Genomic DNA, 52,999 nt, shown 5'->3' with positions numbered 1-52,999 from the left:
CATCAGCAACAGTTAATGCGCCCGTCGCCGTTAAATTGGGCGTGCTGGTATCTTCGGTAACTGCTGCTGTAGCTGTACCTGTGATGGTAGCCGCATCATTCACCCCGATAATTGTAATGGTGGCAGTGGCGCTGGCTGTACCACCGTTACCATTACTGATGGTGTAGTTGAAGGATGTGGTGGCAGTAGCTCCTTGAGCTAAGTAATCGTAGCCATCTGTAAGGGCAGCAGTGCCATTGGTGGGGTCAAAGGTGAAACTGCCGTTGGAATTCACAGTAAGTTTACCATTGCCCAAGTTAATTTGAGTACCAATATTAGCAACACTGCCATTGACTTCAGTCACCGTCAGGGGGTTGCCATTGGGGTCGCTGTCGGGAGTGGTGGGGTTGGCAGCCAAGAGATTGCCGTTGAACGCGGTGTTTTCGTTGGTGCTGACGGCATCATTGACCGCAACAGGTGAGCGATTGGGAACATTCTCAAAGAGGTTGAGCCTACCGAAAGAATCTCCGACCACCGCATCGAGGTCGCCATCACCATTGATATCAACTAAGGTGGGTCTGCTGTACTGCCCCAGATCGATGCCATTAAAGGGGTTGTTACTGCCCGTTTGTTCTGTATAAATTGGGTTGGTAGCACTACCAGTGTTAAGGTAGTAGTTGAGATTGCCGCTTTCTGCTCCTACCACTGCATCGAAGTCGCCATCGCCATCGATATCGGCTAAGGTGGGTCTGCTGAACCTCCCCACATCAATGCTATCAAAGGGGTTATTGCTGCCCGTTTGCTGTGTATAGATTGGGTTGTTGGCGCTGCCCGTGTTGCGGTAGTAGTTGAGTCTACCGGAAGTTTCTCCGAGAACGGCATCTAGGTCGCCATCGGCATCGAGGTCGGCAAAGGCGGCGTTGCTGTCAGACCCCACATTAATAACAGGATTAATGTTATTGAAGGGGTTGTTGCTGCCTGTTTGCTCGGTATAGATTGGATTAATTGCGCTGCCCGTATTGCGGTAGTACTTGAACGAACCTATTCCTGTTCCGACAACGGCATCGAAGTCGCCATCAGCATCGAGATCCGCCAAATTTGGGTTGCAGAAAGACCCCACATCAATACCATCGAAGGGATTGTTGCTGTCCGTTTGCTCTGTGTAGACCGGATTGGTGGCGCTGCCTGTGTTCTTGTAGTATTTGAGCATGCCGTCCAATGCTCCGACAACGGCATCCTTGTCGCCATCGCCATCGATGTCAGCAAAGGTGGGGGCCGCAGAAAACCCCACATCAAAGCTATTGAAGGGGTTAGCTGTGCCAGTGACGGCAACAAAGGCAAAAGGCTCTGGTGGCGTGTTGTTTTGGAAATAATTGAACGTGCCGGTAAATTTCCCAACAATAGCATCCAAATCGCCATCCTTATCAATGTCGGCAAAGGCAGGTTTGCTTTGCGACCCCACATCAATGCCATTGAAGGGGTTGGCTGTGCCTGTTTGCTCTGTGTAGATTGGGTTGGTGGCTGTGCCTGTGTTTTTGTAGTAATTGAGCCTGCCGTTATTGTCCCCAAGGAGCGCATCCAAATCGCCATCGCTATCAATGTCGGCAAAGGTGGGGTCGTCGTAATTCCTCAGAGGAAAGCTATTGAAGGGGTTGGCTGCGCCTGTTTGCTGGGTATAGATTGGGTTGGTGGCTGTGCCTGTGTTTTTGTAGTACCTGAGCGTGCCGAATCTATCCCCAACAATGGCATCCAAATCGCCATCGCCATCGATGTCGGCGAGGGTGGGGCTGCTGTCAGCATCCCCCACCTGAGTAAAGCCATTGAAGGGGTTGGCTGTGTCTGTTTGTTGGATGTAGATTGGGTTGGTGGCTGTGCCTGTGTTTTTGTAGTACAAGATCGTGCTGGTAAAAAAATTCCCAAAAATGGCATCCAAATCGCCATCGCCATCGATGTCGGCAAAGCTGGGGCTGATGTTAAAATACCCCGCATTAGCATCAATGCCATTGAAGGGGTTGGCTGTGCCTGTTTGTTGGATGTAGATGGGGTTGGTGGCTGTGCCTGTGTTTTTGTAGTACAACGTGCCGTATCTTTCCCCAACAATGGCATCTAAATCGCCATCGCCATCGATGTCAGCAAAGGTAGGGTTGCTGACTAACCCCACATCAATATTGAAGGGGTTGTTGCTGCCTGTTTGTTCATTAAAGATGGTCATAGTGATTTGTTTTCATTTGCTAAACAACTGCTTGAAATTTCCATTCCTGAAAAACTCTAGTTCCCTGGCTTTGGTCTGATGTGGCGGCGATCTAGCCGCCGGATCGTCGTTCATGGCTTGTCATTTATCCCCCAGTAAGTTGGCGAGATTCTGGTGTGCTACTGCCAAGTCTGGTTTGAGTTGAATCGCTTGTTGATAAGCGGCGATCGCTTCTTGTGTTTTCCCCTGCATCTGCCAAATCGCCCCCAGGTTGCAGTGTGCCTGAGCGACATTGGGATTGAGGTGGATGATGTGTTGGTAAATGGCGATCGCTTCTTCTAACCGCCCTAAACCCTGCAAAGCATTACCCAACTGGTTGTAGGCAGCGATATAAACTGGTTGCAAACGTATGGCTTGTTGGAAACATTTAATGGCTGCTGGCAAATCGCCTTGTTTTGCCAATTGCTTACCTTTCTCAAACTGCGATCGGGCGGCATCAGCAAGCAAATTTGCCTGGGATTGGTTTTGTCGCTGCAACCGGAATTCGCCTGTTGCTTCATCGACAATGACTAGGACTTTGTGCGATCGCCTTTCCCCGTTTTGGGTGTTTTGCGGTGGCTGCCAACCCAATTTGGATAATAAAGGTTCGAGGGCGATGGCAGTTAACGTCGTCGGCTGGTAAACTACCCTAACTTGGGTACAACCTTCCACCACCAAAGCTTTGTCTAGATACTGCATCAGCTTGGTAGCAATCCCCTGCTGCCGATATGCTGGGGCAACAAACAGCGAGATTAATTCGGCCGTTTGTTCTGGGAGTAATTCGGTAACGGCAAAGGCTACCATTTCCCCGGCCACGGATGCGGAAATGCCCACTAATTCACCCCGTTGGGGTTGGGTTTGCCAACGTTGCTGCAAACTCGGAAAGGTGAAGGCATCGTAATCAGCTAGGCTACTGGCGGTGAGGTGATAGACGCGCTGGTATTTTGGGGGTTGGGAGACGCGATTCATCGCGTCTGTACAAGTGTCTTCCCAAAGTTGGCGGGGCAATCCGGCGACGGGAGCGATACTGCCAAGGCTGGGGCGTTTTGCCGTGGGTTTGGTGGTGACAATGCCACCAGAACCGGGAAAGGTTACTAAGCGTTCGATTGACTCTGACTGGAAGCCTAAAGCTTGGGGCTGGCGCACGCCCGGTAGTACTACCACATCAAACAGTTCTTCCACTACCCCATCGAATTGCAGCCAATGTATCGTTTCCCCCGTGTTGATATCGATGACCATTAGCCCACATTGGGAAGTCTTGCCATCAGCCGTCAGCCTCTCTTCTAGAGGCAGTCCGCTAAAGGTAGGCGATCGCAATTTCGACAAGCCGACAATGGCGAAGTTTTGCCAAAATGCCAGCCCCCGCACAAACCCAGGACAGAAGGTAATAGGTACAAATTTGCTATCATCCAGGTATCCAAAGTCCCCCGTCCCCGCATTCAGTAGCCACAGCTTGCCTTGATACCAGCGCGGCGAGTGGGGCATGGATAACCCAGTGGCAATGATGTCGTTGGTTTGCACATCAATTACTACACCACCACCCACTCGGTGGTTACGCCAGCCTGCGGCGGTGTCGGTGGTGCTACAGGCGGTGACGTATCTTGGTTTGCCATCGCGCAACGCTAACCCATTGAGGTGACAACGGTCTTCGGCGGCTAGCTTAGAAATAAACGGCGGTTGCCACAGGGGTACAAAACTGTAGTCGTTGCTGATGGTGGCCAGGCAGCTAAAATCTGTGTTGACAAATATCAGCTTTTCTGCATCATCCAGCACAACATCATGGACATTTAAATCGCCAGTGGTGTATGCCGTGCGAGGGATGTAGAGGCGATCGCTTTGTTGATAGATTTCTCCTGGTTTGAGTAAATTCTCAAATCGCCAAATTTGATAACGCGTGCTAACATATATACTGTTGCTTGATGCATACATGCCCATTGGTTTATCAAACAATCGCTCGTGAGCAGCTACTCGCCCTTGCTCATTGCAACCGATGAAAAACAGGCGATTAGTTTGATAGGTAGTGAAAGCCAAGCTAATAAACTGCTTTTGCAACCAGTGTATGAAGTGCGGCGAACAGTTTATTTCTAGTTTGGGCGGACTCAAAGATGGCATGGTCTGAGTGCGCGGCAGAAAACTTTCCATACAACACTTTATTAATTGCTGATTATTTTTTTGTGACAAAGCAAAATTGTTTCCATTACCCCTAAAAAGTAAAGGTATGGAAACAGCACCCATTATTTAGTAATTTTTATTGACGACAACTCGTCAATATTAGACTACGGCTAAATCTTGTGTACTAAAGCTAATTTCATCAAAAGTTAATGGAAACTGAGAAATTTTTGTTTCAAAAATCTTAATATCTTCACATCAATCTGCCAGCACTGGCAATCCTTAACGAAGGCAGGAGGCAGGAGGCCGTTTTTGTAAGGGGGATTTATACCCCTTACAAAAACTTTTTGCCTTAAAAGGCGAGGTTTTAGACCCGATTGTTTCGATAAATATGCACAATTAAGTAGGTGGTTGTGAATATTTATCATTGGGATAAAACAGAACGCAACTATGCTAAAGGCAGAAGGAAATAGGGTTTTAATCTATTTTATTTTTGTTTACATAGTTTGGTTTTTTGAAGCCGATCGCACTTTGATAAACTGGAAGTGCGTTAGCGTAGGTTACCGTTCGCGTAGCGTCTCGTAGAGAAGGTATCGGTTAATTTTTACTTACACTTTTGTAGGGTGCGTTTTAAGAAAACGCAGTTTTCTTTCGCCCTTCCCGCAACTTCGCCTTCGTTGGAGACTCACGTTAACACAAGTCTGTTTGCCATCAAGTCAAGGCGGAAGCTCTTACAAGGAAGGCGGAAGCTCTTACAGGGAAAGCGGAAGCTCTTGCAGGCTGCGCGATATACTCAAACGTCAAGGCAGAAGCTCTTGCAAGGAAGGCGGAAGCTCTTGCAGGCTGCGCGATATACTTAAACGTCAAGGCAAAAGCTCTTGCAAGGAAGGCGGAAGCTCTTACAAGGACGGTGTAATACCAATTCGCAATGGGCTTCTCTGCCAGACGCTGCGTGTAGCTTGCTTCTCCGTAGGAGTACGCCCCGGTACGCTAACGCAATTAAGAAATTCAGTTCTATTTAGGTTTGGTGGTTTGAATCTGTTGCCGAATTTTAGAGAATTGGTATTACTTATTTACACTTTGAAAAACCAGCGTTGGCGATACATCACAACACCAACAACCCACCACAAAAACACGGTGGCTATGCCAAAAAACAGGGAACCATTAAGCGCCCCTGCCCAAGATGCGAAAAAATTCTGGTAAATCCAATTGTAGGTACTAGGGGCGTTTTCTCCTGTACCGATAGTGGTTCTGACTAAGATTTTAATCAATAAAACAGAGGCGACGAAAAGAGCGATCGCATTTAAACCCATAATTTCAAAAGCCTTACCCCAACGACGTATCAACCGTACTTCGATGAGTTCATAACAAGCTGCTAGCAACAATAATGCCCAACCTGTTGTAAAAACTACATAAGAACTTGTCCACAATTTTTTATTAATGGGGAATGTCCACCCCCACGCCGAACCAATAATTAAACAACCCACTCCAAATAATCCTAACCCGATACTTGTGCGCGACTGCACAGGCTGGCTGCGTATCCATTGCCCACTAAAATAACCAGCGAGGACATTAACTATTGCAGGAATAGTACTAAAGAGTCCTTCTGGATCTCCCATAGAGTTGAAACCATCTCCTTTATATAAATGTACCTTGGGAATAATCAGGCGATCGACATAAGCACCAAAATTACCTTCCCGCGTCAAAACTCCCGCCCCATAATCGGGTACTGGTACATACATCATCGTTAGCCAGTAGCCCACAACTAGCACTGCTGCTAATATCCATTGAGCTTTACGCGGGAGGTTGAGAACTATTAAAGAAGCCAGCAAATAGGTAATGCTGATGCGCTGCAACACTCCCATCAACCGGATGCTACTTAAATCAAAAGTCCAAACACCTTTGTTCCAAAAGCCATTTAGTAGTAATCCCAAAACAAAGAGAATAGCGGCGCGGCGTAATATCCGCCAGTATATAGCTGAGTTTGGTTTATTACCTTCGGTGTACTTCGACAAAGAAAAAGTCATCGCTACACCGATAATGAAGAGAAAAAAAGGAAATACCAAGTCAGCTGGCGTACAGCCGTGCCAATCTGCATGGGCGAAGGGAGGATATACATCATCTGCAACTCCCATCATATTGACGAGAATCATTGCAGCGATGGTAATACCGCGAAAAACATCCAGTGAAGTCAGGCGCATAAGCGGAATTTTTTCCTTAATGAGTATCTAAGTTAACCCGCTTGATGCAGCTAATCAAGCAAAATTTATAGACTTGGATACAAGGTAAAATTTTGTTAACTAACTACCACTACTTGCTATGTCAGTCAAAGTTGGAGATACCGCTCCTAATTTCAGTCTTCCTGCTCAAAACGGCTCAACAGTTAGCCTGCAAGATTTTCGCGGCAAAAAAGCCGTTGTTCTATATTTTTATCCCAAAGACGACACACCCGGATGCACGGCTGAATCCTGCGCCTTTCGCGATCAGTATGAAGTTTTTAAAAGCGCTGGTGCTGAAGTTATCGGCGTCAGTGGTGACTCCACCGAATCTCACCAGCGATTTGCTGCCAAATATAATCTACCTTTTACCCTGTTGACCGACAAAGGCGACCAAGTACGCAAGGTATATGGCGCAACAGCCGCCTTTGGCTTATTCCCTGGTCGCGTTACCTACGTCATCGACCAACAGGGAGTTGTGCAATACGTATTTGATTCAATGTTGAACTTTAAAGGTCACGTTGAGGAAGCCCTAAAAACGCTGCAACAGCTTGTGAAATAGGGGATTGGGGATTGGGCATAGGAATGGGGAAAGGGGTAAGGGGGAAAGGCGAAAGATTAAATTTATTCCTTTTCCCTTTTCCCGGTTGGTGAGCTTGTCGAACCATTAACCTTTTCCCCAGCCTCCCCTGCCCTTCATCTCCCTCATCCCCATGCCCCATGCCCTATTTAATATGCGACTTTTCCGCCATCACAACATTCGCCTGGGCTGACTTGCCATTCTTGCCGTTGGTATGACCGTTACCATTGCGGGGTTGAATTACGCCATAACCGCCGTGGTTACGTTCGTAAATGACATTTATCTCGCCTGTTTCGGCATTACGGAACATATAAAAGTCGTGTCCTACGAGTTGCAGTTGTTCCAAGGCTTCTGCAAGGGTCATAGGAGGCATGGAAAAATATTTGGTGCGGACGACTTCGCTGGGTAGTTCGGGAGTGCGATCGCCAATTAAATCTGTGACTACTGACTCTGCAACAACTTCTTCTGTTGGTTGGGCATGAGTTTTGTGATCTTGACGCCGTTCTTTGTATTTACGCAGTTGACGGGCAATTTTATCTGCAACTAAGTCAATGCTGGCGTAGAGGTTTTCGCTGCTTTCCTCCGCACGGATCACGCTACCATTTGCATAAATAGTTACTTCAGCTGCTTGTCTAGGATTAATTCGGGGGTTCCGGGCTACGCTAAGATGCACATCCACTTCATTTGTAATGCTTTGAAAGTGATTAACTGCTTTTTCAATTTTTTGATGTACATACTCACGAATTGCATCGGTGATTTCAATATTTTTGCCGTGGATGACAAGCTTCATGTAAACTCTCCCGCTGAATATTTGGATGTGTGAATTTGCTTTGTATGAAAAGAAGTTGCGGTAAGCTATATCACTCCCGCCAAAACAAATTGTGAACTTTTCTCATTTACTGCTGCTGTGCTGTCTCTAAACTTGCTGCATCTGAGTTTTTTTAAGTATATCCTTGATTTCTTTCCTCATCTCTGCGCTAATATCCGATTGGATATCCACTTAGAACTCTTTGATGAAGAAATCTTAACACTAGCAGCTGCGACTACTTTCTCCTTTAAAGCAAGGCTTACAGAACTGTTGATAGTTGCTCCTTGTGCATCCGGTTGAGGTTTGCTTGCTGTTGATAAAGAACACAAGTTTTGTGGAAGTAGATTTTGTTTGAAATGCAAACAATGTTATTAGAGTCATCAGCCAGTACATTCATTATCTATTCTCTTGGCCTGATGCTGATTGTAGAGAATTCCTCCCAACACCTATTAAGGTTATATATTCAAGCTAGCACTTTGTATTTTAAGATGCATGTTCCCTTGACTTTCCTTTAAAATCCTTTGCAAAGCTTGACATTTTTTGATTCTGTCCTTGTAAGTTGAAATATATTTAGTTCCTTTCACAGTTGATTTTTTGCATGATCCATAGTAATGAGTTACACAAAAACCGTTGTTTGCTGTATAACCAAGGATTAATGCCTTACTTAGACGCTCATGCATGGCAGCGATCGCTCCTTACTCAACGCATCAATGACCCCAGTCTCTATGACGTGTTAATTCTCCTAGAACATCCACCAGTCTATACTTTGGGACAAGGAGCCAAATCAGATTTTCTGAAATTTGATATTGACAGAAGTCACTATGATGTGCATCGTGTAGAACGAGGCGGCGAAGTTACTTACCATTGTCCTGGTCAACTGGTAGGGTATCCAATTTTAAATCTGCAACGTTATCAAAAAGATCTCCATTGGTATCTACGACAACTTGAAGAAGTCTTAATTCGCGTATTAGCAGTTTATAAATTGCAGGGAGAAAGAATTCCAGCTTTTACTGGGGTTTGGTTACAAGGGCGAAAAGTTGCAGCTATTGGCATTAAAGTCAGCCGTTGGATTACCATGCACGGCTTTGCATTAAATGTTTGTCCAGACATGACAGGCTTTGAGCGCATTGTACCCTGTGGCATCTCTGATAAACCTGTAGGCAGTTTAGCCGAATGGATTCCAAATATTACCTGCGAAGAAGTGCGTTTTTATCTAGCACAGTCCTTTGCAGAAGTGTTTGGAGTAGAAGTAGTAGAATCACAGCCTGAAAGATTTTTTTAGTATGAAGAAAGTAAGCTGCAAATTATGTAATAAATACTATACCAGTCTGATTTAAATTGTGACAAACTCATAAGAGTCATCTATCGTTCATAGTATCAAAGTAAAAGGCAGAAGGCAGCCCTTCTCTACGAGACGCTGCGCGTAGCTTGCTTCTCCGTAGGAGGACGACTTCGCTCAGGAAACAGAGGCAGAAGGGAAAAGCCACTTTTTATAAGGATTTTAAACTTTTGTATTTTACATTTAATTATGTCTACCTACTTATTCAACTACGGTTATCAAAGTTAAAATCTAATTATTTACAAAACATTAAAATAGTATTTTTTAGCACTAAATTACGAATTCGCGCGTGAATTACCCAACTAATCTCCAGGTATATACCCCATCGTTACCATCACTTAGAGACCGTGACTGGACAGCTTTAATAGAACTATTTGACAGAGATGACGGTGATGACATTGAAGCCGACATCCACATTAATTTGTTTTGGCTGATACCTGAACCTTGTTGGGAAGATGACCCCTTTGATTTCTTGCGTGAATATATGTAAAGAGTGGGGAGTAGGGAGTGGGGGATGAGTTTAAAAGAAGTCTTGAATTACGAATTAGGAATTATTTGAAGGCGGCTAAGGAAAGCGCAAGAACTCTTGGAAACTTTTCTTTGCGTTCTTTGTGTCCTTTGCGGTTCGTTTTTTCATAATTTTGCATCATTCCTGCTCTAAAGTTGATTGTAATATTTGGAACGAACCGCAAAGAACGCGAAGAGCGCGAAGGAAGAAATGAAAGAGTATGGCTGGATTTAGTTTTCTGCGTTGGCTGCGTTGGTGTGTGGTTGTTGGTTTTAGTTGTTTGTTATTGGCTAGCTGTGGTGTAAATTCACAGGAGGGAAAAACTCTGCGAGTTGCTACCGAACCGGCATTTCCACCTTTTGAGTTTCAAGGAAAAGGTGGTGAGTTGCAAGGTTTTTCCATTGATTTGATGAAAGACATCGCCACTGCTGCTAACTTTAAAGTAAATTTTCAAAGTCTGCCTTTTGATGGCATTATCCCAGCACTCCAATCCAAAACGGTAGATGCAGCCATTAGTTCCATCACCATTACAGAGGAAAGGGCGAAGACGATTTCTTTTTCCCGTCCTTATTTTAAAGCGGGGTTGGCAATCGCAATTCGCGCAGATAATCAAGATATTACTAGCTTTGATAGTCTCAAAAATAAAAAAATTGCAGTACAAATTGGCACGACTGGTGCAGCAAAAGCTAAGAGTATTCCTGGCGTGCAAATTCGCAGCTTTGATTCAGCACCTCTAGCTTTACAAGAATTACTCAATGGTAATGTAGATGCGGTAATTAATGATGCACCTGTAACTTTATATGCTATAAATACAGGCAATCTCAAGGGAATTAAAGTTATCCAGAAATTGCTGACGGAAGAGTTTTATGGAATTGCTACTGCTAAAAACTCGCCGAATCTAGCATTAATTAATCAAGGCTTGGATAATATTTTGAAAAATGGCACTTATTCGCAAATTTACCAAAAATGGTTGAAAGCCGAACCGCCATCATTACCAGCTACATCACCGTTTGAGACTCAAAATAACGCAGATATTCCGCGAATATTTACGTCAATTAATGTGATTTTACAAGCTGTTCCGACTTTATTACAGGGAGCTTTGGTAACGTTGCAATTGACGATGCTTTCTGTAGTTTTTGGTTTAATTGGTGGTTCTTTAATTGGAATTATTCGCCTTTCTCATATAGCACCTTTACGTTGGCTAGCGAGGGCTTATGTAGATTTTTTCCGGGGAACCCCTTTGCTAGTGCAAATTTTTATGATTTACTTTGGGTTACCTGCAATTTTGCAAGAACTTGGTTCCACATTTACTTTCGATCGCTTAGTCGCTGGAGTCATTGCTTTAAGTTTGAATAGCGCCGCTTATATTGCAGAAGTTGTGCGTGCTGGAATTCAATCGATTGAAATAGGACAAGCAGAAGCAGCACAATCACTAGGTTTGAGTCCCATGCAAACCATGAGTTATGTGATTTTTCCCCAAGCATTCCGACGGATGATTCCACCCTTGGGTAATGAGTTTATCAGTTTGTTGAAAGATACGAGCTTAGTTTCTGTAATTGGATTTGAAGAATTAGTGCGTAAAGGACAGCTAATTGTTGCTGACAACTATCGCGCTTTTGAAATTTACGCAGGTGTAGCGGTGGTTTATTTATGTTTGACGTTACTTTCTTCCCAAGCTTTTAGCCTATTGGAAGCTTGGATGAATCCCGTAAAACGCCAAAATAAATAGGATAATTACAGCGATTTTGAAGTAAATGAACACATTATTTTTATCTCACGCAAAGGCGCAAAGGAAGAAAGCAAGAAACAAGATTATGGTCTAAATACATGAAAACTGCTGTAATAATTTTTTGTAGGCGTGTTTTGCCGTAGTTTCAGCTTTTTTGCAAGTTAATAATTTTTAGTTTAGACCTAATTCATAATGATAGATTCGATTTTGAAAAGATAGCGATCGCCATTTTGTATCGATAAATAATGTTAGCGATGGCGATTGAGGGCTGTGAATTATACCTTATTTACCCTGTAATTTAAGCGATCGTGCAAATTTACTTTACCTTTTGCTACCAATCTAATAGAAAAAGTTATGTATTATCCATCGGATAACTCTACTGTTATCATGGGTTTGTAATCATTAAGAAATGTAAATGGTAGCTATAAATACAAATTGATTTAACTTGATGATTGCGTTTTTACTATTTGAGGGCTGAATATACCGCTGTAGCCATGATGTAATTAAAACCCTGTAAATATGTGTCAACTATTCAATGCAAACCGAGTTTGTGCTGCATTGTAATGGTTCAGTTTGTCACGTCAAAATTTGAAAAATTTTCATTGGAGGAGAAGCAAATGAGAAATTTGAAAACAATCGCAGACAAATCCTCATTTACTACCGAAGTACCAGCATCATTGGTGGTATTTCTTGTCGCCCTCCCTCTTTGTATGGGTATTGCGATCGCTTCGGGACTTCCGCCATCCCGCGGCATAATTACAGGAATAGTAGGCGGAATTATTGTTGGTGCGGTTTCTGGTTCTCCAATGCTAGTCAGCGGCCCCGCTGCTGGGCTGGCGGTGGTTGTTGCAGAAGTCGTTCAACAATATGGCATTGAAATGGTTGGGCCGATTCTCTTGTTAGCCGGTTTAATTCAATTACTCGCAGGTATATTTAAACTCGGCCAGTTGTTTCGCGCCATGTCACCAGCTGTAATTTATGGAATGCTTGCAGGTATTGGGGTATTAATCTTCGCTTCCCAATTTCATGTCATGCTAGACGACAAACCGCGCATACATGGGATTGAGAATTTACTATCTATTCCCAACGCTATTGACAAAGCTTTGTTTCCTATTGATAGTAGCGCTCATCACCTTGCAGCACTCATCGGTGTAACAACTATTATCAGCCTTTTGCTGTGGGAAAAATTTAAACCCAGGAGTTTGAAATTGATACCTGGTGCGCTTGTCGGCGTTGTAATTGGCACTGTCATTGCAACATTCTATCGATTCCCGATTCAGTATGTTGACGTACCTGCAAATCTGGCACAAGCAATTCAATTACCAACAATTGCCAGCTTACCAGGTTTAATTCAAGCACCAGTTTTGATTGATGCGATCGTCATTGCATTCATCGCTAGTACAGAAAGTTTGCTTTCAGCCGTAGCAGTAGATCGACTGCATACCGGGACAAGAACCAATTTTGATCGCGAATTAACAGCCCAAGGAATTGGCAACATTATATGTGGCTTTTTGGGTGCTTTACCTATGACAGGAGTAATAGCCCGCAGTTCTGTCAACGTAGAAGCTGGTGCTAAGACGAGATTATCGACCATGCTTCACGGTTTATGGCTGTTAATTTTAGTAATTGCAGCCCCAACATTGCTTAAAATAATTCCGATTTCTAGTTTGGCAGCAATTCTAGTTGTTACTGGTTACAAACTAATCGAGGTAGAACATATTCGCCAATTAAAGAAGTATGGACGTTTTCCTCTGGTAATATTTTCCGCTACTTTAATAGGCATTGTTGTTACTGACTTAATTACAGGTGTTTTAATAGGGATTCTGTTAACAGGCCTTTTACTAATTCACAAAATGTCGGTGCTGAATGTCCAAATAATTAAGCACGAAAATAATCAGCGAATAGACATTCATTTACAAGGCGCAGCAACATTTGTGAGGCTACCAAAGTTGGCGAACATTTTAGAACTTGTGCCTCCAGGAAGTGAATTGCATGTTTATATGCAAGACTTGGCTTATATAGATCACTCTTGCCTAGACTTACTATCGGTGTGGGCAAAACAACAGGAAAAAATGGGAAGCACCTTAACTATGCAATGGGATCGTTTGATAGATCGTAACCGCAAACCATTTACTCTGTAGAACTGAAGCGAAACGGGCGGTTAGAAACCGTGTCTATACAAACAAAACCCAGCGACCTGGGTTTCAAAACGTTGATTTTCCTTGAGTCCGCGCAGGCGGACTTCGCCTGTGTAGCAGCGAATTCCATTCGCCAAGGCTTAAATTGTGAGCACTGCACAGCTGTGCTGAGTACGAATTTTTTGTATTTCAGGTAATCAGCCAAGGGCTAAGATAGGCTTTATATAGGGAATTTGGATTGAGTTGCGCCTGAATCAACCAAAAATATATGACAATTCTGAATGCTCGTAATTTATCTTTAGAAGAAGTTGAGCGTCTGTTTGGCTTTCAAGAACAGTACAGTGAATCATTTTCTAACTACTTATCGCTGCAACCTCTCACGGAAGTAGAACAACAAGAACTTGTGCAAATTAGAAATGACTTTCGACGCTACCTGAAAGGTGGTAAAGTTTCTGAAGGTCAGGTAAAGTTTCTTGCAGTTGCGCCTTTATTAAGATTAGCTGGCTTTTATCGCTATCCGATTGAGATTGTTTTGGAAGAGAATATTGCTGATATTGAAGTTGAAGATGAAGATATTAAAATTAAAGGAAGATTTGATATTTTAGCTATTAGTAAAGCTAAACATACAAAACCTCAAACATATTTTTGGGTACTGTTAATTGAATCTAAAAATAGTCAGATTGATATATCAACAGGTTTACCTCAGCTACTCACTTACGCTTATAAAAATTTAGATAATCAAAAATCAGTTTGGGGATTAACGACTAATGGTAGAAGTTATCAGTTTGTCTATATCGAACAAGGAAATCCCCCTATTTATTATCTGTTGCCAGAATTAAATTTGATGGAAAGAGAGCGATCAAATCAGTTGTTACAAATTTTAAAAGCAATTTGTCAGCTTTAAAAGCAAGTATTGAGGCAACATACAAGCCAAGGCAAGAATTTATGAGTCAAGCCATACCCAAACTAGTAAGCTTTGAAGATTTTGCAGCGTGGCGACCTGAAGGCGGAAGATATGAATTACATGATGGTGTAATTGTTGAAATGCCCCAACCAACTGGTGACCATGAAGATGTTGTTGGTTTTATAGCTAGAAAACTAACAGTAGAATTTGACCGATTAAATTTACCTTATACAATACCCAAAACTGCGTTGATAAAACCTTCTAATTCCGTGTCTGCCTACTCGCCAGATGTGTTGATATTAAATCGTCTGAATTTAGTGAATGAGCCGCTATGGAAAAAAGAATCAACTGTATGTTATGCGGCATCAATTCCCTTGGTAGTTGAGGTAGTTAGTACCAATTGGGATGATGACTACTACACAAAACAAGGTAAATATGAAGTGATTGGAATTCCTGAATATTGGGTTGTAGATTATCTCGGTTTAGGCGCTAAAAAATTCACTGGCAACCCCAAACAGCCTACTATATCTATTTATCAATTAATCGATGGTGAATACCAAGTTACTCAATTTAGAGGTACTGATTTCATCATCTCGCCTACTTTCCCAGAATTGAATTTAACTGCCGAACAGATTTTTCAAGCTGGAGGTTTTCCAAGTAGTTAAAGATATTGAGAGAGCTTTTTTACAAATTGTCAGACTTTTCAAACACGGAAAGAAAAATTACCATCGCACTAAATCCCAGCCTCTAGCTGTTTATGCTATTGGGGTGAATAATAGTAATTCCTTCAACTTCTAGAAAGTCTTTTGGGTTTAAAGTCAGAATATGGCTGATGCTATGGGCAAGGACTACTGCTTGTATGCGTAAATCGTGGGTGCGTTTACCTGAAATTTTATGAGTTGTAGCGAGGCTAAACCAAAGGCGAAATATATCTGGTGTTTCTTCTAGCCACTCAAACTGATTTATTAGCATTTGCAACGAGAGTTCGGTTTCTTCTGGTGTCCATCCAAATCCATTTACAGCTACAGGACGAGTGGCTACAACCCAAAATTCAATTAAAATTTGAGATGTAATAAAACATCGATGATTATTAGATATTAGATACCTGATTGTGCGATGGACAAGATTGTAATCAGGTGAGGCTATATCCTTAGAGCGTAACAGGATATTAGTATCTAATAAATAATTGGTCATACTTCATCATCGTAGATATTTTCTCGACGCAAAGCTTCATCATCAAGGTTGGCATAGCTTTTTGGTGCTGTATCTATCCACTCTTGCCAAAGTAATAATCTCTCTGATGATGTTTTAGGTTTACTAGTTAGTAACGTTAAATGCTTGTTACTAAGCTTTTCTTGAAAGAGTTTTTGCTCTTCGGGGGAGAGGTTTAGTACCACTTCTACAAGAGAATTAACAAGTTGTACATTCATAGTTATTTATACAATTCACTGGGTCAGTTTGTGCGATGGGCTTTCGCCTTGCCCTGATGCTGCTTTACTATAATACTGACTATTGCTTCTGCCATACAGCAAAAGACATAGCTAATTTCTCGCAGACTTTAAGCGAACGTTTACAAGCTTTGATCGATGAGTGGAATATCACTGCACGCCCTTTTGATTAAAGTCAAAAGTCAACTTTGAAAGTAATCGCAAAATCCAGGACAAATGAGACTACCTTGGGATGAATGGGAAGCAAGTAACCATGAAATAGAAAAAGTAGCAAGCAAATTTATCTTTGCTAATTGCTATGACAGCCAAAAAGCTTGCATTGTACTACAAGCACAACAAGAAGAATTTTTTTCTGCCCAGTACCAGCTAACGGAAACGTAGAAACCGCAATACTTCGTGTGAAATGACTTGTTTGTGAATCTCCATTAATTCCTGTAAGCCTTATATGTTAAAGTTTACAAGTCTCGACGCGAGAGAAGAGAGTAGAAACGAAACGATGCCCCCACCAAAACCTTACACCAGGACGGTAAGCGACCCCCATCTCAACGACTGACTCGGCGGGCAAGTGTCCTGGCGGAGAATTTCTTGTGAAGGTTAGGTCTGAGTAATATAGCCAGTCTTTATTAAAAAACATTCCTTTTCGCCATCCGACGCAATCGCCAAACTTTCCGTAGTTTTTTCCTACGCTTTCCCAAATGCGCTTTTGCACACTAAACCCAAAGTGCCCATCACTGTATTTTACCCACAGTTGGTCAATGGTGCGTAAGTCAGTGCAAGGCAAGTTGTCAATAAATTTAATATCAAGCCAGCCTTCTTCTTCTCTGCCTGATGCTTTGAGCATAACAGTCAGAGTTTCTTGATCCGCTTCTTTCCAATTCCCTGCTTTAAGTAAATCGCGCAACCGCGTATAGTCTACGCCTTTCTCAGAGAGGAGATCGTTACCAGTAGATTGCTGCTCTAGTCGTAGCTTATCGGCTTTTTCTTGTTCTCGTTGTCTTTGTAACTTATGTGCTTCTTCTTGTTCTTGTTGTCTTCGTAGTCTTTCTGCTTCCTGTCTTTGTAGCCTATCTGCTTCTTCTTGTTGTTCTTGTAGCCGCAGCCTTTCTTGTTGCTGTTGTTGTAACTTTCTGGTTTCCTTTTCTTGTTCCCGTAGTCGCAGCCTTTCTGCTTCCTGTTTTTGCTGTTCGTCTCTTTCCTTCTTTAGCTTCTCAGCAGCCGCCCGAATTCCTATAGCTACATCAGTGAAGGCTTTATCTTGATTATGCCAATTCCTTGACACTACAGGTTCAGCATTCTTAGGCAAAGCTTGAAGTTTTCCAAATGGTGCGCCATTCCAATCAACACTTCGCAGAATAACCGGGATAACACAAGCCTCTCTAGCATGATGCCGTTCTATTGCCTTCTTAACTTCGACATCCCAGCAATATTCAGAAGAAAGAAAATCTGGACTAACAAGCAATAGAATGATGTCGGCGGTGTTTAAATTCTCATTAATTTGGTAATCCCACTCCTCTCCAGGTAGTATCTTGCGATCGTGCCAGCTTGAAATCACGCCCTGCCATTCTAATATGCTCAGGTGTTTAGCTAGTTCATCCCGTAGAGCTTCGTCTTTGTGAGAATAAGAAAAGAAAAGCCGTAACGATTCCTCTGGCATTTTTGGTTTAAGAAGTAGGATAGATCGCGCTTTAAGGAAATTATAGTGTTTTTAGCTAATTTGCTTGAGAATTCATATCATGTCCGTTTGCTTACTTATTAAACTCGAAGAACCCCACCCCGCCAAAGCTACGCTTTGTCTCCCCTCCCCGCAAGCGAGGAGGGGATTAAGGGGAGTGGTGTAATGACTGTGGGAATCATAAGTAATTAGCTGGATTATGATATTAGTAGTTACAAATTACGAATTACGAATTACGAATTACGAATTACGAATTACGAATTACGAATTACGAATTAGTACATCGCCATACACTTTCCCAATGCTCCGATCGCTATTAATCTCAATTACTAAATCAACCAATGTTGCATTTTTTACTAATGGTTTGATGAATAATTCTGGGTGGAGCGATCGCCAAAAATAATTGACAAATTGCTCTATCTCTGCATCGCTCATTCCCGATTTACCCGCAGCAATCATCTGGTGTTCTGCCTGTTTTCGCCACTCCAAAGAACACCGATAATCACTGGGATACAACACAATTAAACTGTCTAATCGCTCCCACAGTGATAGATAATCGTGGAGGCGAAGATTCATATCGCGGGCAAATGCTTTATCTTCGTCTGTAACAATTGGCGGCGGTGCAGTATCAAATAAATCTGGATCGATTGGTCGCGCACCCACAAACCAACCTTCAAATAGCAATATATCTATATTTGTAGCGATTTCTGGATTAGTGCGATCGCCAGCACCCCTATACGCAGATTTATCAAACCGGGGAATCATAACTGGACTTTGGAAATCGCGGATTTCATCTAGTACATTTAAACCTAAATCTACATCGTGAGTTCCTGGTGGCCCGCGCCAAATTAAGCGGGGATCTTGCTGTGTTAAAAGCAAGCGATCGCTGTAAGTTTTATATAAATCATCCAAAGACAAACTCACAGTCCGGTATCCCAACTGATGGAGAATCAAGCTTAGAACTTTGCACATTGTGGTTTTCCCAGTGCCTTGTCCTCCTAATATTCCCTGAATCAAAGGGCGTCCCAACTCTTGACGCTGCGATGCGAGTTTGATACCCAAAGGCAACCACAAGTCCCACAAAACTTGTAACATTTCCTTGGGTTCTCTTTGCAGGGTAGTTTGGCAGAACTCGTTAAAAGCTGGCAAAACAGATTTTAGTAAATGCGATCGCTTTTCAATTACCTCATCCACATTCTCCGGCGTAATTCCAAAAGCCTTTGCCCTCAACCCATCCGCCAACGCTGCTTCTCTTGCTTCTTGCTGCCAGCTTTCATTCACTTCTGAAACCATAATTTCCCCCTGCTCCCCTGCCCCTCTGCTCCCCTGCCTGGTTGGTGAGCGAAGTCGAACCACTGCCTCTTCTCACGATCCCAACTTAAAGGCTTCCAGAAACAGGCTGTAGGTGAAGCCAATTTTCAAGAGATTTAATGAGTCTACCAAGAGCGATCGCCTGGTGAAAAAACTCTGACGGTAAAATATTCTGCTAGTAATTTCCGTCAACACTACTAAAAAACCAGCTACCACGATATCTAATTCTGCCCGTTGGCCGGCTGTGGTGGAAGCTGCGTTTCCCAGAAAAAAACCGAACAAAAAACTAATTATCAGCAACGATATTCGCCGCCAAGGATTTAGGAACCATTGCCCCAACTGTCTAGCAATGGCATCGAACAAGTTATTAAGACGTGTGTTTTGCATTAAAGGGACTTTTGGGAAAAAGTCAACATATCTTGAAATCTATCAATATTTAAATCTAGGAAATTGGTTTTAGCATCAGCTTGTTTGTTAATATTATAAATATCTACTGAGCTTCCAGTGTCTATTCAAAATTTTTGTAAATTTTATCATCTTGAGGGAACTACATAGCCTCTTAAAAGGCTACCTTCCCACATCCAAGATCAAATATACTACCTAGATTTATCTCAGGTTTGGCAATAGAGACTTTGTTGAGACCGCTAGCGGTTTCACTAAACTTTTATTGTTTGATACAAATGAATTTCCTGATTAAGTATCTAATTTTCTTTTTTTATGGAAGCTTACGGACAAAAACCAAGCAATCGGTCTCTACACCCCTTGTTAATCAAACACCAAAGGAATTATTTCCTGCAAATGTTTGTGACTTGAAATGATATTTATCATACATTCCTCACTATAATTTGAGGAAAATCTATATTAGGCTACTTTGTGCGATCGCCTTTTGTGATAAAGGCCTACTATTTGGTTAAGCCTAGACAAAATATTTATTTCTAATAACTATTAATCAATATGAAATCTTCAGTGTATCGTAACCTCAGTGTTACAGCTTGTTGCTTGGGACTGCTTGTTGCTTTGGTGGGATGCTTGGGAGTGAGCGTATCCTTTGAGTCTACAAACCCAGATACATCTTCACAACTGCCACCCGATACTTCTGAGTGGGGTACAGCTTCATCTACAGCTATTTCACCTGAAAAGAATATCTTACCTAGTAATCTACCGACTGTAGCAACGAACCCAAGCAAGCAAGTGCAAAATAGCACTAAGGAGAATACTTATCCTGTCTTGGCAAATCGTGATAAATCAGCTACCAAAGTCAAAGATCGGGGAACTTTGCGGATGAGCAATCAAACTAATCAGCCTGTGCGGTTAGCTTTACTGGCGCGAGAGTCTGTAGCAAAAGGCTCTAGTGCTGCACAGACTAAATATGATGTCCCGGCACATTGGGATTTTGCTCCTCAAGAAGGTAATGACAAGGGACTGATTTTATCTCTACCTCAGAATAATTTGAAGCTGGAAAAGGGAGATATTTTAGTTGCCTTTGCACAAGATGGTTCCCGTCGTTATTGGGGCCCCTATGTTGTTGGAGAAACTCAACAACCCAAATGGAATTCCCAAAGTAAAGAATGGCAACTAACACTGAGTCCATAAGTCGTGCTGAGGGCTGAGTGGTGAGTTAGGAGTAGAGACGCGATTAACCCTTGTCTGTACAAGAGTTATTATTTTCCGCTCCGTTCCTCTGCCTCTGTGCTAAGCTGTTAAGCATTTAATTTGCACATTGAGACCGCAGGGCAGGGAGCAGGGAGCAAGGGAGAAGGTTTCCAGCTTTTATTGACAATAAAAATGGTGCAACTTGTAGGCGCAACAGCTTACTTCAAACTTCACCTTAAGCACGTATAATTAATTTTGCTCAATTACTTATTCAGCACTTGTTTTTTTGAAGAAGAACAAAATATAAATAACCAACGACTATTGACTAGTAATTGTTGACTATTGACTAATGAGAATGAAATTGAGTGTTAAGGGCACTGTCAATCAGTGGTTCAACAAAATGGGAAGGAATTCAACCCTCAGTGTAACAGCGTCGATTTTGTGGTTGATGATGATTGGCTGGATAGCTTTTGTGTGGAATTTGGGCAACATTGGCTTGATTGATGAGACAGAGCCGCTGTTTGCAGAAGCTTCCCGCCAGATGTTCATTACAGGTGATTGGATCACCCCATTTTTTAATGGTGACACTCGTTTCGATAAACCTGCTTTAATTTACTGGTGTCAGGCGATCGCCTATGCAATTATTGGAGTGAATGAATGGGCAGTACGCCTTCCTTCTGCGATCGCTGCATTTGGCTTAATTTGTTTAGCTTTTTACACTGTGCAATGGTATTTGGCTAAACAAGACGAATTCGAGCAAGTTTCACGTCCTACTCGCCGCTACTTAATATCCTTTTTGGCAGCAGCCCTGATGGCGCTCAATGGCGAAACAATAATTTGGGCGAGAACCGGCGTGTCTGATATGTTGCTTACTGGCTTCATGGCATCAGCTTTGTTGTGTTTCTTTCTAGGGTACGCCAAGGGAGGGACTGGGGGACACGGAGACACGGACAAAGAAATCACCGCGTCTTCTTCTGCCCGATTCCCATTCCCAAATCAGTGGTACTTAGCTTGTTATGTGCTAATCGCTGGTGGAATTTTAACTAAAGGCCCGGTGGGAATCGTCTTACCTGGGCTAATTGTTTTCGCCTTTTTGCTTTACGTGGGCAAGCTGCCAGAGGTATTTCGAGAAATGCGCTTGTTCGTAGGTATACTGATAATTCTTGGGTTATCAGTACCCTGGTATGTATTAGTGATTTGGCGCAATGGCTGGAATTATATTAATGCCTTTTTCGGTTATCACAACCTAGAACGCTTTACAGAAGTAGTTAATGGTCACTCAGCACCTTGGTATTTTTACTTTATAATAGTGTTGCTAGGCTTTGCGCCATACTCAGTGTATCTACCCATAGCACTATTCAGACTGAAATTTTGGCAGCGATCGCACTGGCTTTCTCAACAACGTTTTCAGCAATTGAGTTTATTTGCCGGGTTCTGGTTTGTTGGCATATTTGGCTTTTTTAGCATTGCTGTTACCAAACTTCCCAGCTACGTATTGCCTTTAATGCCAGCAGCAGCCATTCTAGTAGCCCTGTTGTGGTGTGACCTTTTTGTAAGTACGCAAAAAGAAGGCGCAAAGACAGGGGGACACGAAGACACGGAGAAATTAGTCCCCGCGTCCCCCTTCGGGTTCGCAAGTTCGGACTCGACGGAAACCGCCAAGACTCCGACTTCCTCACCGCGTCCCCGTGTCCCCACGTCCTTCCTCCTCTGGAGTGGTTGGGTGAATGTAGCGTTTTTATCAGTTCTGGCAACGGCAATGTTTAACATCACCCATATATTAGGTAGCGATCCAGCTATAACTAACTTCCACGAACTAATTAAGCAATCTGGTTTACCAGTCATTGGCGGCCTAATTTGGCTCGTTTCTGCTGTTTTGGTTGCGGGATTACTACTGAGTCGTCGCTGGAACTCTATAATCGGTATAAATTTACTCGGATTTGTAGCGTTTTTAATTTTTGTCCTCACGCCTGCTTCATTTTTTATCGATCGCGAACGTCAATTACCCTTAAGAGAGTTGTCTGCAACTATACAAGAAGTTCAACAACCAAATGAAGAATTGGTTATGCTTGGCTTTAAAAAGCCGAGCGTAGTATTTTATAGTCAAACTCACGTAAATTATTTCAGATTTCCCCAAGAGGCTCTAGAACATCTTCAAAACCAGGCAGCCAAAGGCCTAAAACCTCCTTCGCTACTGCTGTTGGCTGAACAGAAAAAACTTCTGCAAATGGATTTACAGCCAGATGATTACAAGAATTTATCCACTAAGGGTGCTTATAATTTGATTCGCATTCCTTTTTTGAAAAAGAAAAAAGAAAAAATAGACATATCATAAAATTGCCATTGGTCATTAGTCGTTTGCAAAGGACAAAGGACTAATGACTGAGGACTAATAACCAAATCAACATTTTTCATTTTGACTGTTGATAGCTAAAGCTTGATTAATTTGGTTTAGCAAATCTTCCATTGAGATAGATCGCGGTAATATCCGATTAGCGATCGCATTGACAATAGTTTCTACTGATTCCAATCCATTCTTCTTTTGCTTCTCAATTTCATTGTCAGCGACCCCAGGCTGAGATGGGCGATTTAATGGTTGGTTGAGTACTAAAATTGGTGGTAAATCCAAAGGAGAATCTCCCAATGTTTTCAATGCTTTGAGTACATCTTTATGGATAGCTGATTCTCCTAAGCAAATTAATAACAAGTCAACGCTTTGATGACGAATTTGTTGTAAAACTTCTGCCCAACACGGACTCATCGCTGCTTTGAAGCCTGCTGTTTGTAGGTACTGAATTAAAGCTTGGAACCACTCAGACCCACGTTCAGGTGTTTCACTAGTGATGGAGGAATTTTTTTCTGTACGATAACCTTTGGCTTGCTTGCGTCTTACCTGTGGTAAATCACGCAACATAGTCAAATCCACTACTAAAATGTTGGGAGGGCAGCAAACACCAGAAGCAATTTGCAGTACTGATACTAAGGCATCTGTTTTCTCGGTGGGAGTGCTGCTCTCTTTGCCAAATGGTGTTAAGTAAGGAAATACAGATAAACCTGGTATTTGTGAGGCTTTTAGGGTGGTTGCGACATCACAAGTAACCAATGGTATGGCCGCTAAACGTGGGTGTTGAATTAGTTGTTGCAAATAGGTTTGGGCTGTGGTACTTTCTACATCGAGCAAAATTACATCAAATTGCCACACCCGCGCCAAGAGTTCTGCCTGATCTAAGTCATCGACTTCAATCACCCGATGTTCTCGCAGTGAGGAGTGGGGATTGGCCGATTCAAACTCAGGAGTCACCAACCTGAGAATTCGCAGTGGAGTCTTAGTTGGGGTACTGGCGTTATTGTCTGATGCTAGCGGCAAAACTCCTTGTGCAGTACATAATTTTTCTAGGAGTGGTGATAAGACTTGATATTCTACCGGCAAGCTTAAAAAGCCATCGGCTCGGTTGGCAAATGCTTGCTCTTTTTCTGCTGCCGTTGCTGTCAGAATTACAGATATATGACGAGTTGCGGCGTCAGATTTAAGTAAGGTCAGCACATCCCAGCCGGAGAGCAAGGGTAGCAAGGGGTTGAGAAATATCGCTATTGGTTGCAAGCGCCGAGCTTTTTCTACTGCTTCTGTTCCCGATCGCGCAATCACTACGCGATATCCTAAACTTTTGAGTTGTTCGGTCAAATCTTCAATATATCGGCCTACTGCTTCGACTACTAAGACCAACCGTTGGGAACTCGCGGCATGATACTGTCCAGAAGTCGCACCATGCTGACGACCTGCTGTGAAAATTTCTGCCGTCTGTTGGTGGGCTTTTTGTGTGTCTTCTGTAGTTTCGAGATCTGGCTCTGAAAAACCTGCTTTTGGCGGACTCGGCGGTAGCAGCAGTGTGAACTGGCTACCTTTACCTTCACGAGATAAAAAGCTCACATCTCCTCCGTGGAGGCGAGCCAAGGCGCGAGTTAATACCAGTCCCAAACCCGTTCCTTCAAACTGGCGGGTGAGGGGATTTTCTAGTTGTTGGAATTTTTGAAATATTAAATGTTGCTGGTGTTCAGGAATACCAATGCCTGTATCCCAAACTGTAAAAGCAACCCATCCTTCCCAACGACTCACCCGCAGCCCAATTTCCCCTGATACTTCAGTGAATTTAAAGGCGTTGGAAAGTAGATGAATGAGCATCTGGCGCAGGCGTAATTCATCTGCGACGATCTGGTCTAGACCTGGTTCAATGGAAAGGCTGAATTGGGGAGCAGATGAACGAGTATTTGGAGTTGCAGGTGTAGCTGTGGCTTTGCTGCTTTGAGTGTGAATGGCTTTGACCTCAGATAAAGCGCGATCGCACACTGCCCGAATTTTGACTGGGGCTAGTGTCAGTTCCATTTGTCCTGTCTCCATCCTGGTCAAATCTAAAATGTCATTGACCACACTCATCAGATGGCGACCGCTTTGATGAATCAGTCCGGCATAACGGGCTTGACGCTCGTTGAGTTCTCCCAACTGCTGATCTACTAGCAATCGCGATAATCCCAAAACGGCAGTCAGGGGAGTTTTCAGTTCATGGCTAATACAAGCTAAAAACTCATCTTTCAAGCGATTTAGTTGAATTAAATCGGCATTTTTGGCTGCTAGTTCTTTGCAAAGCTGCTGCTGCTCAGTGACATCAGTTGCTAAAACTAACCACAAATCAGTGTTGAGTGCCATCTCAGATTCAGCACTCATAACTTTTAACTCTGGGCTATCTAATGGAATTTTGGCAAATTGCCAGATTCGTTCCTGACCATTTTGCACTTCGACAATGCAGGTACAAGTACCTAGTTGAGTATCTAAAAAGCAGCGACTGGATGTAGTTTCTGTGATTGTCTCTTGTTCTCTGAGGTTGTTCACAGTAGACAAACCTGGTTGGGGCATTGACTCGCCTCTAATCAACACCCGTGGGGTTGATTGTTCTTCACCACCATTGGGATGAACTTTGATCCCTTTTTGGTTGACGTATTCGGGTTTCTGGACTCGGATGGGGGCTAGTATTGCCTCCACCTGCTGTCTGACTCCTTCTGGATCTTTTAAAACTCCTAATTGCTGCCACCAAGCTGGATTTTTGGCTACTACCTCGCCACTACCCGTTTCCAACATCAAAGGCCAAGGCAATGTTTCCAGCAACTTCACCAGTGGCTTTTGTGCCAATGGTTGGGGTTGATTTGGTATCTGTGCTGGAGAGTGAGTTTGTACAGCATCATATTTATGGGGATGCTCGCCAAAACTGAGTGAGCCGGCCATTTTGTCCCTAGCCAGCGATCGCAACAGCCGTGAGGTATCCACTAGTCCTAAATATTTACCATCACAATCAATCAACGCCCAATCCAAATTCTGCTGTTTTTGAGCTTGTTGTTGGGACAAACGCCAACTCAATTGTTCTACACGCTCAGAAACTGGTATTGTCTGTATTGGGTCAATGAGAGCTTGCCCCCAGATGGAAAGTGATTGCTGTAAATTTAAATTTTTATCGTCATTATGGCCTAATAATTCTTGGATTAAACGGACAGAGTACAGCAATCCTATGGGCTGTTGCTGTTGATTCACTACTACCAAGCGATCGCACTGCTCTTTCTCAAAAATCTCCAGCACCACTGCCAGAGTACTTGTTTGAGGGCAACTAGGTACGGTTGCTTGAAAGTCATAAAGCGGGTAATCTAGCATTGACATAAGGCTTTGGGGGTCATTCTTCCTGCGGAAACCTCCGGCATTCCCATCCGCCAACTGCCGATGTTCTTTGCGCCTGAAGCCATATCCTCTAAGAAGACTCATATAAGCAATTTTGGTTACGATTTCAACGCCATAAAACAATGGGACTTGCACTCACGGACACTTGGTGGCGTCCGACCTTTCAAAGAGAGGCAACCTTTCTTTTTGCCGCTCCTCATTTCTAGCAAATAGCCTCACCAGTGTCTTACTGGTATTTAAACTCCTCATCGATAGCCACGGCTAAAACAATTATGGCTCCAAAGATTCGCTTTAGAACCTTGAGGAATTATAATGATTTAGAATGCGACATTCCTTTAAGTTCGTTTAAGTATCTTATCAAGGAGAAAAATAAAAAAGTCTATCTATCTGTATACATAGATATGCATATGCAAACAAATAATAAATTGCCGATACATACCTCATCTAAAACCTTCTCAGTTCTACCACTCAGTCGCTGCACAGGTTGTTGAGTGGCTAGAACTATCTGTTGAAACAGAGCGTTATTTTGGGGTGGAACCACAAATTTACTGCACACCCAGTATTACCCTAGAAGCGTTTGCCACACTTATCAGCCCGCGCTTCTTGGTCAAGTCGATCAAGGAGATAGATAGACAATAAATGTTATTACCTATATTGATTCTGCAACGTGATGTTAACAAATATTTAAATATTCCAGATGATTTAACCAACCAAAATGGTGTAATTGCTTGGATATGTAAGTTTATTTCTGGCATTCTTGGTCAATTTTTCTATCTACCTATTGCTCTAACTACCTCTGGAACAATCAACTCTGCACAACATTGGTTGCAACGCCACCCAACTCAACCAGATAATGGCAAGCATTTTTATGTGTTTGCTAGTTACTCGCAAAAAAGGCAACAGAATTTCCAGGAGATGACTTTAAGAGAACGTCAAGAATTATTAAACCAGTTGAAGTTAGATTACAGTCATATTCTTATAGATTACTTTACCACAGAAAAAACCCTCAAAGAAAAAATTGACAAATTTATCAACACTATATTTTATGCTAATATTCCTGTGCCGCAAATTATCGAAATTCACATGGAAGTAATTGATGAATTTTCCAAACAGCTAAAATTAGAAGGAAGGAGCGATGAAACGTTACTCGATTACCGTCTAACGCTGATAGATATCCTAGCTCACTTGTGCGAAGTCTATAGATCTTCGATTTCTAAATAAATTAAATTTATCTATGTTCAAATTGGCACAAGCTACGGCTGTTAGTTACTCCCAATACGCGAACGCATCTTGTATTTTTCTTGTGATCATTAGCCTGTAACTCCTTATGAATAAAGCCAGAAAGACCTATGTTCTCAAGCTTTATGTAGCAGGGAACACTCCTAATTCAGTACGGGCATTAAAAACACTCAAAAATATTTTAGAACAGGAGTTTGAAGGTGTTTATGCTTTAAAAGTGATCGATGTCCTGAAAAGCCCGCAACTGGCTGAAGAAGATAAAATATTGGCGACGCCAACACTGTCTAAAATTTTGCCTCCACCGGTTCGCAAAATTATCGGCGATCTTTCAGATAGAGAAAGAGTATTAATTGGATTAGATTTACTTTATGAAGAATTAAGTGAAGAAGACTTTACAGAATAAAACATTGAATCATAAACAAATTGCATCCAGACTGTTAGTAATAAAAAACAGGGTTTCATACCCATTTGTTATCAAGCAATGAGTCAAAACGAGCCAAGAGAACCAAAGAAACCTCCGTTAATTGTGGGTGTAGAAAAAATTCGCACGATGATCGAGGGGTTTGACGATATTAGTCATGGTGGATTACCCGTTAGTAGAACGACCTTGATTAGCGGCACTTCAGGTACAGGAAAAACTTTATTATCTCTTCAGTTTCTATATAACGGTATCACCTACTTTGATGAACCAGGGGTATTTGTCACCTTTGAAGAATCGCCCAGTGATATTATTAAAAACGCTCATATATTTGGGTGGAACTTGCCACGCTTAATTGAAGAAGGCAAATTATTTATTCTCGATGCATCTCCTGATCCAGAAGGTCAAGATATAGTTGGTAACTTTGACCTTTCTGCACTGATTGAGCGCTTGCAATATGCCATTCGCAAATATAAAGCAAAACGAGTTTCCATAGACTCAATAACAGCGGTATTTCAGCAGTATGAAGCTATGGGAGTGGTGCGGCGTGAGATTTTTCGCCTGGTAGCGCGTCTTAAACAACTGAGTGTCACCACTGTGATTACCACTGAACGCAGCGAAGAATATGGCCCCGTTGCCTCTTTTGGAGTCGAAGAATTTGTTTCCGATAATGTCGTAATTGTTCGCAACGTTTTAGAAGGAGAACGCCGCCGTCGCACAATTGAAATTCTCAAATTGCGCGGCACAACTCATATGAAAGGCGAGTATCCCTTCACAATTACTAACGAAGGAGTCAACATCTTTCCATTGGGAGCAATGCGCTTAACTCAACGTTCTTCCAATGTCAGAGTGTCTTCTGGTGTCAAAACCTTGGATGAAATGTGCGGTGGTGGTTTCTTCAAAGATTCAATTATCTTAGCAACAGGAGCCACAGGTACTGGCAAAACCCTATTAGTAAGTAAGTTTATTCAAGATGGCTGTCTTAATGGAGAACAGGCAATCTTATTTGCTTATGAAGAATCACGCGCCCAACTATCTCGCAACGCTTCTTCTTGGGGAATTGATTTTGAAGAATTAGAACATCAGGGTTTACTGAAAATAATTTGTACCTATCCCGAATCGACTGGTTTAGAAGACCACTTACAAATTATTAAATCAGAAATTGCGATTTTTAAACCAGCTCGTATAGCTATTGATTCACTCTCAGCACTAGCTAGAGGAGTCAGTAATAATGCATTTCGACAGTTTGTGATTGGTGTTACTGGTTATGCCAAGCAAGAAGAAATTACGGGTTTCTTTACTAACACAACCGACCAATTTATGGGATCGCATTCAATTACCGACTCTCATATTTCCACGATTACCGATACAATTTTGATGTTACAGTACGTAGAAATTCGTGGAGAAATGTCGCGAGCAATTAACGTATTTAAAATGAGAGGCTCTTGGCACGATAAGGGCATTCGAGAGTATAATATCACTGCCGATGGCCCAGAAATTAAAGATTCATTCCGGAACTACGAACGGATTGTTAGCGGTGCTCCTACTCGCGTTAGTATCGATGAAAAGGCGGAACTTTCTCGCATTGTTAGACGTTTTGAAGATAAACAGAGTTCCGAATCCTAAATTTAGTATCGTAGTATATTCATTCCTAAATTTAGTATCGTGCTATATTCTGTGGTGAAGAAAGGTTTTCTGCCGCTAGATTGATTTTCGTGTGAGGGGATGCGGTGAAAGGACAGCAATTATTCCATAGCTTCTTGCCTGGTGTGACAGCAGCGGTCTTAACAACTCAGCCTGCGTGGGCTGAGACTGTGAAAGTAAGTGGGGTACAGCTGGCGTCTTCTTCAAGTGTTTTGACTTCTACTTATGGTCAAACCTTGGCTGTAGATTTCATGAATACGCAATTGCCTAAAACAGCAAATGTTAGTATTCCAACCCTATTACCTGCTCCTGGTTTTACTAAGTTTAGTGTGAAACCTTTAAGTAATAAGAGTATTCCAGTTTTGATGGCTGGAAATACTAATGTGTCAATAGAACAAGTAGCTCAAAAAGATGAAGGTAGACTTTTGAATTTAACGCCTACCTCTGGTTCTTCCCAACAGCCAGATATCAAGCGTTCTGTCCAAAGTAACCAAAAACAGAGCAACTCAAGCCCCTATTGGCAGAAATTAAAGAAGATAGTAGTTCCTGACTACACTTCCAAACCCGCTTCTGCTCAAAAAGAAATTTTGTCCTTGTCTGTTTCACAGCAGCCAGTGGTTCAAAAGATAAATACCGTTACTCAGTTGCAGACATTTTTACAAACTTCACCCACAGGTGTAGGGGCAGCAAAGCTGTTGTCAGCCGAAAGGTGTCCACAACAAGAGTTGGGAAAAAGCAAAACTGGCTCTTTGGCTGCTTTGCTGGTGACCTCAAACACCTGCCTACAACAAAATTATGTTGAAAAACGTGTAGCTCAGAGTAATACCACGGTTCCCACAGATTCAACGCCGACTCCTACTGTACCAGGAAGCGTAACTCCTACGCCAGGGGATTCGACACCAACTCCCACTGTGCCAGGAAGTGTAACTCCTACACCAGGAGGTTTAACACCAACTCCCACTGTACCAGGAAGCGTAACTCCTGTACCCTCAGGTGGGGTGCAAATTCCCCAGAAGCTGATTCCGACTGCAAATCCTCTGCAATTTCCTACCAAACCGGAGGAAGTGACACTCCAGGAAAATCAGCCGATTACTTTGGGACAGGCTTTAGAATTAGCACGGCGCAACAATCGGGATTTACAAGTGGCGTTATTGGAGTTAGAACGCAGTCGATATGCCCTAAAAGAAGCGGAAGCTGGTTTATTGCCGACTCTAGGGATTAGTGCGGATCTCACTCGCAGTCAATCTTCTAGTAGCCAGCTTCAGAACGAATTAAGCGGACCAAACAGCTTAAGCTCTAATGATGAACCAAATACAGCTTTTTCTGGGCAAGCACAGCTGTCTTATGACCTATATACCTCTGGCTTAGGTAAAGCTCGTAGAAACGCAGCTAGGGAACAGTTACGCTTCAATGAGTTGGCTGTAGAAACTCAGTCCGAGGAAATTCGCTTGAATGTGACGACTGACTACTACAATTTACAACAATCGGATGAACAAGTACGCATTGCCCAGTCGGCTGTGCAGAACTCCGAGGCTAGTTTGCGGGATGCAGAAGCTTTAGAACGGGCTGGTGTTGGTACGCGCTTTGATGTGCTGCGTTCTCAAGTGAATTTAGCAAACGCTCAACAAGATTTGACTAATGCTAGATCCCAGCAAGCAATTTCCCGTCGTCAGTTGGCTACTCGGATCAGTTTGCCCCAGGGGATAAATATCAGTGCCGCTGACCCCGTACAATTAGCTGGTCTTTGGGATCTGACGTTGGAACAAAGTATCGTGCGAGCTTTTCAAAACCGCCCGGAACTCCAACAACAGTTGGCACAACGTAATATTAACGAGCAACAGCGTCGGCAAGCCCTTGCAGAACTCGGTCCTCAAATTAGTTTGGTAGCCAGCTATGACCTGCTAGACCAGTTTGATGATAGCGTTAGTGTTACAGATGGTTATTCATTTGGAGTTCGAGCAACCCTCAATTTGTATGATGGGGGAGCAGCAAGAGCCAGAGCATCTCAGCAGAGAGTTAATATTGCGATCGCAGAAACTCAATTTGCTGAACAGCGTAACCAAATTCGCTTTCAAGTAGAACAAGCCTTTTCTACCCAGCAATCTAATTTGGAGAATGTTCAAACCGCTAATACCGCTTTAGAACAAGCCAGGGAAGCTCTACGTTTAGCGCGTTTACGATTCCAAGCTGGTGTAGGTACTCAAACTGATGTGATTAACTCTGAAAACGACTTAACAAGAGCTGAAGGTAATCGAGTCACAGCAATCTTAGATTACAATCGTGCTTTAGCTCAACTGCAACGGTCTGTTACCCTCAGAGGACTACGGTAGTTACCCAAAACTCAACCGCATCATAGAATTGAGTAGCCTTTCTCATGAAAAGCCCCCAAAAGCCTCATTCTTCAGTAATTAAACTGGAAAATGAGGCTTTTTGCTAAAAATTCGGTATAGGGCATTGGGCATTGGGGGCTTGTTCATTTCCCTCAAAGACTCATTAATGGAGTTCAAATACTCATTAATGGAGTTCAGAAACTCAATCTCCATGCCCCATGCCCCATGCCCAATTTTCATGTGAAGTGTCAAAATTGAACTAACATAACTGAGTGTTCGTAGTTTACCGCCATAGGCATCGCTCGCCTTGTCAAAGACTCATGACTAAAGTAACATCGAAAGAAATTGCACAGTTTCGCTCTCAATTGGCAGATGATCCCAGCGATATGGAAGCGCTGGACTTGATTGAAGACTGTGATGGAGATTTAGAAGATGCAGCGATGACGCTAGCTATCCGCGCGGGACAACAACCAGAAAGAGCAAATTCTGAATGGTTAGATGCTTTGGCTAGAAAATGGCGTGCGGTCATTTGTCAACAAGAATATCGGGAAGATTTGCTCAATAGTTCACTTCCAAAGATGATGGAACATCTCAAAACAACGCCTGCGTTTCCGAAGATTTTGGCAACACCTGTTTTAATTTATGTCCTTAAGCAAGGTGTGAACAGTTTTTGTGAGCCACTGGATTTGTTAAAGTGAGCAGTTAACGGATTGGGGATTGGGTAATCAATGTAAAAATTACTGTAGAGGTTTAGCAATGCTAAACCTCTACGACAAATGTGGTTTTTCCTTCTATGCATATTTAGTATTTTATGTCAATTATAAATCATACAAAATTTTGGCTCCTGAATTCTGATTCCTACCTAATGCGAGATAGATTCAACCAGGACTGATACGCTGGTAATTAAGGCAAAACTTTTATTAGATAAGTATTCTAGAATCAATGAATTACCTAGTTGCCGTATTACCAGACCGGATTCAAGCTGAAGCTGCTTATTTAGCTTTAGAAAAAGAAGGCATAAACAGCACCATCCTGGGAAAGGGGTATAAGACCGCTGACGAGTTTGGCTTAATTGACCCCAAAGACCAAGCCAAAAAGCAAGCACGGCTCATGGCAACGTGGCTGATACCATTCGGCTTTTTTGCAGGTTTTACCTTCAGCCTAATTACTGGTTTACAGACTTTTGCCTGGGCGGGTGAAGTTGGCAATCACATCGTTGGAGGACTGCTGGGTGCTGCTAGTGGTGCTATGGGTGGTGTATTTGTCGGTGGGGGAGTTGGTTTACTCGTAGGTAGTGGTGATGCTTTACCCTATCGTAACCGCTTGGATGCGGGTAAATACTTAATTGCCGTTGAAGGTTCTGAAACTCTGACTCGGCAGGCAACCAGGATATTACGGCAATTTGAGCCAGAAAATATTCAGGGGTATGCAGACAAAAATAGCGTGTAGCAAATGAACCAGAGTTTACACATTACGACACAGCGGCTTGAGTTGCTTCCCTGTTGCTTGAAAGTGGCGCAAGCCGTTGTGACAAAAAACAAATCGGAAGTAGAAAGGCTCTTAGGTGTAGATGTTCCTGATGATTGGTATGCATCCGAGGTGCTAGATATTTTGCCAATGTATGCTCAGATGCTAATAGACGATCCTTCCCAGTTGGGTTGGGGTGTGTGGCTGATGATTCACATCGCCGACAATACCCTGATTGGCGATTTGGGATTCGGTGGCAAAGCTAATGAGCAAGGAACTGTAGAAATGGGTTATGAAGTGATATCAGCCTATCGTCAGCAAGGACTTGCTTTTGAAGCTGTAGAAGCGTTAGTGAATTTTGCCTTTACTCAGCCAGAACTTAAAAAAATTATCTCTCATTCTCCAGACGATCGTATTGCCTCAATTCGCATTCTCGAAAAGTTAGGAATGCAAGAAATTGCTAGAGAGGAAAATCTTATAAAATGGGAATTAAACTTAGAATCAAGACAGTTTTAAGTAAAAGGGCATTGGGCATTGGGCATTGGTAAAAGATAAATGACTAATGACTAATGACTAATGAGTAATGACTAATTCATAATTTTTCAGAATGTTGCCACGAGAAGAACTTTTAAAAGGTGTTGAAAATCGAGATAGTGTAGCTCGCGTAATTGACCAAGCAGAGCAAGCTATTAAAACTTGGGAAGTGGTTGTGACGGATTTTTTATCTCCTCCAGAATTGGCGGAAATTCAACGGGTGTTTAGCAGATTAACAGAGGTGGAATTAGTTGTGTGGGGTGGATATCCACAAGCTGAACGCCAAAGAATAGCGATCGCTCGTTCCGAACTACCTTTAGATCAATCTCAAGTCAGCCTTGTTGCAGTAGAAATTGCTGGTAATTTCTTGTTTGATACCGCCACTCACCGCGACTTTTTAGGCGCAATGCTGGGGACAGGAATTGTCCGTGAAAAGACCGGAGATATTATTGTTTTGGGAGAACGGGGAGCACAGGCGATCGTCGCACCAGAGTTGGTGGAATTTTTGGAAATGAGCCTCAAACAGGTGCGATCGGTTCCTGTGAAAACTCAACGGATTGAGATTACTGAATTAAAGGTTCGAGAACCGAAGAAAAAAGAATTAACTACTGTGGAAGCGTCTTTGCGATTAGATGCGATCGCCTCTGCTGGTTTTGGCATGTCCCGCAGTAAAATGGTTGATTTAATCGATTCTGGTGATGTCCGTGTCAATTGGAAGGAAGTAACTCAAGCTAGTTCTCAAGTAAAATCAGGCGATTTAATCGCTATTCGCTCTAAAGGACGTTTAGAAGTTGGAGAAATTGCTGTTACTAAAAAAGACCGTTACCGTGTGCAACTAACTCGGTATATGTGATTTTTGGTTAAAAGGCAATAGGCAATAGGGCAATCCCCATAATTCAAATTAGGGGATTTTCAAAAGGACGTTCAAAATAGTATTAGGTTTTAAATCTTTTTGCCAAAATATTCAGCAGAATTTTGCGCGGTACTAATCGAGCTAATGTACTTCTAATTTGAGTAGTAATATCACCAATAATAACCGTAGGCTGCCACTGTTCTAAAGCTTTGAGAGATTCGCTAACTACTTCTTCAGAGGAATATACTTTTTCTGTGCTTCCTGCTAACGCTGGAGGAAAATTAGCTTCTGCGAAAAAATTTGTTTCTATTGGGCCTGGGCAGGTAACTAAAACACGGACACCATACTGACGATTTTCTGCCCAAAGTGCTTCACTAAAGCTGAGAATAAAAGCTTTACTAGCAGCATAAACTGAAAGATATGGTATCGGTTGAAATCCGGTAATTGAGGATACGTTAATAATACTTCCAGAACGACGTTGCCGCATTATTGGTAGAAACTTATGAGTTAAATCTACCAATGCCAAAATGTTTAATTGTACGATTTTAACTTGTCTTTCTCCATCTGATTCGGCAAAGTCTCCATAGGAACCAAAACCGGCATTGTTGATTAATAAATCAATCGTTAGTCCCTTTGCTTTTGTGGCATCAAATACAGCAGCAGCAGCATTAGGTTCTGTGAGGTCTTTAACTATAACGTCTACTTGAATTTTATATTTTTCTTTTAGTTCTTTAGCTAATTGGTTGAGTTTATCTTCCGAACGAGCAACGAGTACAAGATTTTTCTTGCGTGCAGCTAATTCCTCGGCAAAGGCTTTACCAATACCACTAGAGGCACCAGTAATTAAAGCAGTTGACATTCTAAATATTGAGATAGTTTTTCCAGCACCCTACAAATATTAGCCATAGTGCATATCATTTTTAACTATCTAAAGTCATATACCTAAAAGGGTAAAACTAGCATCTAGTAATAATTACCATTGTTCAGCCCAATAAATAATTTCTGATGTAGAACTATTAATTGCAACACCATAGCTATCTCCATGATTCCATTTGAAGCCCGATCTACCTCTGTCCGTTGCATGTAGTACTAATATTTCGTATGTATCTGGAAAAGTTTCGGTATGAGAGTTACTGGTGTAGAAAAAAGTTGTCGGCACACCGTTAGGCTCGTTCATATGGTCGTTTGTGTCACCACCTCTATATTTATGTTTTGCATTATTTCTGTATTGTGAGAGTAATTTTTTTATTTTTTCTGGAGGCTGTTTCAATCTAATTTGAAAATAACTACCTCCTTGCAAAAATCCAGGAGAGTAAGCAATGCGAACACTTTTAGCATCAGTAGGAATCTGATTCGGAAAATGTTTTAGCTGGTCAGGATCAGACCACAATTGATTACGAATTTCTTTATAGCGTGTTGTATCAGTTATTATTTCAGCTTCGGTAGTATTGCTAAAAGCTTTTCTGAGGAAAAAGCTTCCTCCGACGATACCAAGGCTGCCAAGGGAAAATAGAACTATCATGGCAACTTGGACAAAATGCTTAGGCATAGCCCGTCGTAGACATCGCTTCATCGAGTTGGGTGTGTCTAATTTTCATAGTCATATACCCAACTACTAAACTAAATTCGTACTATTGCGGATATCGTATTAGAGATATTAACAGAAACTTTGTGTATTGAAGGGAAATTTGGGCTTTTTGTAAAATTCTTATGAAGATGGGCAATGCTTACTTAGTCAAATACCGCAGGTTATTCTGGTTGAAGTTAGCACTAACGTTATAGATAATGAAATCAATTCCACAACTATCTATTCTTTTTTCAATTCTTCCCGATTAAGTGAGGACTAAAGTGGATATATAAATAGTAGATGCACCTTAATTAAATCACAGCCCTCAGCCTTTAGCTGGGGGCTTTATTTATTGATGACAATTTTGATTATGGAAATAGAAATTTTTCTGAACAAGTCAAATTTCCCCGGATAGAGCAAAAATTAAAGCGGATTAATAAATGGTAGATGCACCTTAATAAATTTATCGCCTCCAGCTTTCAGTTGGGGGCTTTATTTATTGCTGATAATTTTTTGTCTGTAAATAAAAAATGCTGAGCAAATCAAATTTTACCGGATATAACAACAATTAAAGTGGATTAGTAAATGGTAGATGCACTCTAATAAATCACATAAGTCTTAGCCCTCAGCCTTTGGGTTGGGGCTTTTATTATTTAAATATAGATGGCAGTAAACTGGGAGCTAACCACAAAGCATAACCAATAAATCCAAATAGCAAAGTAATCAAGACTGTAATCACATAGCTGATACAAATTAATAAACCATCAGATTCGATGGTAGCAACAGTCAAAAGTAAAATACCTACAGTGGGAATGGGATTTGTAAAGGGAATTGGTGATATAAGTAATATTGTTAACCAAGAGATACAAAGCCCATTGATTCGCCAAGTCAAAGGATTATGAGCTATTTTTCTCAATCGGGGACGAGTGATTTTCTGTAAAACTTTAGTCAGGCGGCCTAGGTTTTGTAAAAGTAACTCAGCAAAGCGACGAGGGAATTTGTAGTTAGCGATTCTTTTTGGTAACCAAGGCGATCGCCTTCCTAAAAGCATTTGTACTGATAACAGCAAACAAGCACCACCAAAAGGGCCAGTTAATCCCGGTGGCATCGGCAACAAAAACGGCAAAACTAATAATGCAATGACTAGGCTAAACCCTCGTTCTGAAGTTTCAGCCAGAATATCACCTAGAGTCAGGGGTTGTTCGGCTAGGCGTTGTAACAAGGATTTTATATCTTGAGAAAATCTCAGATGCATTTGGTGTCAGTTGATGCTTATTATCAGAGGGGGTGGAGAGTACGGAGTGGAGAGTAAGGGAGATAAGCAAAAATAACTCTTAACTCTTGTACAGACAAGGGTTAATCGCGTCTCCACTCCAAACTCGAAACTCTTAACTCCTGACTCTGCTAATTTTAGATTTTAGGTCGTACCTTTAGTATCTTGGCAGCACAACTTAGATTTTCGATTGAAAAATCTCAAATCTCAAATCTCAAATCCAAAATTGAATCACTGTAAACTTTGGACTTCTGCGGCTACTAAAACAGCTACAGCTTTAGGTATAACTCGGAAATGGGCAGGTGTGTAGGCGGTGATTTCACCATCTGTATTAATAGGACGTGGCTTGCGAGTAGACAACCGTATTTCCTGACCTTGGAGAGAACGTACACTCTGCCAATGTATATGCCGCCCTTGTCGCATCGCAGGTAATAATAATATAATCTGCCACCAGTGTTGAATTTCCAAGCTATAAAGATCCAGTCTTTGATCATCTATTGCAGCGTCATCTGCCACTGCCATACCACCTCCGTAATATCGACCGTTACCTACAGCAATTTGCACCGTTTTCACACGGACCGATTCACCATTGATGACAATCTCAGCACTAAAAGGTCTAGCTGACCAAATAACTTGTAATGCAGTGGCGGCGTAAGCAAATATTCCCCAACGGCGTTTGACTTCTTTGGTAAGTCGTTCGGTAATTTTTACACTCAATCCCAGACTGGCAACATTAAAAAAGTGCTTGCCATTGACCCAACCCAAATCAATGCGGCGTAAATTTCCTTGGGCAATAATATTACAAGCTTCGTTGAGAGAGTTGGGAATTTTTAAAGTTCTTGCTAAATCGTTGGCAGTTCCCAGAGGCAAAATTCCCAAGGGCAACTGAGTTTCAACTAAAGCATCTACCGCAGCATTAAGAGTGCCATCGCCACCACCAACTATTACTAAATCAACTTGATGTTGATAGCGAAGTATGACTTCAGAAAGTTGTTTCGGATGTTCTGTAGACTCTTCAATTAAAATAAAGCCGAGTGTCTTCAAATAATCAATCGCTTCGGACAAACCCTTTTTACCCTGGCGGGCATGACGATTTACTAACAGCAGTGCGCGGGAACTCATGGCTAGTACCTTTTGTAGTTAATATTTCCAAGTATCCGCATCTGTTTACTCAGCTTAATTTTAACTATCACAAACTTTTTAAGGTGCGATCGCAGTTATCAAAATTTTATTTGATCGATACCTAATTATATTGTTAGAGTTGCTATTTTTTTAGTTCTATTTTGTCTAATTTAAGTTTATCAGCTATTGATATTTTAATAATCAGTGTATAGAGTGACGATCGCAACTTGAACTACAGACTGGGGAATTCTTTCATAAAGCGTTAAAGCTTCAAAACTCGTTGTGATAATTTTGTAGTATCTCAGGAACAAAGAGAATACCAGTGTTATCTATATGACTAGTGCCTTAATCTACCTTTGTTTTAGGGAACCAGTAAAAGCGTTGACAGAGTTTTCTGTGGTTGGAAAATTACTATTCCTTCTAATTAACTAAATTAATTGATAAAAAAATCGTGAGGTCATCAATGCATCGAATTAAATTTTGGGTGATTTTTCCACTTACCCTAATATTTGGTTGTTCAGATCAATTGCTTCAGTCTAGTCCGACTGTAGCCAATTCTCAGCCAGCAGTAACTAAAGAAAGTAGCCCGACTTTGTTAGCAAAAGCAACTTACCTTTCACCCCTGGAACAACAGGTAATTATTGAAACAAATAAAGTAAGAACAAATCCTCAGGCATATGTGCCGATTTTGGAAAACTATCGCAAGCGCTTTCAAGGTAACCGAGTCAAAATTTCTAATAATACTTATTTGGTAACTCAAGAAGGAGGAAAAGCAGTCGATGAGGCGATCGCATTTCTCAAATCAGCACGTCCTCTAGGTGCTCTGAGTGCATCTAAAGGTATGTCTTTAGCAGCAAAAGACCACGTTAAAGACCAAGGGCCAAAAGGTGTCACGGGTCATGATGGTAGCGATGGTAGCAACCCCTTTACTCGCATCAGCCGTTATGGTAGATGGCTGACAACCGCAGGCGAAAATATCAGTTATGGGCCAAATACTGCCCAAGATATCGTTATGCAATTAATTATTGATGATGGTGTTCCCGATCGCGGCCATCGAAAAAACATTTTTAACGGCAATTTTAAAGTCTCTGGTGTTGCTTTTGGAACTCACAAATCATATAGAACAATTTGCGTCATTAACTACGCTGGAGGGTATCGGGAAAAATAGACTTCTTGCAGAAGTCGGGAAAAGGGGAAGGGGAAAGGGGAAAAGGTTTGGTATTTTCCCTTTCCCCTTTAACCATTTCCCTTTGACCACAAAAGTGCAAAAAGCAATTGATTGCAAGAGGTCTAATGATTTGAGTAGAGACGTTGCAATGCAACGTCTCTACATGTAGATTAATACCGCAATTGGGCAACGTCTAAATTTAAAATCGGTTGGCTTCTCTCCATTCATCCTCAAGAATAGCGTATAGCCAAGAATCTCTCCATTCTCCTTTAATCCAATGGTGTTGTCGCAAATATCCTTCCTGTTGCATTCCATTTTTTTGCATCACTCGTACCGAGGCAATGTTGGCTGGATGACAAGTTGCAAATATGCGATGTAAGCCTAATTCTTGAAAACCAAAACATATAATTTCTCTTACAGCTTCAGTTGCATATCCTTGTCCCCAAAATTGCTTAGTAAAACAGTAGCCAATAGACCCTGTTTTATTAACAGTATCTAACGTAGAAATTCGACAGATACCAATTAATTGCTTTTGATTTTTTAAAGTTACCGCCAAAGCAAAATGCTGACGTAGTTCCTGTTTTTGTAATAAAATTTCTTTTTGCAAAAAATTTCTGGTATCTTCTTCACTATTAGGCCCAAAAGTCAAATAACGTACAACTTCACCATCGCCAGCGTATTGATGAACCGCCGGCCAATCTGATTCTACAAAGTCTCGCAGTATCAGACGTTCGGTTTGTAGTGGTATCATTTGGGATATTCTGCACGTAACTGATTGACAACGCGATCTAACCCCACTGAATGGGCGGCTTTGAACAGTAAACGATCGCCTGGTTGCACAAATGTCTTCAACCTCGCCACCATTTCTCCATGAGTTGCAAAGCACTCTGATGGAATACCTCCAGCACTTTTGGCGATCACTTGGGCATCTTCTCCATCAACCAACACCAACAAGCCATCTAAATTCAACTTTCCTACTGTTTCTCCCACTCGCTGGTGTAACTGCTGCGATCGCTCTCCTAGTTCTTTCATTGCACCCAACACGGCAATTTTTCGGTTTCCTGGTGTGTCTGCCAATAATTGCAATGCTGCTAACATCGCTTCTGGTGCAGCATTATATGTCTCATCTAAAATTACTACGTCATTGGGCAAATTAAACCGCTGCGATCGCCCTGTGGGCATATCCACTTCCACGCCTGCTTTCAAACTCGCCCAATCAATTCCCAAGACTTTTGCCACGGCTAAAGCCGCTAAGAAATTAGTCGCATTGTGACGGCCAGGTAACGGCAATGGCAGTTGGATTCCTCCGACTTCCACAGTTTCGTTATCAATCAACAGTCCTGAGATATCCCCGCCAGAAAAACCGTAAGTTATGACTTCTCCTGTCCAAAATTTCGCCGCCGTGGTCATTAATAGGGAATTGTCGTAATTCAGAACTGCCACACTATCAGCAGGCATTTCGGCTAATAACTCACATTTGGCCTCGGCAATGGCTTCTTCGGAACCTAGCAACTCAATATGTGCCGTCCCCACATTGGTAATCACTCCAATGGTGGGACGCGCTATTTGTGTCAGTTCGGCAATTTGTCCCCTACCCCGCATCGCCATTTCGATGACGGCGTAGTCATGTTCTGTGCTCAGTTCTAGGAGAGTTTTGGGGACACCAATTTCGTTATTGAAATTGCCATAAGTTTTGTGAACTGCTCCTTTTGTTCCTAAAACTGCCGCAATTAATTCTTTAGTCGTAGTTTTACCTACGGAACCTGTAACACCAATTACAGGAATCTCAAAGCGATCGCGCCACCATCTGCCAATTTGCTGATATGCCTTGAGAGTATCTGATACCTGCAATACCGGAAATCCGGGATTTTCGTATTCTAAATCTACAATTGCAGCTATAGCACCCTTAGCGATCGCTGTTGGCACAAATTCATGTCCGTCAAACTTATCGCCTCGTAAAGCTAAAAACACTTCACCCGGCTTAAGGATACGAGTATCTGTTTGTATACCGCTACTTACTTGTGTTAAACCAGCTTCATATAAGTTTAAAGGACGAGCCGAAAGCACTTCGACCAGTTGAGTAAGGGTGGCAGAACAAGGCATAAATACAGAGTTCAAAATTATAAAATCGAATTATGACACAATCCGATTCATAGTGCTTGTAGTTTAGAGCAATTTTCAGCTAAATAGATTTGTAGGTTGGGTTGAACTGAAGTAAAACCCAACAAACCCCGGAAATGTTGGGTTTCGTTCCTCAACCCAACCTACGCAGCTTAAGGTTTTTGGCACTAACTGAACTGTATTGCTATGTGAACGTGGAGCGTCTCGTAGAGAAGAAAGCCAAGAAATAAGTTTTATTTTTAGCAAATATGCAAACGCTGAGCAGAACATTATAGCGGTGCTTAATTGGATGCAATAGACTGTGGTTTGGGAAGACACGAGTCAGTATATTCTGACTCGTGAGTTTTTTGTCAGCGTATTTCATACATTTGAGAATCACTAAGTAGAAGGCAGGAGGCAGTGTTTCGATTACGCTCAACAACCAGGCAGAAGGTAAAACTCTCAACAATAAAAGGTTTCGCTGGTTTGGATTTTATATTTAATTATGTCCGCTTACTTATATTGTTTATTTAAACATTACTTTTGATTACAGCAGGTTGCAAATTAATAATACTACTTTGAAAAAAGAATACGACATAATACTACATTTTTTTGCCAGATGTCTATTGTAATTAAAGAATTGAAGCTCCTATTTTCATTAATTGCTGCTTACTAACAGTACAGTAATTTCATATTTAAAAGTTCTTATTAACGCTTTCTTAATAATATCTTAAAGGCAAACTTTTAGTATTAGGTTTCTGAACTTTTGCTGACAGTATACTAATGAACTTATCAAGACGTAACTTCTTTACATTGGCTGGCGCGAGTGCTGTAGGCGTTACGATGCTTTCTCCTTTGGAAGCCTTATATGCTAAACGTGCTAATGGCCAAGTTGTAGGATTAACTGATGGTTACGGCCCATTAGCACCAAAGCTGCCAGAAAACGCGGATGAGCTTGTTGGCCTTGTTCGTGGTGGAATCAACTTGGGGACTACTCCTGTGCTAAAACTTCCCCCTGGTTTTAGCTACACTGCAATATCGATTACTGGGCAACCTATGGATGATGGGAGGGTAGTGCCAGGTGCCCATGATGGTATGGCTGCCTTTGCTGGTCCTAATAACACTACAATTTTGGTGCGAAATCATGAGCTAAGTCCTAGTTCGACTGGAATCAATGTGTCACCACGATATGACCAGATTGGAGGAGGTACAACGACGATTGTTGTTGGCCCTAACCGTCGGGTGAGAAAGCAATTTGCTTCTCTAGGAGGGACTATTCGTAACTGTGCTGGAGGGCCGACTCCTTGGGATTCCTGGATTAGCTGTGAAGAAAATCTGACTCTTCCTGCACCAGGTGGAGCAACGAAAAAGCATGGCTATAACTTTGAGGTTCCCGCAACAAACGACATTCAGGTTGCCGCTCCAGTTCCCCTTGTAGCAATGGGTCGCTTTAACCATGAAGCCGTCGCGGTTGATCCAGATAGTGGATGGATATATCAAACTGAAGATGAAGGAAGTAGCTGCTTCTATCGCTACCGTCCTAATGTCCGTCCTACGAAATATGGCGACCTTCAGAACCCTGAGATTAGTGGTAATGGAGTGCTTGAAGCCCTGGTTATTGAAGGAGCTCCTCAAGATACTCGTAAGAATTTTCTGCAATATAAAAACCAACCATTATCAGTTAGGTGGGTAAAGATTGATGTTGTTGATCCTGCTACCAATGCCACTAACACTTCCGTGCGGCAGCAGGGGCAAAATAAGGGTGCAGCTATCTTTGCGCGGGGTGAAGGTGCTTGGTATGCCAATGGCGCTATCTACTTTACCTGTACCAGTGGTGGTAACGCTGGTTTTGGTCAAGTTTTTGCTTACAATCCCAGCAATGGCACATTGACTTTAGTCGTTGAATCTCCTGGAGAAAGCGTACTAGACTTCCCTGATAACATTACAGTTGCTCCTTTTGGTGACCTGATTCTTTGTGAAGATGGAGGCGGAGACAGTTATATTGTCGGCGTTAATCAGAAGGGTGAGCTGTATCAGTTTGCAAAAAACAATATCAATGACAGTGAATATGCAGGAGCCTGCTTCTCACTTGATGGCCGCACAATGTTTGTCAATATCCAATCCCCTGGAATTACCTGTGCGATTTGGGGCCCTTGGAACAGAAACCGAGCATAAGGTTACTTAACATCTAAGTGATTCGATCGCTTGCAGGGCTGCTCCAGTTTATTCTTGGAGTAGTCCTGTTTTTAGCAGGTTTTGAGTGAGATTCCAGGAATAAGGCTGGTTGTGGAGTCAACAGCTATAGCACTTCTTGTTTGAATGCAGTACACCACGGTAGACAGTAGGGGCAAAGTAATGCTCATTGGTGTCAACTTAAGCTCAAACGCGCAATTTTACGTCGTTTTAGATCCCCCAACCCCCTTTCCAAGGGGGCACAAGATTGTAGTTCCCCCCTTTCCTTGGGGGGTTAGGGGGGATCGAACATCTAGGTGTTAGCTCGAAAAATTTCGAAATGCTTATCAGACTTGGCTTTTACGTTAAGTTGACACGTATGAGCAATGCTGTGCCCCTACGAAGGTTTGTATTTGACGCAAGCGAGAACGGCTATAGGTTTATATTTAGGGATTGATCAAGAAAATTGACGTTTTTACACTCCTGAAGGAGAACTAATTCCAACACCGGAAGAAGTGGCACAACAGGAGAAGCAACGCAGCGATCGCTTGGCGACAAAACTGCGAGAATTAAATATAAATCCAGTCCAGATACAATTTAACTCCCGCGTTGTCTTGCCTGAGCCTATTAACCTAGTGCTACGGATCTTCAGGAAAAACCCATTTTGGGGGTTCGGTCATTTTTCTTTGCAGACGTTCTTCAGCCATTTCCAACATTTTGTCTAAAGAAGTCTCTTCAACAAATTTGGCAGTTGCTTCTCTAAACTCAATATTGGGGCATTTATCCCCTAAAACGCAGCCGTTAACACAGGCTACAGCGCAGTTAATTTTTTGCTCCACAGTGAATTCCTCTCTTGAAAAGTTATGAGTTATAATCTCAACTCTTAACTTCTTAACTCTCAAACATTACCTTCCAGATAAATTTTACCTTGCTCGTTGCTATCCTAACGGTCTAAATACTTACCATTTAGGAAGTTAGAAGTTATGAGTTATGAGTTAGGAGTGAGGAGTTATGATTTTTACTCCTAACTCCTCACTCCTCACTTTAATCAAAAACGCTAATGTCCGAACTCTTTGCCACTACTGGAACTATAGCCGCGATCGCCACTGCTGTTGTGCCCCAACAGGGTAGTGTTGGTATTGTGCGGGTATCTGGCGATCGAGCAATGTCCATCGCCGAAACTCTGTTTCACACACCAGGGCGACAAGTTTGGCAAACTCACCGAATTCTCTACGGTTATATTCGCCATCCCCAAACGCAACAATTGGTAGATGAAGCTCTGTTGCTAATCATGAAAGCACCCCGGTCTTACACCCGTGAAGATGTGGTGGAATTCCATTGCCACGGGGGAATTATGGCAGTGCAGCAGGTGTTACAACTGTGTTTGGAAAATGGTGCAAGATTAGCCCAACCGGGAGAATTTACCCTCCGCGCTTTTTTGAATGGGCGATTGGATTTAACTCAAGCCGAAGGCATTGCTGATTTAGTAGGAGCGAAATCGCCCCAAGCTGCCCAAACTGCCTTAGCTGGTTTACAGGGAAAATTGGCTCATCCAATCCGGCAGTTACGCGCTAACTGTTTGGATATCTTGGCAGAAATCGAAGCTCGAATTGATTTTGAGGAAGACCTTCCTCCGTTGGATGATAAAGCGATTGTATCAGCAATTGAGAAAATTGCCGCAGAAATTTCTCGGTTGTTGGCCACCAAAGACAAAGGTGAATTGTTACGCACTGGTTTAAAAGTGGCAATTGTCGGGCGTCCGAATGTGGGTAAGTCGAGTTTATTGAATGCTTGGAGCCAGAGCGATCGCGCCATTGTCACAGACTTACCCGGTACAACCCGCGATGTGGTGGAATCCCAGTTAGTTGTCGGGGGAATTCCCGTGCAGGTGCTGGATACTGCGGGAATTCGGGAAACAACAGACCAAGTAGAAAAAATTGGCGTCGAGCGATCGCGCCGTGCCGCAAATGCAGCTGATTTAGTCTTGCTGACCATTGATGCTTCGGCAGGGTGGACTGAAGCCGATAAAGAAATTTACGAACAAGTGCACCACCGTCCTTTGATTATAGTAATTAATAAAATCGACTTAGTAGAAGAAAGCCAAAGAAAAAATCTTCAATCTAAAATTCCAAATTGTTCGACTGAGCAAAGCCGAAGTCCAAAATCTCAAATTTTCACTTCTGCCGCCCAAAATCAAGGAATTGATACTTTAGAAACAGCAATTTTAGAGATAGTTCAAACAGGAAAAGTCCAAGCAGCTGATATGGATTTAGCAATTAATCAAAGGCAAGCAGCAGCTTTAACTCAAGCTAAAATTTCCTTACAACAGGTGCAAGCAACTATTGAGCAGCAGTTACCTCTTGATTTTTGGACAATTGATTTACGGGGTACAATTCAAGCACTAGGAGAAATTACTGGAGAAGAGGTTACAGAATCAGTTTTAGATAGAATTTTCAGTAAGTTTTGTATTGGCAAATAACCCTCTTGTTTCACTCTCTGAAAACTTTTGCCATTTCTGAATTCTAGAGCTTTTGTATACGAGATGCTAACGACTACAAGCATAGTTGCAGTAGTTCTGAGGGCAATTAAGAGCGTAGCAGAAGTAGGCCAGTCCCTCAACTGACCTACTCATAGCACAGACTTCTTAAGCCTCAATAATAAAGTTAGTCGCCGCCAGGAGAGGATTGTCCGTCAGCTTGGCAAACCCAGCTCCTGTTCCGAAACCAGCCGAAGACCCATTCTGGTTATAGAACAGATTTCCTGTTCCCTGACTGTAGACAATGAAAGCTTGACTGGTGGCAGCAGCAGCGTCATTAGCAACAACAGCAAACTCACTTGACTTACTAAAGCCAATACCTACATTACTAGTTAGGGCAGTGAAAGTTTTCTTACTTAAGGCAATCTTGTCAGTGTCACCACTTGTTTTGTGGAAGTCCTTGATTCTATCCAAACCAACTGTGGCATTGCTAAAAGCACTACCTGTGGCAAACCTAAAAGTATCGTTGCCTCCTCCTCCTATCAGTGAGTCATTCCCTGCTCCCCCATTGAGGGTATCATTACCAGACAAACCACTCAGCGTATCGTTACCACCACTGCCATTGAGGACATTATTGGCATTATTGCCTGTAATTGTATTATTTCCACCATTCCCGGTGCCGTTGATTGCACTACTTCCTGTCAGGATCAAGTTATCAAAGTAATTGCTCAGTGTATAGCTAACAGAAGACCTAACTGTATCTATGCCTCCATTGGAAAACTCTACTAACGTATCAGTAGTACTATCGATAATATAAGTGTCATTTCCAGCACCACCAATTAGCGTGTCTTTGCCCCCACCACCATTCAAAGTATCGTTGCCATCTCCACCTGTCAGACCGTTGTTGCCACTATTACCGTTAATAATATTGTTAAGGCTGTTACCTGTACCATTAATTGCTGCTGTGCCTGTTAAAGTCAGATTTTCTAAAAAGTTACCTAGTGTCCAGGTTACAGAAGATTGAACTGTATCTGTGCCATCTTCAGCACTGTATTCAGTGATACTGTCACCAATACTATCAACTATATAAAGGTCATTACCAAAGTTACCAATCAAAAAGTCATTTCCTGTCCCACCGTTGAGAGTATCATTCCCGCCGCCACCATCTATATAATCAATTCCGGAACCACCAAGTAGCAAGTCATTGTCAGCCCCTCCTTGCATATAATCATTTCCTGCACCACCATCAATGGTGTCATTACCACTTCCCCCCGACAGTTGATCGTCACCATCGAAGCCATTTATTCGGTCATTTTCTGGAAAGAAATTTATATCGCCGGACAAAAAATCGTTTCCAGAAGTACCATTAATAGTTGCCATAGGAGTTAGTTACGCTAAATTTCAATAAAAGAAAACTCTTGTATCTAATATCTCGTTGAGAGTTGTATCAGATACTACAGAAATTAATTACAAGATGACTCAACCTGATTTACGAAAACTTACATAAAAGTTAATAAAATCTATGTGGGATCTCTGATGCCAAGCTAAAATCAGGCATAAATACGGTACTCTAGCTGCTTAACCGACAAAGAGCGGGAGTGTGATTTTTTGATGGCTTTTTCACAAGATGATTAAGATATAGGTATTTGACCTGATGGGTGTTGATACTCATGGTGCAAGACCAGATTTTGCTGAATGATTGGCATGTAATAGCGCGATCGCAAGACCTCCAACCTGGAACAGTCCTACACAAACGCTTATTAGGCTCAGATCTAGTACTCTGGCATAATGGCGAGAAAGTCTTAGCTTGGCAAGACCTTTGCCCTCATCGTGGCGCTCGTCTTTCTCTGGGATATGTCAATAAAGAGACACTTGTTTGCCCTTACCACGGCTTAGCCTTTAACAGCCAGGGGAAATGCGTACTACTTCCAGCTAATCCAGACCAATCGCCCCCGACACAAGCTTGTGTTAAAACTTACCAAGTTCAAGAGCGTTACGATCTGCTCTGGGTTTGTTTAGGGACACCAAAACAAGATATAGCTCCGTTTTCTGAGTGGGACGATCCGGTGTATCGCAAGATTTTCTGCGGCCCCTACCACTATCACTCTAGCCCTCTGCGGGCGCTGGAAAATTTTATCGATCCGGCACACTTCCCAATTATGCATTCGGGATTATTTGCCCACGCCAGTCGTCCTGAGTTGACGCACTATGAATTAGAGTGTCTTCCAGATGGCATTAGTTTCAAATGTGGTTTATGGGAACTAGATTTTAATTCGCGTAATCCTCACCAAGCACCACTGATTTTCAACACTTACGATTACCGCATCTTGCGTCCGCTAGTGGCATACTTTAAACTCGGCCCTGGAGATCGCCGTTTAAATGTCTTCTATACAATTACGCCAATCGATGAAGATGAGTGCATGGCGCAATATTGGTTAATGGTAAACAGCGCCCGTGAAGTTCCAGTGGAAGTCTATCTAGATATTCAAAATCAAGTTGCTAGTCAAGATATTGCCATTGTCGAGTCCCAGCAACCCCGACGCTTACCTTTGGATTTGCAAGCAGAAGTGCATTTACCGAGCGATCGCTATTCTATTGCATATCGTAAGTGGCTCAAACAACAGGGTGTTACTTTCGGCACTATTTAGGAGGCAGGAGGCAGGGGGCAGGAGGCAGTTTTTATTGGGGTTTTAAACTTTTGTATTTTACATTTAGTTATGTATACTTACTTAGAGCTTGGCGATCGCTCAATACGCTTGGTGTTAAACTTTTTTTCCTCCCCTGCCTCCCCTGCCTCCTGCCTCCTGCCCCCTGCCTCCTGCCTCCTGCCTCCCCTGCCTCCCTTAACAGATTAATTTCCTTAACTGAACGGTATTGGGCGATCGCTTGCGATTATTATTGTTAAAAAAGCGGGGCAATTCTGAAAAATTCCAGAATTACCCCGATTTTTTAAAGTTAGAAGTCAGGAATTATTGTTAACTCATAACTTCTATATTTATAGCTTCTAATTACTTAGGCAAACGCAGCAGTTTTAACATCATTATTTGCCAGAATTTCTTGCAATTCTTCAGCATCTACTGTTTCTTTATCAACCAGCATTTGTGCTAATTGATCTAGAATGTGACGGTTGCCAACTAACACTTCTTTAGCGCGTGTATAAGCTACATCGACAAGTTTGCGGACTTCTTCATCAATAGCAGCGGCGGTTTCTTCAGAGAAATCACGCTCTGACATGATATCTCGTCCCAGGAACATGTTACCTTGCTGACGGCCGAGGGCGACTGGACCCAAGCGATCGCTCATACCAAATCGAGTAATCATCTGACGCGCAACACGGGCTACTTGTTGCAAGTCGTTGGAAGCGCCGGTGGTAACTTCTTCTTCACCAAAGATTAATTCTTCGGCGATGCGTCCGCCCAAAGCCACAGCCATCTGATTTTCCAGATAAGCGCGGCTGTATAAGCCGGTGTCCATACGGTCTTCACTGGGAGTAAACCAAGTTAAACCACCTGCACGACCACGTGGGATGATGCTAATTTTTTGTACTGGGTCATAGTCGGGCATCAAAGCACCAACTAAGGCGTGACCAGCTTCGTGATATGCTACCAAGGTCTTGCGCTTTTCGCTCATTACCCGGTCTTTCTTTTCTGGCCCAGCTAATACGCGGTCGATGGCATCGTTGATTTCATCCATGGAAATCTCAGTTAAATTCCGCCGTGCTGCCAAAATTGCGGCTTCGTTTAACAAGTTGGATAAATCTGCACCGGTAAATCCAGGGGTACGACGGGCGATTTTATCTAAGTCCACATCTTTCGCCAAGGTTTTGCCACGGGCATGTACCTTGAGGATTTCGCTGCGTCCAGAATAGTCGGGACGGTCTACCACCACTTGACGGTCAAAACGACCAGGACGCAACAGTGCTGCATCTAGAACATCAGGACGGTTAGTAGCAGCAATAATGATGATGCCGGTGTTACCTTCAAAGCCGTCCATTTCTGTAAGCAGCTGGTTGAGGGTTTGTTCCCGTTCATCGTTACCACCACCTAAACCGGCACCCCGCTGACGACCTACAGCGTCAATTTCATCGATGAACACGATACAGGGAGCATTAGATTTGGCTTGTTCAAATAAGTCGCGGACGCGGGACGCACCGACACCCACGAACATTTCCACAAATTCCGAACCGGAGATTGAGAAGAAAGGTACACCCGCTTCACCAGCTACGGCACGAGCGAGGAGGGTTTTACCTGTACCAGGAGGGCCAACTAACAGTACACCTTTAGGAATTTTTGCACCAACGGCAGTAAAGCGATCGGCGTTTTTCAAAAAGTCTACGACTTCGTTTAATTCCAATTTGGCTTGGTCAATACCAGCTACATCACCAAATGTCACCTGAGTTTGGGGTTCCATTTGGACTCTGGCTTTGGATTTGCCAAAGTTCATCGCTTGGCTACCGGGGCCACTTTGAGCGCGACGTAGTAAGAAGAATAAGCCAACCAAAAGCAATACAGGGAAAAATAAGCTGCTCAGTGCCTTAAACCAAAATCCTTCATCGGTTTGGGGCAAAACTGAAATATCAACGCCTTTTGATGTCAAAGTATTGATTAAATCTGGGTCGTTGACCAAGGTTACCAACCGTTTATTTGGGTCGTATTTGGGTGTAACCAATGCTGTAGAACGGTCTGCACTCAGACTGACTTTTTCTACTCTGCCTTGTTCAACTTCTTGAATAAAGCGGCTGTATCGCCATGTCTCTCTGCTTTGGGGTTGTTTGTCAAAAAATGCTGTACCCAGGGCAATGACAACAATAAATAGCAGCGCGTACAGCCCTGCGTTTCTCCATCTTTTATTCACTAAGGTCTATCCTCCTGTATTTTTCGCGCCATCGCGTAGCGAGTGCTGTCTGTGAGCGGAGAGGTCATTATTAAGAATTATGTTAACTTATCTTAAGATATAACAGAATGGCGTGGCTGTCATGCTAAAAAAAGCCCCCTTATTTGCTCAAAACTAGGATGGTGTGGATTATATTGTAGCGATCCTGCTGGCTGATGAACGGTATGAATGGGGATAATCTCTACCACACTATTAGTGTAGGCGATCGCTTTAAATCTCTGGACTAGCTCTACATTCCAAGGTTCTTCCTGTATTGGTTGTTGCTGGTTTTGCAAGTAATTTACAAGTTGCGATCGCAATATTCCGGGCAAAATTCCAGCCTTTATTGGCGGCGTCCACCAACTACCATCACACCACCCGAAGAGGTTACCTGTGCTGGTTTCTAACCAATTTCCTTGAGTATCTACTAATATTGCTTCTTGAGCATTTGAGCTGGTTTTTGCTAACCAAGCACTCAGGTAATTTCCAGTTTTATGAGAAGGCAGAGAGCGAGAAAATTCCGAACTGGCAACGCAGCACGCAATACCATTTTTTTGTTTTTCTGTCAAATCTAGTGGTAAGAATCTGCCAATTATCCACTCTCGTCCATCAGGGAACAGAGTAATTCTGAGAACGGGAAAGTGTGGGAGAAGAACTTGGGCACCTTGGCGTACACGCTGCCAATTGGGTTGTTGCCAGCCAAAAGATTGGATTGAGAAAAGTAGGCGATCGCAATGTGCTTGCCAATTAGTTAAATTATTATCTAGAGAATTCTCATAAACTCGCAAAGTTGTAAAAACGGTTGCCCCATAAAGTAAACCTGGATCGTTAATATTTAATTCCAGAATTTGAGAGTGAATTAATTTGCCGTCATACCAAAAAAGTTCATTTTTCACACTCATCATTGCTACAACTCTATTGAAAAGTGATGACTTGTAATACTCATACGCTGCATGAGATAAAACCTGTGAGCTTCAAATCGCTGAACACCAGAATCAAGACTCAGTTTTTCACAGTCGTTATTTGTTGCATATTCAATTAGCCACTGAAATAACTGTTGACCATAATTTTGCGATCGCTTCCACTCATCAACAACTAAATCATCAATATATAAAAATTTACCTGATGATAAACATGTCGAAATGCGAAATCCAGCAACGGCTAGAGTTTGCTCCTCTATTTCCAAGAATGCAATTCGATATCCTTCTTTCATCTGATATCGAACTTGTTCTATAAACTTAGCCTCCTGAAGGTGAGGACGTAGCTGGGACATAACAGAAAAACATCCTAATATTTGAAAATCAGATTCTGCCAATTGTATTGACACCGCTATTCCTCCTAAAAATATTGTGCGTTTTCTTTAGTTTTTAGTCATTAGTAATTTGTTTTTCTTTGTGTTCCCGCGTCTTTGCATCTCGCGCACTCCCCTGACTTTTCACGTCATGTGGAAAAGCTAACGCAAAACCTAACCCCCCAGCCCC

The 52,999-nt window shown here is 42.4% G+C and carries 44 protein-coding genes and 2 pseudogenes; 23 read left to right on the top strand and 23 right to left on the bottom strand.

Translation table 11 applies throughout. From position 1 onward, the window contains the following. The 4 genes and pseudogenes from ACM0OY_RS25455 to ACM0OY_RS25440 all read right to left on the bottom strand — a co-directional run. Positions 1–916 (bottom strand): Ig-like domain-containing protein (locus ACM0OY_RS25455; RefSeq protein WP_414571608.1); only part of this gene is annotated, 916 nt, incomplete at its 3' end. Between the two features lie 519 nt (positions 917–1,435). Continuing rightward, positions 1,436–2,191 (bottom strand): annotated as a pseudogene (locus ACM0OY_RS25450) (FG-GAP repeat domain-containing protein); the annotation flags it as partial. A gap of 120 nt (positions 2,192–2,311) precedes the next feature. Then, the gene (locus tag ACM0OY_RS25445; protein WP_414571606.1) at positions 2,312–4,351 is read right to left on the bottom strand and encodes a TIGR03032 family protein; all 2,040 of its coding nucleotides are present in this window, start codon (positions 4,349–4,351) and stop codon (positions 2,312–2,314) included. A gap of 1,040 nt (positions 4,352–5,391) precedes the next feature. Beyond that, positions 5,392–6,519: an acyltransferase family protein gene (locus ACM0OY_RS25440; RefSeq protein ID WP_414571605.1), complete on the bottom strand. Its 1,128-nt coding sequence runs from the start codon at positions 6,517–6,519 to the stop codon at positions 5,392–5,394. A gap of 118 nt (positions 6,520–6,637) precedes the next feature. Here ACM0OY_RS25440 and ACM0OY_RS25435 point away from each other — a divergent pair, with 118 nt between their 5' ends. Next, entirely contained in the window at positions 6,638–7,096 is a 459-nt protein-coding gene (locus ACM0OY_RS25435; RefSeq protein ID WP_414571604.1) for a peroxiredoxin, read from the top strand. A gap of 163 nt (positions 7,097–7,259) precedes the next feature. On the opposite strand, the gene hpf is transcribed toward ACM0OY_RS25435, so the two are convergent. Further along, positions 7,260–7,904, bottom strand: a complete 645-nt coding sequence (hpf, locus tag ACM0OY_RS25430; protein WP_414571603.1) for a ribosome hibernation-promoting factor, HPF/YfiA family — start codon at positions 7,902–7,904, stop codon at positions 7,260–7,262. Positions 7,905–8,181: 277 nt separating this feature from the next. Then, positions 8,182–8,319 (bottom strand): hypothetical protein, encoded by a 138-nt coding sequence (locus ACM0OY_RS25425; RefSeq protein ID WP_414571602.1) that lies wholly within the window; start codon positions 8,317–8,319, stop codon positions 8,182–8,184. A gap of 201 nt (positions 8,320–8,520) precedes the next feature. On the opposite strand from ACM0OY_RS25425, the gene lipB reads away from it, so the two are divergent. From lipB to ACM0OY_RS25395, 6 genes are all read left to right on the top strand, one after another. After that, positions 8,521–9,204 carry a lipoyl(octanoyl) transferase LipB gene (gene lipB / locus ACM0OY_RS25420; protein WP_414571601.1) on the top strand — a complete coding sequence of 228 codons (684 nt, stop codon included), beginning with the start codon at positions 8,521–8,523 and terminating at the stop codon, positions 9,202–9,204. 346 nt (positions 9,205–9,550) lie between these two features. Further along, entirely contained in the window at positions 9,551–9,751 is a 201-nt protein-coding gene (locus ACM0OY_RS25415) for a hypothetical protein (RefSeq protein ID WP_414571600.1), read from the top strand. A gap of 238 nt (positions 9,752–9,989) precedes the next feature. Then, positions 9,990–11,498: an ABC transporter permease subunit gene (locus ACM0OY_RS25410; protein ID WP_414571599.1), complete on the top strand. Its 1,509-nt coding sequence runs from the start codon at positions 9,990–9,992 to the stop codon at positions 11,496–11,498. A 617-nt stretch (positions 11,499–12,115) separates the two neighbouring features. Beyond that, complete coding sequence (locus ACM0OY_RS25405) at positions 12,116–13,639, top strand: SulP family inorganic anion transporter (RefSeq protein ID WP_414571598.1); 1,524 nt, start codon at positions 12,116–12,118, stop codon at positions 13,637–13,639. A gap of 265 nt (positions 13,640–13,904) precedes the next feature. After that, positions 13,905–14,540 (top strand): restriction endonuclease subunit R, encoded by a 636-nt coding sequence (locus tag ACM0OY_RS25400; protein ID WP_414571597.1) that lies wholly within the window; start codon positions 13,905–13,907, stop codon positions 14,538–14,540. A 41-nt stretch (positions 14,541–14,581) separates the two neighbouring features. Continuing rightward, a complete protein-coding gene (locus ACM0OY_RS25395) occupies positions 14,582–15,205 on the top strand; it encodes a Uma2 family endonuclease (RefSeq protein WP_414571595.1) in 624 nt (207 codons plus the stop codon). Between the two features lie 82 nt (positions 15,206–15,287). Here ACM0OY_RS25395 and ACM0OY_RS25390 read toward each other — a convergent pair whose 3' ends face one another. Together ACM0OY_RS25390 and ACM0OY_RS25385 are read right to left on the bottom strand one after the other, a co-directional pair. Further along, complete coding sequence (locus tag ACM0OY_RS25390; protein WP_414571594.1) at positions 15,288–15,734, bottom strand: type II toxin-antitoxin system VapC family toxin; 447 nt, start codon at positions 15,732–15,734, stop codon at positions 15,288–15,290. Continuing rightward, positions 15,731–15,970: a hypothetical protein gene (locus ACM0OY_RS25385; RefSeq protein WP_414571593.1), complete on the bottom strand. Its 240-nt coding sequence runs from the start codon at positions 15,968–15,970 to the stop codon at positions 15,731–15,733. Before ACM0OY_RS25385 ends, ACM0OY_RS25390 begins: the two co-directional genes overlap by 4 nt. A gap of 234 nt (positions 15,971–16,204) precedes the next feature. On the opposite strand from ACM0OY_RS25385, the gene ACM0OY_RS25380 reads away from it, so the two are divergent. Further along, complete coding sequence (locus ACM0OY_RS25380; RefSeq protein ID WP_414571592.1) at positions 16,205–16,369, top strand: hypothetical protein; 165 nt, start codon at positions 16,205–16,207, stop codon at positions 16,367–16,369. Between the two features lie 67 nt (positions 16,370–16,436). Here the strand turns inward: ACM0OY_RS25380 and ACM0OY_RS25375 are convergent, their stop codons facing one another. The 3 genes from ACM0OY_RS25375 to ACM0OY_RS25365 all read right to left on the bottom strand — a co-directional run bounded on the left by ACM0OY_RS25375 (position 16,437) and on the right by ACM0OY_RS25365 (position 19,358). Beyond that, on the bottom strand, positions 16,437–17,642 hold the full coding sequence (locus ACM0OY_RS25375; RefSeq protein WP_414571591.1) for a GUN4 domain-containing protein: 1,206 nt from the start codon (positions 17,640–17,642) through the stop codon (positions 16,437–16,439). Positions 17,643–17,921: 279 nt separating this feature from the next. Next, entirely contained in the window at positions 17,922–18,953 is a 1,032-nt protein-coding gene (locus ACM0OY_RS25370; RefSeq protein ID WP_414571590.1) for a glycerate kinase, read from the bottom strand. A gap of 72 nt (positions 18,954–19,025) precedes the next feature. Further along, positions 19,026–19,358 (bottom strand): DUF565 domain-containing protein, encoded by a 333-nt coding sequence (locus tag ACM0OY_RS25365; protein WP_414571589.1) that lies wholly within the window; start codon positions 19,356–19,358, stop codon positions 19,026–19,028. 567 nt (positions 19,359–19,925) lie between these two features. On the opposite strand from ACM0OY_RS25365, the gene ACM0OY_RS25360 reads away from it, so the two are divergent. Both ACM0OY_RS25360 and ACM0OY_RS25355 read left to right on the top strand, forming a co-directional pair. Next, complete coding sequence (locus tag ACM0OY_RS25360) at positions 19,926–20,564, top strand: hypothetical protein (protein WP_414571588.1); 639 nt, start codon at positions 19,926–19,928, stop codon at positions 20,562–20,564. A gap of 349 nt (positions 20,565–20,913) precedes the next feature. Next, positions 20,914–22,899 (top strand): ArnT family glycosyltransferase, encoded by a 1,986-nt coding sequence (locus tag ACM0OY_RS25355; RefSeq protein ID WP_414571587.1) that lies wholly within the window; start codon positions 20,914–20,916, stop codon positions 22,897–22,899. A gap of 66 nt (positions 22,900–22,965) precedes the next feature. On the opposite strand, the gene ACM0OY_RS25350 is transcribed toward ACM0OY_RS25355, so the two are convergent. Further along, a complete protein-coding gene (locus ACM0OY_RS25350; protein ID WP_414571607.1) occupies positions 22,966–26,265 on the bottom strand; it encodes an ATP-binding protein in 3,300 nt (1,099 codons plus the stop codon). Positions 26,266–26,922: 657 nt separating this feature from the next. On the opposite strand from ACM0OY_RS25350, the gene ACM0OY_RS25345 reads away from it, so the two are divergent. The 8 genes from ACM0OY_RS25345 to ACM0OY_RS25310 all read left to right on the top strand — a co-directional run bounded on the left by ACM0OY_RS25345 (position 26,923) and on the right by ACM0OY_RS25310 (position 34,768). Continuing rightward, positions 26,923–27,504: a KaiA family protein gene (locus ACM0OY_RS25345; RefSeq protein WP_414571586.1), complete on the top strand. Its 582-nt coding sequence runs from the start codon at positions 26,923–26,925 to the stop codon at positions 27,502–27,504. A 106-nt stretch (positions 27,505–27,610) separates the two neighbouring features. Then, entirely contained in the window at positions 27,611–27,925 is a 315-nt protein-coding gene (gene kaiB, locus ACM0OY_RS25340) for a circadian clock protein KaiB (protein WP_073642657.1), read from the top strand. Between the two features lie 78 nt (positions 27,926–28,003). Beyond that, positions 28,004–29,566 carry a circadian clock protein KaiC gene (gene kaiC / locus ACM0OY_RS25335; protein ID WP_414571585.1) on the top strand — a complete coding sequence of 521 codons (1,563 nt, stop codon included), beginning with the start codon at positions 28,004–28,006 and terminating at the stop codon, positions 29,564–29,566. A gap of 104 nt (positions 29,567–29,670) precedes the next feature. Further along, positions 29,671–31,914, top strand: a complete 2,244-nt coding sequence (locus ACM0OY_RS25330; RefSeq protein WP_414571584.1) for a TolC family protein — start codon at positions 29,671–29,673, stop codon at positions 31,912–31,914. Between the two features lie 320 nt (positions 31,915–32,234). Next, entirely contained in the window at positions 32,235–32,612 is a 378-nt protein-coding gene (locus ACM0OY_RS25325) for a hypothetical protein (RefSeq protein ID WP_414571583.1), read from the top strand. 244 nt (positions 32,613–32,856) lie between these two features. Next, positions 32,857–33,363: a hypothetical protein gene (locus tag ACM0OY_RS25320; RefSeq protein WP_414571582.1), complete on the top strand. Its 507-nt coding sequence runs from the start codon at positions 32,857–32,859 to the stop codon at positions 33,361–33,363. A 3-nt stretch (positions 33,364–33,366) separates the two neighbouring features. Beyond that, positions 33,367–33,897 carry a GNAT family N-acetyltransferase gene (locus ACM0OY_RS25315; protein WP_414571581.1) on the top strand — a complete coding sequence of 177 codons (531 nt, stop codon included), beginning with the start codon at positions 33,367–33,369 and terminating at the stop codon, positions 33,895–33,897. 91 nt (positions 33,898–33,988) lie between these two features. Then, positions 33,989–34,768 (top strand): photosystem II S4 domain protein, encoded by a 780-nt coding sequence (locus ACM0OY_RS25310; protein WP_414571580.1) that lies wholly within the window; start codon positions 33,989–33,991, stop codon positions 34,766–34,768. 82 nt (positions 34,769–34,850) lie between these two features. On the opposite strand, the gene ACM0OY_RS25305 is transcribed toward ACM0OY_RS25310, so the two are convergent. From ACM0OY_RS25305 to ACM0OY_RS25290, 4 genes are all read right to left on the bottom strand, one after another. After that, entirely contained in the window at positions 34,851–35,627 is a 777-nt protein-coding gene (locus ACM0OY_RS25305) for an SDR family NAD(P)-dependent oxidoreductase (RefSeq protein ID WP_414571579.1), read from the bottom strand. Positions 35,628–35,741: 114 nt separating this feature from the next. Continuing rightward, positions 35,742–36,341: a hypothetical protein gene (locus tag ACM0OY_RS25300; RefSeq protein WP_414571578.1), complete on the bottom strand. Its 600-nt coding sequence runs from the start codon at positions 36,339–36,341 to the stop codon at positions 35,742–35,744. Positions 36,342–36,984: 643 nt separating this feature from the next. Further along, the gene (locus ACM0OY_RS25295) at positions 36,985–37,590 is read right to left on the bottom strand and encodes an exopolysaccharide biosynthesis protein (RefSeq protein WP_414571577.1); all 606 of its coding nucleotides are present in this window, start codon (positions 37,588–37,590) and stop codon (positions 36,985–36,987) included. A 249-nt stretch (positions 37,591–37,839) separates the two neighbouring features. Beyond that, positions 37,840–38,730: a lipid kinase gene (locus tag ACM0OY_RS25290; RefSeq protein WP_414571576.1), complete on the bottom strand. Its 891-nt coding sequence runs from the start codon at positions 38,728–38,730 to the stop codon at positions 37,840–37,842. Positions 38,731–39,193: 463 nt separating this feature from the next. On the opposite strand from ACM0OY_RS25290, the gene ACM0OY_RS25285 reads away from it, so the two are divergent. After that, the gene (locus tag ACM0OY_RS25285; protein WP_414571575.1) at positions 39,194–39,898 is read left to right on the top strand and encodes a CAP domain-containing protein; all 705 of its coding nucleotides are present in this window, start codon (positions 39,194–39,196) and stop codon (positions 39,896–39,898) included. A 199-nt stretch (positions 39,899–40,097) separates the two neighbouring features. Here the strand turns inward: ACM0OY_RS25285 and ACM0OY_RS25280 are convergent, their stop codons facing one another. Then, complete coding sequence (locus tag ACM0OY_RS25280) at positions 40,098–40,649, bottom strand: GNAT family N-acetyltransferase (RefSeq protein WP_414571574.1); 552 nt, start codon at positions 40,647–40,649, stop codon at positions 40,098–40,100. Then, entirely contained in the window at positions 40,646–42,001 is a 1,356-nt protein-coding gene (locus ACM0OY_RS25275) for a UDP-N-acetylmuramoyl-tripeptide--D-alanyl-D-alanine ligase (RefSeq protein WP_414571573.1), read from the bottom strand. The genes ACM0OY_RS25280 and ACM0OY_RS25275 overlap by 4 nt, the downstream gene beginning before the upstream one ends. Positions 42,002–42,781: 780 nt before the next feature. Here ACM0OY_RS25275 and ACM0OY_RS25270 point away from each other — a divergent pair. Then, complete coding sequence (locus ACM0OY_RS25270) at positions 42,782–44,173, top strand: alkaline phosphatase PhoX (RefSeq protein WP_414571572.1); 1,392 nt, start codon at positions 42,782–42,784, stop codon at positions 44,171–44,173. 431 nt (positions 44,174–44,604) lie between these two features. Further along, positions 44,605–44,754 (top strand): annotated as a pseudogene (locus tag ACM0OY_RS25265) (Uma2 family endonuclease); the annotation flags it as partial. A gap of 54 nt (positions 44,755–44,808) precedes the next feature. Here the strand turns inward: ACM0OY_RS25265 and ACM0OY_RS25260 are convergent. After that, positions 44,809–45,009, bottom strand: coding sequence for a hypothetical protein (locus ACM0OY_RS25260; protein ID WP_414571571.1), 201 nt, complete (start codon positions 45,007–45,009; stop codon positions 44,809–44,811). Positions 45,010–45,230: 221 nt separating this feature from the next. On the opposite strand from ACM0OY_RS25260, the gene mnmE reads away from it, so the two are divergent. Continuing rightward, on the top strand, positions 45,231–46,649 hold the full coding sequence (gene mnmE, locus ACM0OY_RS25255) for a tRNA uridine-5-carboxymethylaminomethyl(34) synthesis GTPase MnmE (protein ID WP_414571570.1): 1,419 nt from the start codon (positions 45,231–45,233) through the stop codon (positions 46,647–46,649). Positions 46,650–46,814: 165 nt separating this feature from the next. On the opposite strand, the gene ACM0OY_RS25250 is transcribed toward mnmE, so the two are convergent. Next, positions 46,815–48,026, bottom strand: coding sequence for a calcium-binding protein (locus ACM0OY_RS25250; RefSeq protein ID WP_414571569.1), 1,212 nt, complete (start codon positions 48,024–48,026; stop codon positions 46,815–46,817). A 290-nt stretch (positions 48,027–48,316) separates the two neighbouring features. Between ACM0OY_RS25250 and ACM0OY_RS25245 the strand changes: the two genes are divergently transcribed. Continuing rightward, on the top strand, positions 48,317–49,294 hold the full coding sequence (locus tag ACM0OY_RS25245) for a Rieske 2Fe-2S domain-containing protein (protein WP_414571568.1): 978 nt from the start codon (positions 48,317–48,319) through the stop codon (positions 49,292–49,294). 364 nt (positions 49,295–49,658) lie between these two features. Here the strand turns inward: ACM0OY_RS25245 and ftsH3 are convergent, their stop codons facing one another. From ftsH3 to ACM0OY_RS25230, 3 genes are all read right to left on the bottom strand, one after another. Beyond that, on the bottom strand, positions 49,659–51,500 hold the full coding sequence (ftsH3, locus tag ACM0OY_RS25240; protein WP_190881982.1) for an ATP-dependent zinc metalloprotease FtsH3: 1,842 nt from the start codon (positions 51,498–51,500) through the stop codon (positions 49,659–49,661). Between the two features lie 119 nt (positions 51,501–51,619). Further along, positions 51,620–52,423 (bottom strand): aminotransferase class IV, encoded by an 804-nt coding sequence (locus ACM0OY_RS25235; RefSeq protein WP_414571567.1) that lies wholly within the window; start codon positions 52,421–52,423, stop codon positions 51,620–51,622. A gap of 2 nt (positions 52,424–52,425) precedes the next feature. Continuing rightward, positions 52,426–52,845 carry a GNAT family N-acetyltransferase gene (locus ACM0OY_RS25230; protein ID WP_414571566.1) on the bottom strand — a complete coding sequence of 140 codons (420 nt, stop codon included), beginning with the start codon at positions 52,843–52,845 and terminating at the stop codon, positions 52,426–52,428. Between the last annotated feature and the right edge of the window lie 154 nt (positions 52,846–52,999).

Origin of the sequence: Nostoc sp. CCY 9925 (assembly GCF_963920935.1) — a bacterium.
GTDB lineage: Bacteria > Cyanobacteriota > Cyanobacteriia > Cyanobacteriales > Nostocaceae > Nostoc.
This window is presented reverse-complemented; position numbering and strand designations above follow the sequence as displayed.

Bases quoted from the DNA above. Each gene is read 5' to 3' on its own strand.
- ACM0OY_RS25250 (WP_414571569.1), bottom strand. From the start codon at position 48,026: ATGGCAACTATTAATGGTACTTCTGGAAACGATTTTTTGTCCGGCGAT.
- ACM0OY_RS25285 (WP_414571575.1), top strand. From the start codon at position 39,194: ATGCATCGAATTAAATTTTGGGTGATTTTTCCACTTACCCTAATATTT.
- ACM0OY_RS25275 (WP_414571573.1), bottom strand. From the start codon at position 42,001: ATGCCTTGTTCTGCCACCCTTACTCAACTGGTCGAAGTGCTTTCGGCT.
- ACM0OY_RS25345 (WP_414571586.1), top strand. From the start codon at position 26,923: ATGTTATTACCTATATTGATTCTGCAACGTGATGTTAACAAATATTTA.
- ACM0OY_RS25370 (WP_414571590.1), bottom strand. From the start codon at position 18,953: ATGGTTTCAGAAGTGAATGAAAGCTGGCAGCAAGAAGCAAGAGAAGCA.
- lipB (WP_414571601.1), top strand. From the start codon at position 8,521: ATGATCCATAGTAATGAGTTACACAAAAACCGTTGTTTGCTGTATAAC.
- ACM0OY_RS25290 (WP_414571576.1), bottom strand. From the start codon at position 38,730: ATGAGTTCCCGCGCACTGCTGTTAGTAAATCGTCATGCCCGCCAGGGT.
- kaiC (WP_414571585.1), top strand. From the start codon at position 28,004: ATGAGTCAAAACGAGCCAAGAGAACCAAAGAAACCTCCGTTAATTGTG.
- ACM0OY_RS25300 (WP_414571578.1), bottom strand. From the start codon at position 36,341: ATGAAGCGATGTCTACGACGGGCTATGCCTAAGCATTTTGTCCAAGTT.
- ACM0OY_RS25425 (WP_414571602.1), bottom strand. From the start codon at position 8,319: ATGAATGTACTGGCTGATGACTCTAATAACATTGTTTGCATTTCAAAC.
- ACM0OY_RS25365 (WP_414571589.1), bottom strand. From the start codon at position 19,358: ATGCAAAACACACGTCTTAATAACTTGTTCGATGCCATTGCTAGACAG.
- mnmE (WP_414571570.1), top strand. From the start codon at position 45,231: ATGTCCGAACTCTTTGCCACTACTGGAACTATAGCCGCGATCGCCACT.
- ACM0OY_RS25355 (WP_414571587.1), top strand. From the start codon at position 20,914: ATGAGAATGAAATTGAGTGTTAAGGGCACTGTCAATCAGTGGTTCAAC.
- ACM0OY_RS25270 (WP_414571572.1), top strand. From the start codon at position 42,782: ATGAACTTATCAAGACGTAACTTCTTTACATTGGCTGGCGCGAGTGCT.
- ACM0OY_RS25305 (WP_414571579.1), bottom strand. From the start codon at position 35,627: ATGTCAACTGCTTTAATTACTGGTGCCTCTAGTGGTATTGGTAAAGCC.
- ACM0OY_RS25360 (WP_414571588.1), top strand. From the start codon at position 19,926: ATGAAATCTTCAGTGTATCGTAACCTCAGTGTTACAGCTTGTTGCTTG.
- ACM0OY_RS25320 (WP_414571582.1), top strand. From the start codon at position 32,857: ATGAATTACCTAGTTGCCGTATTACCAGACCGGATTCAAGCTGAAGCT.
- ACM0OY_RS25400 (WP_414571597.1), top strand. From the start codon at position 13,905: ATGACAATTCTGAATGCTCGTAATTTATCTTTAGAAGAAGTTGAGCGT.
- ACM0OY_RS25280 (WP_414571574.1), bottom strand. From the start codon at position 40,649: ATGATACCACTACAAACCGAACGTCTGATACTGCGAGACTTTGTAGAA.
- ACM0OY_RS25405 (WP_414571598.1), top strand. From the start codon at position 12,116: ATGAGAAATTTGAAAACAATCGCAGACAAATCCTCATTTACTACCGAA.
- ACM0OY_RS25315 (WP_414571581.1), top strand. From the start codon at position 33,367: ATGAACCAGAGTTTACACATTACGACACAGCGGCTTGAGTTGCTTCCC.
- ACM0OY_RS25380 (WP_414571592.1), top strand. From the start codon at position 16,205: ATGAGACTACCTTGGGATGAATGGGAAGCAAGTAACCATGAAATAGAA.
- hpf (WP_414571603.1), bottom strand. From the start codon at position 7,904: ATGAAGCTTGTCATCCACGGCAAAAATATTGAAATCACCGATGCAATT.
- ACM0OY_RS25395 (WP_414571595.1), top strand. From the start codon at position 14,582: ATGAGTCAAGCCATACCCAAACTAGTAAGCTTTGAAGATTTTGCAGCG.
- ACM0OY_RS25235 (WP_414571567.1), bottom strand. From the start codon at position 52,423: ATGATGAGTGTGAAAAATGAACTTTTTTGGTATGACGGCAAATTAATT.
- ACM0OY_RS25375 (WP_414571591.1), bottom strand. From the start codon at position 17,642: ATGCCAGAGGAATCGTTACGGCTTTTCTTTTCTTATTCTCACAAAGAC.
- kaiB (WP_073642657.1), top strand. From the start codon at position 27,611: ATGAATAAAGCCAGAAAGACCTATGTTCTCAAGCTTTATGTAGCAGGG.
- ACM0OY_RS25295 (WP_414571577.1), bottom strand. From the start codon at position 37,590: ATGCATCTGAGATTTTCTCAAGATATAAAATCCTTGTTACAACGCCTA.
- ACM0OY_RS25385 (WP_414571593.1), bottom strand. From the start codon at position 15,970: ATGAATGTACAACTTGTTAATTCTCTTGTAGAAGTGGTACTAAACCTC.
- ACM0OY_RS25310 (WP_414571580.1), top strand. From the start codon at position 33,989: ATGTTGCCACGAGAAGAACTTTTAAAAGGTGTTGAAAATCGAGATAGT.
- ACM0OY_RS25245 (WP_414571568.1), top strand. From the start codon at position 48,317: ATGGTGCAAGACCAGATTTTGCTGAATGATTGGCATGTAATAGCGCGA.
- ACM0OY_RS25325 (WP_414571583.1), top strand. From the start codon at position 32,235: ATGACTAAAGTAACATCGAAAGAAATTGCACAGTTTCGCTCTCAATTG.
- ACM0OY_RS25440 (WP_414571605.1), bottom strand. From the start codon at position 6,519: ATGCGCCTGACTTCACTGGATGTTTTTCGCGGTATTACCATCGCTGCA.
- ACM0OY_RS25445 (WP_414571606.1), bottom strand. From the start codon at position 4,351: ATGGAAAGTTTTCTGCCGCGCACTCAGACCATGCCATCTTTGAGTCCG.
- ACM0OY_RS25350 (WP_414571607.1), bottom strand. From the start codon at position 26,265: ATGTCAATGCTAGATTACCCGCTTTATGACTTTCAAGCAACCGTACCT.
- ACM0OY_RS25410 (WP_414571599.1), top strand. From the start codon at position 9,990: ATGGCTGGATTTAGTTTTCTGCGTTGGCTGCGTTGGTGTGTGGTTGTT.
- ACM0OY_RS25435 (WP_414571604.1), top strand. From the start codon at position 6,638: ATGTCAGTCAAAGTTGGAGATACCGCTCCTAATTTCAGTCTTCCTGCT.
- ACM0OY_RS25390 (WP_414571594.1), bottom strand. From the start codon at position 15,734: ATGACCAATTATTTATTAGATACTAATATCCTGTTACGCTCTAAGGAT.